The organism is Phycisphaerales bacterium (assembly GCA_040217175.1).
Lineage (GTDB): Bacteria > Planctomycetota > Phycisphaerae > Phycisphaerales > UBA1924 > JAHCJI01.
This window is the reverse complement of the sequence record JAVJNT010000002.1, coordinates 1,604,766-1,662,436: the sequence shown is the minus strand read 5'-3', so window position 1 is coordinate 1,662,436 and position 57,671 is coordinate 1,604,766. Positions and strand designations below refer to the sequence as shown.

40 protein-coding genes (2 of these 40 cut by a window edge) are annotated in these 57,671 nt (G+C 68.6%); 8 read left to right on the top strand and 32 right to left on the bottom strand.

What is annotated here, in order from left to right; genetic code table 11:
• The 11 genes from RIA68_14265 to RIA68_14215 form a co-directional block, all read right to left on the bottom strand.
• On the bottom strand, positions 1-1,696 hold the beginning of the coding sequence (locus RIA68_14265) for a secretin N-terminal domain-containing protein (protein MEQ8318607.1). The gene continues 12,092 nt to the left of window position 1, outside the view; only the first 1,696 of its 13,788 coding nucleotides appear in the window; it begins with the start codon at positions 1,694-1,696; its stop codon lies off the left edge, out of view.
• Positions 1,697-1,773: 77 nt separating this feature from the next.
• On the bottom strand, positions 1,774-2,775 hold the full coding sequence (locus RIA68_14260; protein MEQ8318606.1) for a hypothetical protein: 1,002 nt from the start codon (positions 2,773-2,775) through the stop codon (positions 1,774-1,776).
• Positions 2,772-4,304 (bottom strand): hypothetical protein, encoded by a 1,533-nt coding sequence (locus RIA68_14255; protein ID MEQ8318605.1) that lies wholly within the window; start codon positions 4,302-4,304, stop codon positions 2,772-2,774. Before RIA68_14255 ends, RIA68_14260 begins: the two co-directional genes overlap by 4 nt.
• Complete coding sequence (locus RIA68_14250; GenBank protein ID MEQ8318604.1) at positions 4,301-5,635, bottom strand: type II secretion system protein GspK; 1,335 nt, start codon at positions 5,633-5,635, stop codon at positions 4,301-4,303. Before RIA68_14250 ends, RIA68_14255 begins: the two co-directional genes overlap by 4 nt.
• Positions 5,632-6,318: a type II secretion system protein gene (locus tag RIA68_14245; GenBank protein MEQ8318603.1), complete on the bottom strand. Its 687-nt coding sequence runs from the start codon at positions 6,316-6,318 to the stop codon at positions 5,632-5,634. The genes RIA68_14250 and RIA68_14245 overlap by 4 nt, the downstream gene beginning before the upstream one ends.
• Positions 6,315-6,791 carry a hypothetical protein gene (locus tag RIA68_14240; GenBank protein ID MEQ8318602.1) on the bottom strand — a complete coding sequence of 159 codons (477 nt, stop codon included), beginning with the start codon at positions 6,789-6,791 and terminating at the stop codon, positions 6,315-6,317. The genes RIA68_14245 and RIA68_14240 overlap by 4 nt, the downstream gene beginning before the upstream one ends.
• A gap of 16 nt (positions 6,792-6,807) precedes the next feature.
• Positions 6,808-7,905 carry a prepilin-type N-terminal cleavage/methylation domain-containing protein gene (locus tag RIA68_14235; GenBank protein MEQ8318601.1) on the bottom strand — a complete coding sequence of 366 codons (1,098 nt, stop codon included), beginning with the start codon at positions 7,903-7,905 and terminating at the stop codon, positions 6,808-6,810.
• A gap of 71 nt (positions 7,906-7,976) precedes the next feature.
• Positions 7,977-8,513, bottom strand: a complete 537-nt coding sequence (gene gspG / locus RIA68_14230) for a type II secretion system major pseudopilin GspG (GenBank protein ID MEQ8318600.1) — start codon at positions 8,511-8,513, stop codon at positions 7,977-7,979.
• 200 nt (positions 8,514-8,713) lie between these two features.
• Positions 8,714-9,904: a type II secretion system F family protein gene (locus RIA68_14225; protein MEQ8318599.1), complete on the bottom strand. Its 1,191-nt coding sequence runs from the start codon at positions 9,902-9,904 to the stop codon at positions 8,714-8,716.
• Between the two features lie 223 nt (positions 9,905-10,127).
• Complete coding sequence (locus RIA68_14220; protein ID MEQ8318598.1) at positions 10,128-11,645, bottom strand: GC-type dockerin domain-anchored protein; 1,518 nt, start codon at positions 11,643-11,645, stop codon at positions 10,128-10,130.
• Between the two features lie 93 nt (positions 11,646-11,738).
• Entirely contained in the window at positions 11,739-12,407 is a 669-nt protein-coding gene (locus RIA68_14215; GenBank protein MEQ8318597.1) for a glutathione peroxidase, read from the bottom strand.
• Between the two features lie 66 nt (positions 12,408-12,473).
• On the opposite strand from RIA68_14215, the gene RIA68_14210 reads away from it, so the two are divergent.
• Positions 12,474-13,346 (top strand): 6-carboxytetrahydropterin synthase, encoded by an 873-nt coding sequence (locus tag RIA68_14210; protein ID MEQ8318596.1) that lies wholly within the window; start codon positions 12,474-12,476, stop codon positions 13,344-13,346.
• Here RIA68_14210 and RIA68_14205 read toward each other — a convergent pair.
• Together RIA68_14205 and carB are read right to left on the bottom strand one after the other, a co-directional pair.
• Positions 13,331-14,305 (bottom strand): AraC family transcriptional regulator, encoded by a 975-nt coding sequence (locus RIA68_14205; GenBank protein ID MEQ8318595.1) that lies wholly within the window; start codon positions 14,303-14,305, stop codon positions 13,331-13,333. The genes RIA68_14210 and RIA68_14205 overlap by 16 nt on opposite strands.
• Positions 14,306-14,694: 389 nt before the next feature.
• On the bottom strand, positions 14,695-18,258 hold the full coding sequence (gene carB, locus RIA68_14200) for a carbamoyl-phosphate synthase large subunit (GenBank protein MEQ8318594.1): 3,564 nt from the start codon (positions 18,256-18,258) through the stop codon (positions 14,695-14,697).
• Positions 18,259-18,502: 244 nt separating this feature from the next.
• Here carB and RIA68_14195 point away from each other — a divergent pair, with 244 nt between their 5' ends.
• A complete protein-coding gene (locus RIA68_14195) occupies positions 18,503-19,948 on the top strand; it encodes a hypothetical protein (protein MEQ8318593.1) in 1,446 nt (481 codons plus the stop codon).
• Between the two features lie 111 nt (positions 19,949-20,059).
• On the opposite strand, the gene rpoC is transcribed toward RIA68_14195, so the two are convergent.
• The 6 genes from rpoC to rplK all read right to left on the bottom strand — a co-directional run bounded on the left by rpoC (position 20,060) and on the right by rplK (position 30,976).
• Positions 20,060-24,454 carry a DNA-directed RNA polymerase subunit beta' gene (gene rpoC, locus RIA68_14190; protein MEQ8318592.1) on the bottom strand — a complete coding sequence of 1,465 codons (4,395 nt, stop codon included), beginning with the start codon at positions 24,452-24,454 and terminating at the stop codon, positions 20,060-20,062.
• A gap of 79 nt (positions 24,455-24,533) precedes the next feature.
• On the bottom strand, positions 24,534-28,346 hold the full coding sequence (gene rpoB / locus RIA68_14185; GenBank protein ID MEQ8318591.1) for a DNA-directed RNA polymerase subunit beta: 3,813 nt from the start codon (positions 28,344-28,346) through the stop codon (positions 24,534-24,536).
• A gap of 346 nt (positions 28,347-28,692) precedes the next feature.
• A complete protein-coding gene (gene rplL / locus RIA68_14180) occupies positions 28,693-29,055 on the bottom strand; it encodes a 50S ribosomal protein L7/L12 (GenBank protein MEQ8318590.1) in 363 nt (120 codons plus the stop codon).
• A 231-nt stretch (positions 29,056-29,286) separates the two neighbouring features.
• A complete protein-coding gene (gene rplJ, locus RIA68_14175; GenBank protein MEQ8318589.1) occupies positions 29,287-29,832 on the bottom strand; it encodes a 50S ribosomal protein L10 in 546 nt (181 codons plus the stop codon).
• Between the two features lie 21 nt (positions 29,833-29,853).
• The gene (gene rplA, locus RIA68_14170; protein ID MEQ8318588.1) at positions 29,854-30,549 is read right to left on the bottom strand and encodes a 50S ribosomal protein L1; all 696 of its coding nucleotides are present in this window, start codon (positions 30,547-30,549) and stop codon (positions 29,854-29,856) included.
• 1 nt (position 30,550) lies between these two features.
• A complete protein-coding gene (gene rplK / locus RIA68_14165) occupies positions 30,551-30,976 on the bottom strand; it encodes a 50S ribosomal protein L11 (GenBank protein MEQ8318587.1) in 426 nt (141 codons plus the stop codon).
• Between the two features lie 349 nt (positions 30,977-31,325).
• Here rplK and RIA68_14160 point away from each other — a divergent pair, with 349 nt between their 5' ends.
• On the top strand, positions 31,326-32,768 hold the full coding sequence (locus RIA68_14160; protein MEQ8318586.1) for a phosphomannomutase/phosphoglucomutase: 1,443 nt from the start codon (positions 31,326-31,328) through the stop codon (positions 32,766-32,768).
• Positions 32,769-32,873: 105 nt separating this feature from the next.
• Positions 32,874-34,712 carry an AarF/UbiB family protein gene (locus RIA68_14155; GenBank protein MEQ8318585.1) on the top strand — a complete coding sequence of 613 codons (1,839 nt, stop codon included), beginning with the start codon at positions 32,874-32,876 and terminating at the stop codon, positions 34,710-34,712.
• Positions 34,713-34,716: 4 nt separating this feature from the next.
• On the opposite strand, the gene RIA68_14150 is transcribed toward RIA68_14155, so the two are convergent.
• From RIA68_14150 to RIA68_14115, 8 genes are all read right to left on the bottom strand, one after another.
• Positions 34,717-35,415, bottom strand: a complete 699-nt coding sequence (locus RIA68_14150; GenBank protein MEQ8318584.1) for a hypothetical protein — start codon at positions 35,413-35,415, stop codon at positions 34,717-34,719.
• A 79-nt stretch (positions 35,416-35,494) separates the two neighbouring features.
• Complete coding sequence (locus RIA68_14145; GenBank protein MEQ8318583.1) at positions 35,495-36,100, bottom strand: YciI family protein; 606 nt, start codon at positions 36,098-36,100, stop codon at positions 35,495-35,497.
• A gap of 184 nt (positions 36,101-36,284) precedes the next feature.
• Positions 36,285-37,274 (bottom strand): hypothetical protein, encoded by a 990-nt coding sequence (locus RIA68_14140; GenBank protein ID MEQ8318582.1) that lies wholly within the window; start codon positions 37,272-37,274, stop codon positions 36,285-36,287.
• A gap of 33 nt (positions 37,275-37,307) precedes the next feature.
• Positions 37,308-38,999, bottom strand: a complete 1,692-nt coding sequence (locus RIA68_14135; GenBank protein ID MEQ8318581.1) for an SPFH domain-containing protein — start codon at positions 38,997-38,999, stop codon at positions 37,308-37,310.
• 65 nt (positions 39,000-39,064) lie between these two features.
• A complete protein-coding gene (locus RIA68_14130) occupies positions 39,065-39,628 on the bottom strand; it encodes a hypothetical protein (protein MEQ8318580.1) in 564 nt (187 codons plus the stop codon).
• A gap of 48 nt (positions 39,629-39,676) precedes the next feature.
• Complete coding sequence (locus tag RIA68_14125; protein MEQ8318579.1) at positions 39,677-41,605, bottom strand: amino acid carrier protein; 1,929 nt, start codon at positions 41,603-41,605, stop codon at positions 39,677-39,679.
• A 264-nt stretch (positions 41,606-41,869) separates the two neighbouring features.
• Positions 41,870-43,459, bottom strand: coding sequence for a hypothetical protein (locus RIA68_14120; GenBank protein ID MEQ8318578.1), 1,590 nt, complete (start codon positions 43,457-43,459; stop codon positions 41,870-41,872).
• Between the two features lie 183 nt (positions 43,460-43,642).
• Positions 43,643-45,292: an FG-GAP-like repeat-containing protein gene (locus RIA68_14115; protein MEQ8318577.1), complete on the bottom strand. Its 1,650-nt coding sequence runs from the start codon at positions 45,290-45,292 to the stop codon at positions 43,643-43,645.
• Positions 45,293-46,253: 961 nt separating this feature from the next.
• On the opposite strand from RIA68_14115, the gene RIA68_14110 reads away from it, so the two are divergent.
• Positions 46,254-46,904 carry a hypothetical protein gene (locus RIA68_14110; protein MEQ8318576.1) on the top strand — a complete coding sequence of 217 codons (651 nt, stop codon included), beginning with the start codon at positions 46,254-46,256 and terminating at the stop codon, positions 46,902-46,904.
• 99 nt (positions 46,905-47,003) lie between these two features.
• Here RIA68_14110 and RIA68_14105 read toward each other — a convergent pair whose 3' ends face one another.
• The 3 genes from RIA68_14105 to RIA68_14095 all read right to left on the bottom strand — a co-directional run bounded on the left by RIA68_14105 (position 47,004) and on the right by RIA68_14095 (position 51,793).
• Complete coding sequence (locus RIA68_14105) at positions 47,004-48,770, bottom strand: GC-type dockerin domain-anchored protein (GenBank protein MEQ8318575.1); 1,767 nt, start codon at positions 48,768-48,770, stop codon at positions 47,004-47,006.
• Between the two features lie 87 nt (positions 48,771-48,857).
• Positions 48,858-50,651, bottom strand: coding sequence for an integrin alpha (locus RIA68_14100; protein ID MEQ8318574.1), 1,794 nt, complete (start codon positions 50,649-50,651; stop codon positions 48,858-48,860).
• Between the two features lie 107 nt (positions 50,652-50,758).
• Positions 50,759-51,793, bottom strand: a complete 1,035-nt coding sequence (locus tag RIA68_14095) for a KpsF/GutQ family sugar-phosphate isomerase (GenBank protein ID MEQ8318573.1) — start codon at positions 51,791-51,793, stop codon at positions 50,759-50,761.
• Positions 51,794-51,832: 39 nt separating this feature from the next.
• On the opposite strand from RIA68_14095, the gene RIA68_14090 reads away from it, so the two are divergent.
• From RIA68_14090 to RIA68_14080, 3 genes are all read left to right on the top strand, one after another.
• Positions 51,833-52,666: a segregation/condensation protein A gene (locus tag RIA68_14090; protein ID MEQ8318572.1), complete on the top strand. Its 834-nt coding sequence runs from the start codon at positions 51,833-51,835 to the stop codon at positions 52,664-52,666.
• A gap of 63 nt (positions 52,667-52,729) precedes the next feature.
• The gene (locus RIA68_14085) at positions 52,730-53,347 is read left to right on the top strand and encodes a sigma factor (protein MEQ8318571.1); all 618 of its coding nucleotides are present in this window, start codon (positions 52,730-52,732) and stop codon (positions 53,345-53,347) included.
• Positions 53,347-56,634: a protein kinase gene (locus RIA68_14080; GenBank protein MEQ8318570.1), complete on the top strand. Its 3,288-nt coding sequence runs from the start codon at positions 53,347-53,349 to the stop codon at positions 56,632-56,634. The genes RIA68_14085 and RIA68_14080 overlap by 1 nt, the downstream gene beginning before the upstream one ends.
• On the opposite strand, the gene RIA68_14075 is transcribed toward RIA68_14080, so the two are convergent.
• Complete coding sequence (locus tag RIA68_14075) at positions 56,631-56,828, bottom strand: hypothetical protein (protein MEQ8318569.1); 198 nt, start codon at positions 56,826-56,828, stop codon at positions 56,631-56,633. The two genes, RIA68_14080 and RIA68_14075, sit on opposite strands and share 4 nt — an antisense overlap.
• Before the next feature lie 101 nt (positions 56,829-56,929).
• A protein-coding gene (locus tag RIA68_14070; GenBank protein MEQ8318568.1) for a GC-type dockerin domain-anchored protein crosses the window boundary here: on the bottom strand, positions 56,930-57,671 show its 3' end. It continues 1,547 nt past the right edge of the window; only the last 742 of its 2,289 coding nucleotides appear in the window; the start codon falls outside the window, past its right edge; the stop codon is at positions 56,930-56,932.

Sequence of the window (57,671 nt, the reverse complement as noted above, 5' to 3'; positions counted from 1 at the left end):
TCGCCTCAAACTTCGGCGCGTCGTAGGCCGAGCCGTCGGCCGGCCGGAGCATCGCGTCGGCGACGCGCGACGCGCGCTGGGCAACCTCGCTGGGCCGGGCCGAGGCCATCGTAAACGTCCGTGACTCGCGCTCGACGACCACGCTCGACTCGCTCTGGCGCATGAACTCGACGAAGCGGTCGAGCCCCTCGCGCTGGCCCACGACCGTGACGGTGCGCCTGGACGCGTCGACGTCGATCGTCAGCGGCTCGCGCTCATCCATGCCGCTCAGGCGGTAGAGCTCTTCGGCGCGATCGACGACGGCTTGCGTGTCGCCGCGACCGACCGTCAGCGTGCGCACGTCGCGAGCGATCGCCTCGCCGCTGTCGAGCGTGCGCGCGAGCTCCTCGAACGCCTCGACGTCGAGCGCCGGCCCGGTGACCATGAGCGAGCGACCGCCGGAGAGCGGCGCAAACCGCAGCACCTGGCGCTGCCGGGGCGACAGCAGCCGGCCGGCCATCCGCTCGACCGAAGCCGCGTCGACCCTTTCGAGCGTCACCACCGTCGTGCGCTGGGCCGAGTCCTCGCGATCGTCGAGCCCGGGGTCGAGCTCGCCCAGCAGTGCCTCGGCCTGCATCACCAGCGATGCGCTGCCGACAACGGTAATCTTGCCCTGGGTCTCCATGGGGATGACCGTGGGCTTGCGGTCGTTGGGCACGCTGGAGAACAGCCGATCGAGCTGCCGGGCCGCCTCTTGGGGCGTCACGCTCTCGAGCACGAAGCTGGCCATCCGTCGGCCGTCGACGCCCGCGCCCTCGCCCTGGTCGAGCATGTCGATGAGCTGGGCCGCGGTCTCGAGACGGCGCGTCGGGCCGATCGCGATGATCGAATTCGACCGATCGTTGGCTTCGAAGCGTACCGGCGGCTTGGTCACGTCGTCGATGACGTCGCTGCGATTGCCCTGCTTGACGATCGTCTTCTCGTACTCTGGCACCAGCGATCGCAGCGTGCTGATGACGTCGCCGACCTGTGCGTTGCGCAGCGGGTAGATGCGATAGTCCGAGTCGCTCGGTGGCTGGCTGTCAACCAGGCGAACCACCTCGCGGATGCGACGGATCTGCTCGCCCGTCTCGGTCACCACCAGGAGGTTCTGAGACGCCACGGGCACGAGCGAGCCATACGCCGCAATCATGCCCTTGAGCTGCTCGGCCACGGTCGCCGCATCGACGTTCGTGAGCGGGATTGCCAGCGTGACGATCCGGCCGTTGAGGACCTGGCCCGGCAACTCGCCCTGGTAGATCTCTCCGGGCTGGCGCGCCGCGTCCTCGATCGACCGGAAGTACAGGTACTCGTCCTGCTCGCTCAAGCGGACCTTGTGCGGCAAAAGGAAGCGGTTCAGGATGTCCAGCGCCGTCTCGAACGAGTACGACTGGCCGCTGATGAACGTCATGCCCTGCTCGGGCACGGCCGCCTGGTAGATGATGGGCACGCCCGCCTCGCGCGAGAAGAAGCCCAGCACCTCCGAGTACGGCGCATTCTCGAAGCTGAAGCTGATCGGCGTGGCCGAGCGCTGCTCGAGCGTGGGCGGCGGATCGGTCCGGGGCGCCTCGGCCAGCGTGGCGCCGGCCGTTCCGTCTTGCGCTGCGTCGACGCTCATCGCCATGCCACACGACAGCACGAGGGCCGCGGCCACGTGCCCCTTCACGACGCTGCTCATGCGAGCGTCTCCCTTCGCCTTCGAGGTGGTGCGCCCGGCGGGGGCGTTGTCGGTTGCACGTCGTCCTTGGTCCAGACTCATCGCCGTTCCCTTCCGCGCGCGGCGGCCAGCAGCTCGCCGTTGCGCACCTCGAATCGCTCGTCGTTGGCCTCGAAGGTGGCCACCTCTCCCAGCAGGTCGGCCAGCCGGAGCCCGCCGACCTCCTCTCCCAGCGCCAGCGTCCGCCGGCGTCCGTTCTCGTGCACCACGATCGCGTATTGCCCGGTCTCGCCCTTCAAGACGCCCGCCAGGCGCCAGCCCGCGCCCGGCGGGGGCGGCGGTGGCGGCTCGGTCTTCGGTGGCAGTGGTGGCGGCGGCGCCTGCACGACCACCGGCTGCGGCGCCAACGCCGTCTTGAACGGGTCGGCAAGCACCACCGAAGCGAGTTGACCCTGCACGCGGTCGTCCAGCGGGTCGATGGTGATCTCGCCCGCGATCGAGCCGCCGTCGTCCACCACAAGGGCCGTCAGCGTCATCGACAGCTTGAACACGGCCGGCTTGCCTTCCTCGAGGCGCGCGGGCTTGATGCTCCATGAGTCCACGCCGAGCGTCCAACGCTGCGCGTCGGCAAGCGCCAACGCCCGCAGCACCGACTCCAGCGTGCCCTCGCCCGAAACCACGACCCGCGCTTCGCTGGCATCGATCCGGTCGCGCAACGAGCGCTGGAAGGAGCGTTCCCGGATGCCTCGCGCCTGGCCCGCCGGGTTGCCGAGCGCCCTGGGCGGCAGCGAGTTGATCTCGAGCCTCGTCAGCCCGGCATCGAACGCGAGCGTCGCGCTGGCGGTTCGCAGCCGGTGCTCGAGCGAGTCGCGGTCTGCGTGGACGGCGCCTGCGACGATCTCTTCGAGCTCGCGGCGAACGCGGCTTTCCTCCAGCAGCGCGGTCTCGTAGTCGCCCTTCTGGCCGGTCAGCGACTCGATGTCGTCGCGGAGCTGGGCCGCGGGACGCTCGTAGAGCGCAACGTAGCCCCACCCCAACGCGCCGGCGAGCGCCACCGCGCCGCCGGCGACCATGAGCAAGCGCACCAGGCGGGGGTTCACGGGCCACCCCCTTCGCCCGCGTCGGTCTGGTCGCCCTCTCCGGAGGAAGCTTCCGTGACCTGCGAGGCCGCGCGCGTCGTCGTATCGACCTCGAGCTTGAAGCCCAGCCCCGCGTCGGGCCCCTGTGTCTGTACAAAGTAAAGCGGGTCGTCGACGAGCCGGCCGCGCACCGCGCTCGCCGCATCGCGTTGCTCGCCCACGCCCTGGAGGCTGAGCTCGCCGCGGACGGCCGGCCGGTACTCGGCGGCCGTAAACGAATAGCTCCGGGCGCCGCTCGGGTCGCCGAACCACACGCCGCCCCGCGAGGCGCCAGACAGTTGCTCGAGCCGCACGCCCGACGCCGCCGCGTGGCCAATCACGCGCTCGAGGTGGCCCGACCATTCGGGCCGCGTCTGGCGGAGGGCCCGCAGGTGCTCGAGCCGCGTCTGGTCGAGCACGAGCTCGGTGTAGTCGCCGCGGAGCGTCGAGACCTGGCTGGTCAGGCGGGCCTTCTCCTGCTGGAGATCGCCCAATCGGATGTAGCCGTACACGCCGAGCCCGCCCACGACGGCGATGACTGCCATCGCGCCGAGCAGCACGCGCTCTCGCGTCTGCGACCGCTCGGCTCGGGCGCGCGTGGGATTCAGCAGGTCGATGCCCTTGCACGAACCGACGCCGATGCCCGCGAGCGCGAGCCACCGCGTCGTGTCGGCGCCGCTCGGGTCACCCTGCACCGCGAACGATTCGGCCGACAGCGCTGTCGTTTCGGCCTCGATCGTCTCGGCGACTTCCTCGGCGATCGCCTGGCAGAGCCCGCTGCCGCCGATCACGACCGCGTCCTGCACCGGCAGCGAGTGCTGGGCCGCGCGGTAGCCCATCCACGTCCGCTTCACCTCGACGGCGATGCGGCGGACGAAGCCCTCCTGCTCGCCCGTCGGCCACGTCGCATCAACGCCCCGGCTGGTGACCACGCCGCCCGGCTCGACCACCGCGATCTCGACCGACGAGGCGCCGGGCGAGACCACGATCCGTGCGTGCCCGGCGTCGGGCAGCCCGGCGATGCACGCCGAGCACTGCGCCCGCAGCACCACCGAGGCCAGCTTCAGCTTCGCGGCCCCGAGCATCGACCGCATCCAGGCCATCCGCTCGGCTGGCACCGAGGCGCCCAGCAGGTCGAGCTTGCCGTCGTCTTCGCGAAGCACCACGAAGTCGGTCGACGCGTCCGAGCCCTGCACCGGCATGGCACGGCTCATCTGCAGCTTCACCATCGCCGGAAGCTGGCCCTCGCTCGGCGGCTTGGGCAGGCTCAGCCGCTTGAGAAGCAGGTCTCCCCGGCCCGCGACCCACGCGACCTGCCGGCCCTTGAGCCCGGCCTGGCGGAGTTGCTCGCCTACCCACTGCCCGACCGCCTCGGCGTCGTCGCTCGCGATCGACTCGGGCAACCTCGTGCAGAACCCCGTGCCCAGCCGGGGCCGACCCCGCTCGCTGCCGACGGGGACGACCGTCAGCCAGCCGGCGTGCCACTCCATGGCCAGTCGCGTGCCGCTCACGGGCGCACCTCCCGGCCGTCACGCTCGGGCTCGGGCAGCTCGTCCGTCGGGCCATCGGCCAGGGCCAGCACGCGGGCGACGGCCGCCAGCTCGCCGGCGATGCTCACCTCGCCCAGCGGAACGACCACGGGCCGAGGGCCGGAGAAGTCGACCAGCAGGTCCATCGCCACGCGGTTGCGCAGGCGGTCCTCGTCGGCCGACGACATGCCCGCCCGCGCACGCCGGGCGTCTTCGAGCGAGTCGATGCCCACGGAACGCTCGCGCACGGCCGCCATGCCCGCCTCGGCACGCAACACCCAGCGCACGCTCCTGGTCGTGACCCGCTCGAGGACTTCCAGCATGGTGTCCTCATCGACCAGCCCCTCGCGCAGCGGCCACAGGGGATCCTTCAACTCGTCGGGATCAAGGCTCCGCCGCGCGTCGACGATCTGCTGGGCGGTTTCTTCGTCGAGGCCCGGCAGCGCCGCGAGCACCTCGAACGGCGCTCGGTTGATGTCGACCCGTCCCCGGCCCGGGGCGCTCCCGATGCAGACGACGTCGAGCACCTGCCCCGTCGTCGCCAGGGTCATCTGGCTGCGAAGCGCCCTTGCGACGTCCACAAGTGACGAGGGCGGCGTATCCCGCTGAGCCAGCATCGCGACGAGCTGGCCCGAGCCCTCCTGCCGGTCGAGCGACGCGGTCAGCCGCTCGCCCATGGCCTCGTCGAACGGCTGGGACACGTCGACTCGCTCGGCCAGGGTCGACGCACCGCCCACGCCGACGGCGATCGCCGGATCGACCGATCCCACCGTCAGCAGGCTGGCCAGCGGGATCGTGTCGGAGGTCAACTGCCCCTGCTCGTCGTACTCGCCGTACACGAGCTCGACGGTCACGCCCTCGGCGTCGAGCAGCTCGCGGAGCGACCGCACGGGCAATTCTGCGGCCACCGCCGCGCCGAGCGTCTCGTCCATGCCGGGCAGCCTTGCCAGCATCGACGCGGTGCACGTGTTGACGTCGAGCAGGGCGTCGAGCGAGACGGCGTCGGGCGTAATGCCGGCGTCGAGGCGGAAGGTCGCGGTGCGGTTGCCCTCCTCGAACAGCTCGATCGGGTCGTCGACGACGAATTCGCCGCCGGCGAGTACGTCGGCCCGCTGGTCGAGCGCGGCCTGCTCGATCGCCAGCATGCCCGACCGCATGGTCAGGCGCGACTGCAGCCGGCCGGCGGTCGACGCCGTCGCCTCGCCCGCGCTGCGGGCGGCCAGCAGCGCGACCGTACCCGCCAGGGCGCCGATGGCCAGCACCACCAGCACCACCAGCACCGCGACCCCGCGCTCGTGCCTCGTGCGGGTCATGGCGCCATCCCCATCGGGTCGTCCGGGGGGCTCGGCTGTGTTCCGCCCAGCGACTTGCCGAGCGGATCGCCCACGACGAACACGACGTCGGCCGGTCGCTCGGGCAGTTCGGGCTCGTCGAACAGCGATCGTTCGGGCGCGAATCGTTCGTCCAGTTCCTCTTCCGGGTCCACCTGGCGTTGGCGGTCGACCGGCGCGAGCCAGATGCATAGCCGCAGCGGCGGGCGGCTGCCCGAGGCGGTCACCAGTTCTTCGAAGTGATCGACGTAGACGGCTTCGACGTCGGTCACGACCAGCTCGACCGACTCGCTCCCGCTCGTCTCGCGCCAGGTGATTTCTTCGGCGTCTTCCGAGAAGGACAGCCGACCGGTGACGTCCGATGCTCCGGCGGGCACGCCCGACCGGCCGGCCGCCGGCCAGATGCCGCGACCACGCAGCTCGAAGAAGTCCTCGCCATGGCGCGCATGATGGGACGCGGTCGCCGCCAATCGCTCGACGCGGTCGAGCACGCGCGCGAGCATGGCGCTTCGCTCGCCCTCGCGCACGAGCCGATCCCGCCGACCAGCAAGACCGAACGTAAACGTGATCAGGGCCGCGCTCAGGACCGCCAGGATCCCGATCGCGATCATGACCTCGAGCATGGTGAACCCGCGGACGCGTGGGCAGCGCAAGGCCTGGCTCATGGCCCACCCCCGACGCCGTCCATCGGCACGAGCTGCCGGAGCGTCGCCAGCACGGGCCCCTCGCCGTCCGCTTCCAGCCGGCGCACGCGGACCGTCGCCAGCGAGAGTCCGGGCCATTCGCTGGGCTCGAGGTCGACCTCGCACATCCAGTCGCTCGGCGCGTCAAACGCGGCGCTCTCGGTCGCGGGCGACGCCCACTCGCTCGCCGGCCCGGTCAGTTCGCGGTCGCTCATGGCGCCGCTTTCGAGCAGGCCCAGGGCCGTGCGCGCGACGCCGGTGGCTCCCAGGCGGTGCTCGGCGTCGATGATCCGGCGGGCCCCGAAGTCGAGCTGGCTGAGGATCGCCAGCCCGCCGACCACGAACATCGCCAACGCCAGCACGAGGTCGAGCAGCACGAAGCCCCGGCGCGGGTGCTCGCGTCGACCTCCGTGTCGCTTGGTTGGCCTGCGGCTCCGCCGCGTGCTGGCTGGCATCGTTGATTCCGTCGGGCTATCCGGTCTGGCTCGGTCTGGGCTGGGGTGGCTCGGGATTGGTCTGCTCGGGCGGCTCGGGTGCCTGGGCCTCGTCGCTCGATTCCTCGGATTCGTCGCCGTCGCCGAGGTCGTCGAATTCGAGCGGATCGAACTGCAGGTCGTCGAATTCACGCTGCTCGAACTCGCGTTGTTCGAACTCGCGTTGTTCGAACTCCCGCGAATCGAAGTCCCTGGACTCGAAGCCCCGAGACTCGAACCCGCGCCGATCGAAGTCGCGCGACTCAAACTCGGGGCGATCGAACTCGAACTCGTCGAACTGCGGACGCTCGAATTGGGGCGCCTCGAACCGCGACGCCGTCGTCGCACTTCGAACGGGACGCTCGGGCGAGTCCTGCCCGTCGGGCTCGGAAGCGTCCGCGGGCGCTTCGTCGGGTTCATCCGGTCGCTCGGGCCGCTCTTCCAGCTCCGGCGCGCGGGTGAACACGAGCCGGCCGACGAGCGGCTCGACCCGCACCCGCACGACGCGGCCGTCTGCCAGGCGCACGACGGTCGCCTCGCCCGCCATGGCCGATCCATCGCTCAGGTACCACGCGAGCACCACCGGTTCGGCGGGCTCGTCCATCGCGCCCAGCGGCGGGGCGAGTTCCTCGTCGTCGGTGAACGCCAGCTCGAGCGGCGAGCCCTCGGCGGGCTCGGCCTCGGCTTGGGCCCGGGCCCGTTCCTCGAACGCTTCGAGCCGCTGCATCTGGCCCTGCCACAGGCGCGTGCCCTCGGGAAGCACCCGATCCTCGTCGACGCGCGGCCAGGTCGAGACGTCGCTGGGGTCGGCGCGCTGGTCGGCGGCGGACTCAGCGCCCGGCTCGGGCTCACGCACGACGAGCAGACTCAGCGACTGGTCATCCTCGGACGGTGCGAGCACCAACGCCACGGGCACGCCCGACCGCTGGGCCTCGGCCCGCGCGACGGCGGGCGCCAGCGTCAGGATGCGCTCGGCCGTGCGGGCGCGCGCCCCGTCGGTGTTGGTGAGCGCGACGGGCAGCGCCAGCGACGAGATCACCACCAGCAGCCCCAGGGCCACGAGCACCTCGATGAGCGTGAAGCCTCGGCGGCGCATCGTCCCGACACCTCCACAAGAAACCCAAGCCGGATCGCCCCGCGATCAGGACGGGCGACCAGAACGGGCGATCAGCCCGCCGGCGGCGGGGCCAGGCCCTCGCTGGAGCCCATGCCGTCCTCGTCCTCGGCCCACGCGTAGATGTCGTCCTCGGTCTCGGGCTCGCCGTCGGGCCCGTTGCTCGAGAGGTCGTAGTAGCCCTCGCGCCTGAGGCCCTCGGGGTTGTACTCCCACGGATTACCCCAGGGGTCGTTGGGCATCGACTCGCTGACCGACTCGGACCACTGGTCCTCGAGCTCCGGGTCGACCGTCGAGCTGCTCCACAGCACGGCCAGGCCCTCGTCCTCGGTCGGGTAGCGGCCGTAACGGCGGTTAAAGTCGAGCAGGGCGCCCTTGAGCGTGTTGATCTTGATCTCGGCCTCGTTCACCTTGGCCTCGTCGCGGCGGCTGAGCAGGGCGAAGCCCACCAGGCCGCTGATCATCACGATGATGGCCAGCACGATCATGATCTCGATCAGCGAGAAGGCCCGCCGACGCAAGGTCTTCGCGGCCATGGGCTTGCGGCGCTGGCCGCCACGTTCGGTCGTGGTGTGCGATCGGGTCTGCATCGTTCCGTCTTCCCTTCGAGGGGCCCTCGCCGGGCCTTCGAGCGGGGGTCCGACCCCGCCGCTGCCGTGCTGTCGTGGATGGTCGCTGCCTGTCGCTTGCGGGCCGAGTGGTCCGCAGGCTTAGTCTACGCTAGCTTATCGCCGGGCGTAACGCGGGAATTCCCAGGCGGACGCCCGGGGCCCACGCGACAGCCCGTCGGTCAGCTGACGTCGCTCAGCTCCAGCATCGGCAAGATGAGTCCGATAGCCACAAACGCCACCACCACTGCCAGCGACAGCAGCATCACCGGGCCCACCAGCGCCACCGCCGTCGATAGCAGCCGCTCGACCCGCGACTCGATCGTCTCGGCGATGGTCTCGAGCACGTCGGCCAGGTTGTTGGCGCTCTCGCCCACCGAGATCATCTCGACCACGTCCTCGTCGAACAGCCCGCTGACGCCCAGCGGGCCCGCCAGCGGCTCGCCCGCCTTCACCGCCTCGCCCGCCTCGGCGACCGCCTCCTTCAAGAGCACGTTGCCGGCGGCGTCCTCGGCGATCCGCATGGCCGCCAGCACGGGCACGCCGTTGGCCAGCATCGTCCCGAACGTCCGGCAGAAGCGCGCGACGGCGATCGACCGCACCAGCGGCCCGAGCACCGGGGCCCGCGTCTTGGCGACGGCGATGGCGCGCGAGACGTCCGGCCGCTTGCTCAGCCGCCACGCGATGGCCGCCAGCACCGCGAGCACGATGGCGGTGATCGGCCCCTTGCTCGTGACGGCGGCGCTGATGGCGAACAGCGCGACGGTAATGGGCGGCATCGGGTCGACCTGCTCGAGCACGTCGCCGAACATGGGCAGGAACAGGCCGAAGATCAGCCCCAGCACGCCCACGCCCACGAACACCAGCACCGCCGGGTAGGCGAGCGCGCCGAACAGCTTGGCCCGCAGCTCGGCCTGGGCCTTGACCATGCCCGCCAGTCGCACCAGCACCGGCTCGAGGCTCCCGCCCTTCTCGCCCGCGCGCACCATCGCGACGTGCGTCTGCGGGAAGACGCCCTCCTGGGCGGCCATCGCGTCGGCGAGTTCCTCGCCCCGGCTGACCCCCTCGGCGAGCTGCCGGAAGATCTCGGCCCGGCGCGGCTTGCTCTTGCCGCGGGCCAGCAGCGTGATGGCGCGCATGAGCGGCACGCCCGCGCGCAGGAGGTCGGCGACCTGCTGGTATGCCGTGGCGAGCTGGCGGGGGCCCAGGCCCTTCTTGCGGAATGAAGCCCTGGGCTTCTGGGCGGTGACCTCGACGGGCACCAGGCTCCGCTCGGCCAGCTCGCCGAGGATGGCCGCCTCGCTGGCCCCCGCGAGCGTGCCGATCACGGCCTGCCCGTTCGCGTCGACGGCCTGGTAGCGGAAGGTGGGCATGGGTCAGGGTACGCGGAGGCGGGAGGCATCGGGGATCGGGCAGCAGGCAGCGAGAACTTGGGAATGAGCGAGGCGATAGATCGGCGTGCGCCGGGCCACGTCCGCCTAGATCGGCACGTTCAGGACGGCAGGTACCAGGCCGGCGACGGTTGCGACGGCGACGAGCTTCAACATCACGATCCGTGGGTGTCGCGTCGCCATCACTGAGTACATCGCTCGTGCCTCACCCGCACCCTGCATCGAAGCGATTCTGGAACGCCAGGAAGTCGAAGATCGTCAACAATCCATCACGGTCCAGATCGGCCTGCGCGTCGCCGGCGTCGAACTGGTTCTGGAAGCCCAGAAAGTCGAAGATGGTCAGCTCGCCGTCGCCATCGCGGTCGGCGGCGCACGCGACGACGGTGACCGAGTCGCCCGCGTACACCAGGTGGGCCGGGCCGGCGCTACCGACCGAGCCGAGGTCGACCGCGTCGAACGTACCCTCGATGCTCGTCGCGCTCACGATCTCGAAGCGGTCGCCGGGCGCTGGTGCGAAGCCGTCGGCGAAGGCAACCGCGAGCGTGCCGCCGAGCCGGATCGTGCCCTGGCCGGCGATGCGGTCGAACGCGTCGTCGGCCGTTCCCGCGACGTCGATCTCCGTGCGCGCCGTCGCGGTGATCGTGTGATCGGCGCTCCTGGGGACGAGCGTGCCGATGGACGAATCGGGCGAGCCGTCGCCCGCGCTCGGTGCCAGCCTGCCGGCCAGCTCCAAGCGCCCCACGAGCTGGCCCGCTCCGGTGACCTCGCCCAGCATCACTGGCGGCGCGCCCGAGGCGGGTCCCACCAGCCGGGCATCGCTTGAGTCTTCGGGGCCGTTCAGCACCACGGCGACCTCTATCGTCGCGGCTTGGGCCAGCTCCAGGCTGGTTCGCTGCCCGCCCGGGCGGTCGTTGACGACGATGGTTCCGCCGCCATCGACGAGGCCCTGCAGTTGGAGACGGGCCCCGTGGGGCATGATCCACCGGTTCAGGAATTCGGCGTCGGCGATGGCGCCGCCGTTTGCGTCGAGGCCCCCGCCATTGCCACCGTCGAAGACGCCGCCCTGCATCGTGGTCTGCGTGAGCAGGATGGCGCCCCCGGCGTTGGCCCGGACGATCGCGGTCGGCGACAGCACGATCGTGGCGCGGTCGACGCGGAGGACGTCGCCCGCACCGGTCGCGTCGAGGGACCCAGTCAGAGCGAAGTCGTCCTGGAGCTGGCCGCGGCCGGATACCACGCCGGCGAGCACGGGCGGCGGGCCGTCGCCATCGGTGCGGAGGCTCGCGGCATCGACGTCGAAGCCGTTGAGCCGGATCACGCCCGTCATCACGGTGCCGCGGTGGAGGATAAGCGTGGCCCCGCCCGCGGCGGCCTCCCGGTTCACCACCAGCGTGCCCGTGCCCGAGACCGTGCGCGGGTCGCCCGGGCCGGGGGCGCCGGTCAGCACCAGTGTTCTTCCGCTGTCCAGCCCCAGCGTCGCCTCAGCGTTGGGCATCTCGACCGAGGCGAGCTCGCCGCCGTCCGTGGAGACCACGTATGGCCCCGAACGACCGAGCACGGCCGTGTCGAGCACGCCGGGTACGAACGCCGGCGACCAGTTAGTCGGCACGCCAAAGTCACCGTCGACGGCGCTGGCCCACTCGATGGCGGTCTGTGCAAGGCCACACGAGGCGGACGCCAGGAGCGCCGCCGAGGCTAGAAAGCATGGACGAAGCTCGGGCATATCTCACTCCCTCGCACGCCGCGGCGAGCGGCGGGTGGGGTCAATGTACCCGAAATTCGGTCGTTCCACAACCCCTTCTCGTCGACGGAGTCCCTAGCCCCGCAGCGCCGCGTCGATCGCCGACTGGATCTCGGCGGATGTCGGCTCGGTCCTGGGGTCGAACCGCGCGACGACGTTGCCGTCCTTGTCGACGAGGTACTTGGTGAAGTTCCAGGTCGGCTCGCCGCCCTGCTCGCTGAGCGTGGCGAAGAGCGGGTGGGCGCTCTCGCCCTTCACGTCGACCTTCGCGGCGACGGGGTAGGTCGCGCCCATGTCGGCGCAGAAGCTGGCGGCCTCGGCCGACGCGAGGGGCTCCTGGTTGAAGCTTGCGCTCGGGAAGGCGAGCACGGTGAAGGGCTTGCCGGCGTTGGCCTGCTGCAGCGTCTCGAGCTGGCCGACCTGGGGCGTCAGGCCGCAGCGGCTGGCGGTGTTGACGACGAGGACCACCCGGCCCTGGAACTCGTCCATCGTCGCGAGCGAGCCGTCGGCCATCTCGAATCGGACGCCGCGGACGGAGGGGCCAGACTGCTGGGTTCCGGTCATGGCGGTTTGCTCCTGGTCGGCACGCTCCTGGTCGGGCCGGTCGTGGGTGGCGGACTGCTGGCTGGTCGAACGCATCGAATCGTCGTCGTGGCCGTTGCCGTCGCCCGAGCAGCCGGCGATGCCGATCAGCAGTCCGAGGCCGATCGCCGTTCCGGCACGCGTGAGAGTCCTGCGGGTCATGGGTGTTCCTCCTTCTCCCGTCCAGCTCGGAGCCGAACGGTCCGTCGGATCGTACTACCGTGGGGCGTGGCACCGAGCGATACCAGCACGTCCCCGCCGGCCAGCGGCACCATCGAACTCATCCGCACCACGCGGTTCTGCGTGAACGACCGTTCGTTCGGGGATCCGGCCTCCCAGATCGCCACCGACCCCAACGGCTACGCCGCCAAGCCGGCCATGCGGGGGCTGGGACGGTACTACAGCGTCGACGTGACCGCCCGCGGCGTGCCCGATCCGGTCACGGGCTACCTCATCGATATCAAGGCGATCGACCGGGCCGTCCGGGGCGCCGTCGTGCCGATGATCGCGGGCGCCTGCCACGACGAGCCGTCGCGCGAGCCGGCGACGCTGCTGCCCGGCCTGGTCGGGGCGCTGGCCGACGCCCTGCCGGTCTCGCTCGCCTCGCTCCGCTGGAACCTGACCCCATACTCGAGCATCACCATGCACGCACCGACCGAGACGCAAGAAGCAACGACCGTCATCCTGCGCACGAGGTTCGACTTCGCCGCCGCCCACCGGCTGCACGTCGATGCGCTCAGCGACGAGGAGAACCAGGAGCTCTTCGGCAAGTGCAACAACCCCAGCGGGCACGGGCACAACTACCAGGTCGAGCCCGCCGTCGAAGCGCCGCTCCCGGATAGCGGCCCGATGCCGTTCACGATGCACGACCTCGAGCGCCTCGCCGACGAGACGATCATCGAAGCGTTCGACCACACGAACCTCAACGTCGATCCGCCCGACTTCAGCAAGTCGGGCGTGAACCCGAGCGTCGAGCACATCGCGCGAGCGTGCTACGAGCGCTTGAGCCGGGCCATCGACGCCACGAACTCGGGCGCGCGGCTCCTCGAGGTCACCGTGTGGGAGACCGACCGGACGCGGTGCACCTACCCGGCGTCGTGAAGCTCGGCCGAGGCCGGTTCGATCGCGACCGAAGGTTCGGGTGACGCGGGCGTGACGGCCGGACGCAGGATCTTGCGTCTCCAGGCCGAGGGGCTCTCGCCCAGCAGGCAGCCGAAGGTCTGCGTGAAGTGGCTGTGGCTGCTGAAGCCCGTGCACGCGGCGACCTCGTTCAGCGGCATGCCCTGGGCGATGAAGTCGAGCGCGGCCGCGATGCGCAGGGCCGTGAGGTACTTGTGCACGGTCTGGCCCGTCCAGTGGCGGAACGTTCGCGCGAGATGGAACGGTGAGACCTCGAGCTCGTCCGACAGCTCGTCGAGCGTGAGCCTGTCGGCGTACCGCTGGGCGAGCACGGCCTTGGCGTTCTCGGCGAGGTCTCGGTGCGCACGGCGCGTGGGCTCGGTCGTGGCGGCCGACTTGCGGCGACGAGCTCCCACGCCCGGCTCGAGCGCGCGGCGGAAGACGTCGAGCACGGCCTCGCCCAACCCCAGCGGGTCGGACTCGGAGGCGGCCAGGCCGTGGCTGAGCCGGCGCTGGTCTCGGTAGAGCTCGGGCGGGCAGATCGCGTGCGTAAACGGCGCGAGCGACTCGGGACGATCGGCCTTGAGCCCCAGGCTCCGCGCGATCTCCAAGGCAAGGTGCGGCGCCACGCTGAACCACTCGCAGCGATCACCGCGATCGGTGAGTGCTTCACGCGTGTACGGTCGCATGGCGTTGTACACCATCGTCGTGTTCGGATCGGCGACGACCGGCTCGGCGCCTTCCTGCGTGATGATGACCGGATCGCGCGCGAAGACGACCGTGGGCCAGAAGATCGGGCCCGTGTTCGCGAAGTTCGGCGAATCGACCGGCAGACGGAACCGTCCGTGCAGCCAATCGCGATCGGCGACGACCAACTCGTTCGGGCTCAGCCCGGGCCTGCCGCGCAGGCGATGCAACCCCGACGCACCACGTTCGCTCATCCGCATGCAGAGAGTCCTTTACACCGGGTTGCCCGTCCGGTCGTGGCCATCCGTGAGCAGCATTTCAACACGTCGGAGCCTTCGGCGTCCCCGGGCTGGGGGCGAGGTCGTGCGGCCCGGTCGGGCCTCGGTCGCTCCGGCAGTCGTGCGTCCCAACATCTCTCCGTCGTTGGGATTCGATCGTGCCGCTTTCTATACATAACGACGGATCACCGGTTGCGACCCGTCGCGACGCCCACCGAAACTGCGGGGTGCGAGCAAGAATCTGGGATGTTGGATGGGCCGCACGCGTGCGCCAGGGCGTGCGGAGCCCGTTTTCGGGCCATCGACGACGCGAGCACGCACGAGCGCGTTACCGATTCGTGCTCGGGCCCAGATTACCTAGATGCTCAGCGTGCGGCGACGGGCTGCCGGTTCGCGTCGATGGCCTGGGCGGCCTGGGCGTACTCCTGCAGCGGACGCACCGACCAATCACCGGCCCGCAGGGCCGCGATGGCGTCGACGGCGGCGCGCGCGGCCGTGGCGGTCGTGATCATCGGGATCGAGAGGCGTACGGCGGTCGAGCGGATGCGCCCCTCGTCCGTCTCGCTGCCGCTGGCGGTCGGCGTGTTGATCACGAGGTTGATGTCGCCGCTGGTCATCATGTCGATGACGTTTGGACGAGCGCCGGTGGCGATCTTCTGCACCAGGTTCGTACGCACGCTGTAGCGCGCCAGGAACTCGGCGGTGCCGCCCGTGCTGTAGATCACGAAGCCCATTGCCGCCAGCCCGCGCACGACGGGCAGGATGCCCGGCTTGTCGGCGTCTCGCACCGAGACGAACACGGCGCCCGCCGTCGGGAGCGTGTTGCCCGCGGCCATCGCGGCCTTGGCAAGGGCGAGCGGCGGCGACGCGTCCATGCCCATGACCTCGCCCGTGCTGCGCATCTCCGGGCCCAGCACGAAGTCGACGCGTGGGAACTTCTGGTGCGGGAACACGGGCGCCTTCACTGCGAACGCGCCGGCATCGAGTACTTCGTGGACGCCCAGCTCGTCGAGCGTGGCGCCCATCATGACGCGGGCGGCCAGGTTGGGCCAGGGCACGTGCGTGGCCTTGCTGACGTAGGGAGCCGTGCGGCTCGCGCGTGGATTGACCTCGAGCACGTAGACGACGTCGTCCTTGATCGCGAGCTGCACGTTCATGAGCCCGCAGACCTTGAGGCTCGCGGCCAGCTTCTGGGCGGCATCGCGCACCTTCGCGACGGTGCGCGGCGAGAGCTCGTTGGGTGGCAGGAAGCACGTGCTGTCGCCGCTGTGCACGCCCGCGTGCTCGATGTGTTCCATGATGCCGCAGATGACGGCGCGGGCGCCCTCGCGCTGGCGCCCAACATCCAGGGAAGGATCGAAGTCGGCGATGACGTCGACGTCGACCTCGGTGGCGCCGTCGAGGAACTTGTCGATGAGGATCGGCGCGTCGTCGAGCCCGCCGTCGAGCCCCGCGCTGTGCACGGCGCTGTCGACGAAGCGGCGCAGGGCCGACTTGGTCTGGCAGATCTCCATGCCCCGGCCACCCAAGACGTAACTCGGCCGCACGAGCACCGGGTAGCCCAGCTCGGATGCGATCTCCTCGGCCCGCTGGCGAGAGCGAGCGATGCCGCTGGCCGGTCGCGCGAGGCCGACTTCTTCGAGCAGGTGGTCGAACTGATCACGATCTTCTGCGAGGTCGATGCTGTCGAGGCTCGTACCGATGATGGGCGTGCCAGCCATCGCCAGGCCGTGGGCGAGATTCAGCGGCGTCTGCCCGCCGTACTGCACGATGGCGCCGGTGAGCTGGCCATCGGGGCTGATTGCCTCGGTCACGTTCAGCACGTCTTCGAGGGTGAGCGGCTCGAAGAAGAGAAGATCACTGGTGTCGTAGTCGGTGCTGACCGTCTCGGGGTTCGAGTTGATCATCACGCTCTCGATGCCCATCTCGCGCGCGGCGAAGGCGGCGTGGCAACAACAGTAATCGAATTCGATGCCCTGGCCGATGCGGTTGGGCCCCCCGCCGAGGATCACGACCTTCGGCGCATCGGTGATGCGGACCTCGGTGTCGTATTGCTGCGTCGCGTTGCCCGCCTCGTCATAGACCATGACGGGGCTCTCGTAGGTCGAGTAGTAGTAGGGCGTCGCGGCCTCGAACTCGGCGGCACAGGTATCGACCAGCTTGAAAGCGGGGATGATCCCGTAGCCCTTGCGACGCTCTCGTACGCTCAGGATGGTCTTGCTGCTGATGGTGTCGAGATAGACGTTGGCGAGCTGGGCGTCGCTGTATCCCAGCCGCTTGGCCTCGCGTAAGACGTGCTCGGGCACATCGTCGAGCTTCTCATACGCCAGCAGCGTGTCCTCGAACGATACGAGCTCTGCAATCTGGCTTAGGAAGAACGGGTCGATCTTGGTGAGCCCATGGATCTGCTCGATCGACCAGCCCATCTTGAGCGCGTATCGCACGTAGTACAGCCGGCCCTGGCTTGGCACCGCGAGCTTTCGCGTGAGCTTCGTGTCGTCGATGGGCCATTCGATCGGCTGACCATCGGCGGTACGCAGGCCGGTCGCGCTGATGATGTGCGTCGGGTCGCCCGGCTCGGCGAAGTCGAGGACGAGCTGCTCGCGCTCGATCGCCCGCGTCGCCGTCAGCCACTTATCGTTGCGGTCGAGGCCCAGGCCGAACCGCTTGACCTCCATCGAGCGGATGGCCTTCTGCAGGCTCTCCTTGAAGGTCCGGCCGATGGCCATGGCCTCGCCCACGCTCTTCATCTGCGTCGTCAGCGTCTCGTCGGCCTCGGGGAACTTCTCGAAGGTCCACCGCGGCATCTTGGTGACGACGTAGTCGATGCTTGGCTCGAAGCAAGCGCTCGTCGTCGCGGTGATGTCGTTGCGCAGCTCATCGAGCGTGTAGCCCAGGGCGAGCCGGGCAGCGATCTTGGCGATCGGGAAGCCCGTGGCCTTGCTGGCCAGCGCGCTCGAGCGTGACACCCGCGGGTTCATCTCGACCACGACGAACTCGAACGCCTCCGTTCCGTCATCGTTCGGCGTCGGGCTGGGGTTCACGGCGAACTGCACGTTGCTGCCGCCGGTCTCGACGCCGACGGCCCGCACCACCGCGAACGCGGCGTCGCGGAGCACCTGGTACTCCTTGTCGGTGAGCGTCAGGATGGGTGCGACGGTGATGGAGTCGCCCGTGTGCACGCCCATGGCGTCGATGTTCTCGATGCCGCACACGATGACGCAGTTGTCGTGCTTGTCGCGGACGACCTCGAGCTCGTACTCCTTCCAGCCGAGCAGGCTCTTGTCGATCTGGACCTGGCCGATCATGCTGGCGCTGAGGCCGCGGGCCACCTGCTGGCGGAATTCCTCGGTGTTGTACGCGACGCCGCCGCCCCAGCCGCCGAGCGTGAAGGCCGGGCGGACGATCGACGGCAGGCCGAGCTCGTCGAGCGCTTCCATCGCTTCGTCGAGGCTCTTGACCGTGCGTGAGGGCGCGAGCGGCAGGTCTTCGGCCTCGCACACCTTTCGGAAGGCCTCGCGGTCTTCGGCGCGGTGGATGACCTCGCGGTCAGCCCCGATCATCTCGATGCCGAACTCGTCGAGGGTGCCGTTGTCGAAGAGCGTGCACGCGCAGTTCAGCGCGGTTTGGCCGCCGAGCGTGGGCAGGATGGCGTCAATGCCCTGGCCGCCGGCCGACTCGTCGCACTCCTTCTGGATGATCTTGCGGACGCTCTCGGGCGTGATGGGCTCGATGTAGGTGCGATCCGACATGCTCGGATCGGTCATGATGGTGGCGGGGTTCGAGTTGACCAGCACCACCCGGCAGCCCTCGGCCCGCAGGGCCTTGCACGCCTGGGCACCCGAGTAGTCGAACTCGCAGCCCTGGCCGATCACGATCGGCCCGGACCCGAGCACGAGGATGGTGCGGACGTCTTCTCGTTTGGGCATCCCGAGGCCACCTCCGGGGGTCATCCAGACCGGTGCGTGCTCGCCGTGAGCGGGGTGAGGGCGCCCGATTCGGGCCCCGGGAGGCATCGTATGGCCGCAGTCTTTGCGCGTCCGCCGAAATCGGGTCGCAAAGTGATGGCGGGCTCAACTCCCGCCAGCGGGCGGTCGATAACACGACGGGCCCGGCACGGACGCGGGCCTCGATCGACACGATGCGCCGCCGGCGCCAAGAGGAGTAGCGACCATGCGCCGACCAACGATCATGGGCCTGCTGGCTGCCGCCGGCGTCGCCTGCCTGCCCTCGACCGCCTCGGGCGATGACCTCTTCCGCGTGCTCGTCGTTCCCAACGATCCGATGGTCGGCAGCCTGTCGGTTGGCGGATCCTCTGTGCCCGATCTCGTCGAAGACCTGCTGGATACGCAGAACGACTTCGCCATCTTCGACGGCGAGGACTTCTCGGCGTCGTTGCGGTACGCCGGCGTCGACGACGCCATCAGCTTCACGCTGAGCGACGACGGCGATCGCGCGACGCTCCAGTTCCTGGGCCGAGAGGGCGATCCGCTCGTCTTCACCGCCGACGCCACCGGTGACGTGGAGGACAAAATCGTCGACTTCATCGAGCAAGAGGGAGCGGACACCGTCGCCGACTTCCTGCGCGAGATCAACGCACGATCGCTCGTGGCGGTGACCGACGGCAACCCCCAGTCCACCACCGCCCAGATGGCCTCGTACAAGTACAACCGCTTCGGCAAGCACCAGGACCTGACACGCCTGGAACGCCGGATCATGCGGGGCGAAGTGCTGCAATCGGCCACACCTTCGCCCGGCGCGTTCCGGGTACGCGGCCAAGAGGGCGCGCAGGAACAAGAGGGGATGCAGTCGGTCGGCGGCGTCACCGGGTTTAATCAAGACGCCGATGGGCAGGGCACACAGGACCAGGGCCGCATGGAGGGCGAGGGCGCGCCCGTGGGCGCCGCCAGCGTCCAGTTCTTCGAGCCTGGCTCAGACAAGGGACTGCGCATCCGCTTCGACGCCCAGGCCGGCATCGCCGACGCCGACGGGCTCGAGAGCACGTTCGTCAACCTCTCGGGCAGCTTCGAATACCGAGTGAACCGGTACTGGGGCATCGCGGCCTCGTTCCCGATCAGCTACTACGACGTCGAGGGCGCCGACGTCTTCACGGCGGGCGCACACCTTGATGTCCCGATCCGTCTCGTCCAGCAGGACGACGGCAAGGGCTTTACGCTGCAGGTCGCTCCCGGAGCGCTCATCGCCGGCTCGGGCAGCTACGAGATGGTCGCGGGCGGCCTCTTCTGGGGCGTGGGCGGGACCGTGCTGGCCAGCTACGAGATGGACGACTGGCTCTTCAGCGGCGCTGCGTCGTACACGCACTTCGATTCGATCTCGCTGGAGATCAACGAGTTCGAGTTCGACCCCGACCTGACGCAGGACTTCGTCCGCGTGGGCGGGAAGGCCTCGTACTTCCTGGGCGACAACGCCTACGTCTTCGGCGGCGCGAGCTACTCGGACTTCCTCGACGATGCTTCCGTCGACAATTACTACAGCCCCACCGCCGGCTTCGGCGTCCGCACGAGCGGGGGCTTCAACGTCCGCCTGGCCTACGAAGGAGACTTCGGCGACGACTACGAGGCCCACAAGGTCCAACTCGGCGTGCAACTGCCGTTCTGAGTCGAAAGACTTTGGACACCAACGAAACCGCCGGGCGGGAGCATGCTCCCGCCCGGCGTTCTTCTCTCAATCTATCCCTGGGGCCCACGAGACGAGTCGGTCGGGATCTGATTACTGGGCGTGGTCGGCGCTCTCGCCCATGACGAAGTCCTTGACCTCGACCTGAGGCATCACGCCGGCGTGGTCGCCGTCTTCCAGCAGGTGCTCGGAGCCGTTGCCGTCCTCGAGCCCCTCTGCCGTCATCGGCGCCAGGGCCACCAGCGGCTTGACACGGATGTCCTGGTAGCCGCGGAAGCCCGTGCCCGCGGGGATGAGGTGGCCCAGCAGCACGTTCTCCTTGAGGCCGATGAGGTGGTCCGACGCGCCCTTGAGGGCGGCCTCGGTGAGCACCTTGGTGGTCTCCTGGAAGGACGCACCCGAGAGGAAGCTCTCGCTCTGCAGGCTGGCCTTGGTGATGCCCAGCAACAGCGTGCGGCCGACGGCGGGCTTGGGCTTCTTGGCCTTGGCCCCTTCCTTGCCCTCGGCCTCGGCCCGTGCGTTGGCCTCCTTGATCTCGTCGCGGGTGTACATCTGGCCCACGCGGAGGTCGGTGTCGCCGGCCTCGACGATGCGGCCCATGCTGAGGATCTCGCGGTTCTTCTGGCTGAACACGTAGCGGTCGACCACTTCCTGCGGCAGCAGGTCGGTGTCGCCGGCGTTCTGCACCTGAACCTTGCGCATCATCTGGCTGAGGATCAACTCGATGTGCTTGTCGTTGATCTTCACGCCCTGGGCCCGGTAGACGTTCTGCACCTCTTCGAGCATGTAGAGCCAGACGGCCTCTTCGCCCTTGATTCGCAGGATGTCCTTGGGGTCCAGCGGGCCCTCGGTGAGCTGGTCGCCCGCGCTCACGAAGTCGCCCGTGTGCACGCGCAGCTGCTTGTCGCGCGGCACGTGGTGGTCCTTCTCGATCCCCGAGTCGGACACGACGCGGATGGTGATCTTGCCCTTGCGCTTGTCGCTGTAGATCTCGATCTTGCCCGAGATCTCGGCCATCACGGCCGGATCCTTGGGCTTGCGGGCCTCGAAGATCTCGGTCACGCGGGGCAGACCACCGACGATGTCCTGGCTGCGCTCGGCCTGACGCGGCTGGCGGGCGATCATCTGGCCGGCCTTGATCTCCTGGCCGTCCTGGACCTCGATACGCGCCTTGGCCGGCAGGTAGTGGAAGTCGAGGATCTGGCCGCTCTCGTCGACCACGTTGATCTGCGGCGAGCGGGTGCCCTTGTGCTCGATGACCACGAAGGCCTTCTTGCCCTGGCCCGCGTCGTCCTCACGTACGGTCTGGCCGACCTCGATGTCGACGAACTGCACCTTGCCGCCCTTCTCGGCGAGGATCGGCGTGCGGTGCGGGTCCCACTTGACCAGCACGGTGCCCTTCTTGACGGCGTCGCCGGGCTTGACGTAGATGAGAGCGCCGTAGGGCATCTTGCTCTTGTCGAGCTCGCGGCCCTTGTCGTCGAGAATGGCGACCTCACCGTTTCGCTTCAGCGAGATCAGCACCTCGCTGCCGTCCTCGTCCTCGCCCTGCACCTCGGCGCAGTCGCGAAGCTCGATGGTGCCGGCGAACGTCGCGCGGAACTCGCTCTCGGCCACGTCACGCGTACCGATACCACCGGTGTGGAACGTCCGCATGGTGAGCTGCGTGCCGGGCTCGCCGATCGACTGGGCGGCGATGATGCCCACGGCCATGCCCTCTTCGACGATCTTGCCGATGGACATGTCCATGCCGTAGTCGAGCACCGAGCAGCCGGTGCGGCTCTCGCTCGTGAGTGGGCTGCGGACGAAGACCTCGCCGATGCCGATCTCGTCGATGCGGGCGGCGGCCTCTTCGGAGATCATCTCGTTGGCGCCGACGATCTGCTCGTCGGTCACCGGGTCGACGATCGAGTGCAGGCTGACGCGGCCGACGACCTGCTCGCTGAGCGGCACGTCGACCTGTTCGCCCTTGTAGACGGCGCGCTTGGGGATGCCGCGACGGCTGCCGCAGTCGATCTCACCGATGATGACCGACTGGGCGACGTCGCACAGCTTGCGGGTCAGGTAGCCCGAGTCGGCGGTCTTGAGCGCCGTGTCGGCCAGGCCTTTACGAGCACCGTGCGTCGAGCTGAAGTACTCCAGCACGCTCAGGCCCTCGCGGAAGTTGGCGCGGATAGGCGTCTCGATGATCTCGCCGCTGGGCTTGGCCATCAGGCCTCGCATGCCGGCGAGCTGCATCATCTGGCTGACGTTACCACGAGCACCCGAGTCACTCATGAGGTACACCGGGTTGAGATACGGCGCGGCGCTCGTGTCGTCGATGGGCGCCTCCTGGCCGTTGGGCAGGCGGCGATCGTTCTTGAGCGTCTCGATCAGGCTCTTGGTCACCTTCTCGCGGCAGCCGGCCCAGATGTCCAGCAGCTGGTTGTACCGCTCGCGCTCGGTGATGATGCCTCGGTCGTAGTTCTTCTCGACCCGGTCGACCTTCTTCTGCGCCTCGGCCAGCAGGTCCTGCTTGTCAGCGGGAACGCGCATGTCGGTCACGCCGAAGCTCAGACCGGCGACGGTCGAACGCTTGAAGCCGATCTCCTTGAGGCGATCGAGCAGGTCGATGGTCGCGGGCTTGCCGGAGACGGCGAACACGTCGTCGATGACGCGGGCGCACCCCTTCTTGCCCAGCGAGCAGTTGTAGAACGCCATGCCGGGCTCGAGGATCTCGCTGAACAGGCAGCGGCCGGCCGTGGTGATGATGCGGCGGTTCTCGGGCACCGGCTCGACCGGACCACCCTGGCTCTGCACCACCTCGTTGAACAGCTCGAGGCGGACCGCGATGCGGTCGTGCATCTTGATCTTGCCCTGCTCGAACGCCAGGATCGCCTCGGAGCGGTCCTTGAAGGTCGGCAGGTCCTTCATGGCCTGGCCCTGATCGGGCGCCATGAGCGTCAGGTAGTACACGCCCAGCACGATGTCCTGGCTGGGCGAGATGATCGGCTGGCCGTTGGCCGGGCTGAAGACGTTGTGCGTGCTCAGCATCAGCACGTGCGCCTCTGCCTGGGCCTCGACGCTCAGGGGCAGGTGCACGGCCATCTGGTCGCCGTCGAAGTCGGCGTTGAAGCCGGTACACACCAGCGGGTGGACCTTGATGGCGTTGCCCTCGACCAGCACGGGCTCGAAGGCCTGGATGCCCATTCGGTGCAAGGTCGGAGCACGGTTGAGCAGCACGGGGTGCTGATCGATGACTTCCTCGAGGATGTCCCACACCTCGGGATCGCGGCGCTCGAGCATGCGCTTGGCGCTCTTGATGGTGTCGGCCAGGCCGTGCTCGCGCAGCTTGCGGATGATGAAGGGCTGGTAGAGCTCCAGCGCGATCTTCTTGGGCAGGCCGCACTGCCACAGCTTGAGCTCGGGACCGACGACGATGACCGAGCGGGCCGAGTAGTCGACGCGCTTACCCAGCAGGTTCTCGCGGAACCGGCCCTGCTTGCCCTTGATCATGTCGGTCAAGGACTTCAGCGTGCGGTTGCTCGAACCAACCACCGGGCGGCGGCAGCGGGCGTTGTCGAACAGGTTGTCGACGGCCTGCTGCAGCATCCGCTTCTCGTTGCGGATGATGACCTCCGGGGCGTTGAGGTCCATCAGCTTCTTGAGGCGGTTGTTGCGGTTGATGATGCGGCGGTAGAGGTCGTTCAGGTCGCTCGTGGCGAAGTTGCCGCTCTCGAGCAGCACCAGCGGGCGCAGGTCCGGCGGGATCACGGGGATCACGTCCATCACCAGCCACGACGGATCGTTCTCGCTCTTGCGGATGTTCTCGACGAGCTTCAGCCGCTTGGCCAGGTCCTTGATCTTCTGCTTGCTGCGGGTTTCCTTCAGCTCCTGGCGGAGCTGGCCGGCAAGCTCGTCCAGGTCGAGGCGATCGATCAGCTCGCGGATGGCCTCGGCGCCCATCATGGCGCGGAAGGCGTTGCCGAACTCGAGCACCGCGGCGCGGTACTTGTCCTCGGTGATGATCGTCTGGCCCTCGATCTTCGTGCCGTCCTCGAGCTGCAGGCCCGGCTCGGCCTCGATGATCACGTAGTCCTGGTAGTAGATCACCCGCTCGAGCTCGGTCGTCTTGAGCCCCAGCAGCGTGCCCAGGCGGCTGGGCATGCTCTTGAAGAACCAGATGTGCACGATCGGGCTGGCAAGGTTGATGTGGCCCATGCGCTTGCGGCGCACGCGGCTGTGGGTCACCTTCACGCCGCAGCGATCGCAGATGATGCCCTTGTACTTCACGCCGCGGTACTTGCCGCAGGCGCACTCGTAGTCTCGCTCCGGCCCAAAGATGCGCTCGCAGAACAGTCCGTCCTTCTCGGGGCGGTACGTGCGGTAGTTGATCGTCTCGGGCTTCTTCACTTCGCCGTAGGACCACGCCCGGATGTCGTTGGGCGAGGCCAGCGTCACCTTGACGGCGGAGAAGTCGTTGATGCGGTCGTACACGGTTTCGGCCATGTGTGCCTCCGGTGGAATCTACCGGTGAAAGTCGATCAGTTCGGGACGCAGCAGAGGGGGAAGGAATCAGGCCGACCTGTTACAACAGGCTGCCCAACTCGGTCTGCCGCTTCTCCAGCGTGATGTTCATGCCAAGGCCCTTGAGCTCGTTGCACAGCACGTCGAAGGCGATCGGCATGCCGGCCTCCAGCTTGTGCGTGCCCTTCACCATGCTCTCGTAGATCTTGGTGCGTCCCTCGACGTCGTCGCTCTTGACCGTCAGCAGCTCCTGCAGGATGTAGCTGGCGCCGTAGGCCTCGAGCGCCCAGACCTCCATCTCGCCGAAGCGCTGTCCGCCCGTGCGGCTCTTGCCGCCCAGCGGCTGCTGGGTGATGAGCGAGTAGGGGCCCGTTGCGCGGGCGTGGATCTTGTCGTCCACCAGGTGGTGCAGCTTCAGCATGTACATGAAGCCCACCGACGTGCGCTGCTGGAACGCCTCGCCCGTGCGGCCGTCGTAGAGCTGGATCTTGCCACCACGGGGCATGTTCGCGAGCAGCTCGCGGTGGTGCGGGTGCTCGCCGGTCTTCTCGACGCCCTCGTTGCGTTCCTTGACGTAGGCGTTGGCTTCCTCGATGGCGGCGTGGATCTCGTCCTCGGTCGCGCCATCGAACACCGGCGTGACGGCCTGGAAGCCGAGCACCTGCGCCGCCCACCCAAGGTGCAACTCGAGGATCTGGCCCACGTTCATGCGGCTGGGCACGCCCAGCGGGTTGAGCATGATGTCCACCGGCGTGCCGTCCTCCATGAACGGCATCTCCTCGATGGGCACGAGGCGGGCGATGACGCCCTTGTTGCCGTGGCGGCCGGCCATCTTGTCGCCCACGCTCAGCGGGCGCTTGCTGGCGATGTAGACCTTCACCATCTCGAGCACGCCGGCGGGCAGCTCGTCGCCGCGCTTCATGTGCGCGACGCGGCGCTGCTTCTCCTTCTCGATGGCCTCGATGCGCGGCCAGTACTGCTTGTAGCTGATCTCGGCGTCTTCGCGGGCGTCCTTGCTGCCCTTCACCCAGCCCAGCTCGAAGGTCTTGATCTGCTCGATCACGACCTCGGGAATGTCGCTGGCGGCGACCTTCTGGCGGGTGTTGGGGTCGACCAGGTCGCTGCCGGTCGCCTCGTTGATGGCGGCCACGAGCTCGCGGAAGATGTCGATCGCCTTGGCGTCCATCTCCGCCTCGTACTCGGCGATCTGCTGCTTGAGCTGCCGCTTCTGCTCCTCGTTCATGTGCAGGCGGCGGCTGAACTTCTTGGCGCCGATGACGATGCCGTCGATGCCGCTGGGCACCTCGAGCGAGTCGTTCTTCACGTCCTCGCCCGCACGGCCGAAGATGGCGTGCAGCAGCTTCTCTTCGGGCGTCAGCTCGGTCTTGCTCTTGGGGCTGACCTTGCCGACGAGGATGTCGCCCGGGCCCACGCGGGCGCCCACGCGGATCACGCCGTCGTCGTCGAGGTTGCGCAGGGCCTTCTCGCTGACGTTGGGGATGTCTCGGGTGAACTCCTCGCGGCCCAGCTTGGTGTCGCGGATCTCGACATCGAAGCTGTCGATGTGGATCGACGTGAACACGTCGTCCTTCACGATGCGCTCGCTGATGACGATGGCGTCCTCGAAGTTGTATCCGTCGAACGTGTTGAATGCGACCAGCACGTTCTTGCCGATCGCCAGCTCGCCGTCCTTGATCGACGGGCCGTCGGCGATCACGTCGCCCGCCTCGACCACGTCGCCCGGACGGACGACCGGCTTCTGGTTCAGGCACGTGCGCTCGTTGAGCCCGCGGAACTTCCGCAGCACGTACTCGTCGCTGTTGTCGATGATGATCCGCTCGGCATCCACGAACGTGACCACGCCGCCGGTCTTGGCCTTGATGACCATGCCCGAGTTGCGGCCCACCGACTGCTCCATGCCGGTCGCCACGCAGGGCGGGTCGACCTTGATGAGCGGCACGGCCTGGCGCTGCATGTTCGAGCCCATCAGCGCGCGGTTGGCGTCGTCGTGCTCGAGGAACGGGATGAGCGCCGCCGAGATGCCGACGACCTGCTTGGGCGAGATGTCGACGTACTGCACGCTGTCGGCGGGCACCTCGGCCAGCTCGCCCGACACGCGGGCCAGCACGGTGCCGCTCTGGAAGTTGCCCTTGGCGTCGAGCGCGTCGGCCGGCGCGAGCACGCCGCGCATCTCCTCGTCGGCGCGCAGGTGCACGACCTCGCCGGTCGCCTTGCCGCCCTTGGTCTGGCGGTAGGGCGTGCGCAGGAAGCCATAGTCGTCGATCGAGGAATAGATCGACATGCGGGCGATCAGGCCGATGTTGGTGCCCTCGGGCGTCTCGATCGGGCAGATGCGGCCGTAGTGGCTGATGTGGACGTCGCGCACCTCGAAGCCGGCGCGCTTGCGGTTCAGGCCGCCCGGGCCGAGGGCCGAGAGGCAGCGCTCGTGCACGAGCGTGCTCAGCGGGTTGGTCTGGTCGACCACCTGGCTCAGCTCGCTGCGGCCGAAGAAGAAGTCGATCGCGCTGCTGATGCTCTTGGAGTTCACCAAGTCGGCGATCTTGGCCAGCTCGTCGGGGTCCTTCACGCTCATGCGCTCCTGCACGGTGCGCTTCAGCTTCAGGAAGCCCTTGCGGACCTCGTCGACGGCCAGTTCGTCCATCGTCCGCAGGCGACGGTTGCCCAGGTGATCGATGTCGTCCTCGTTGGCCACGGGCTGGCCCGTCTCGGGGTCGAGGCGGTTGCTGCGCAGGTCCAGCAGGTACTGGATGATGCGGAGCAGGTCCTGGGCGCGGATGAAGTTGCTGTCGACCGAGTCCTCGAACTCGAACTTGCGGTTGATGCGGAAGCGACCCACGCGGCCGATGCGGTAGCGGCTGTCGTCGAAGAACTTCTCGATGAAGAGCTGCTTGGCCTTCTCGACCTGCGGCGGGTTGCCCGGGCGCAGCTTGGTGTACAGCTTGAGCAGCGCCTGCTCGTGCGGCTCTTCGACGCTGAACTCCTCGGCGAACCGGCGGAGGTTCTCGGCGGCCACGGTGTTGAGGATCAGCGCGTCGCTGGGGTTCTGGATGACCTTCGCGCTCTTGAGCGTCGAGCTCTGGATCTTCTCGAGGTTCTCGGCGCCGATCTGGAAGCCCGTGTCGACCAGGATCTCGCCGCTCTCGGTGTCGACGATCGGCGCGGCAGCCCAGTCCTCCTCGTGGAGCTGGTTGGTCTTGACGTCGTTGATCTCGTAGAAGAGGCTCAGCAGGTCCTCGGTCGAGGCAACGGTCTTGTCGAGGCAGCGCAGGAACGTCGTCGCCGCCATCTTGGGCGACTGATCGATCCGCATCTCGAGCTGGTCCTTCTTGTTGACCGAGATCTCGATCCACGAGCCGCGCTCGGGCACGATGCGGGCGCTGTGCAGCGGGCGGTCGGTCTCTTCCTCGCTCTTGGAGAAGTCGACGCCCGGCGAGCGGTGGAGCTGGCTCACGATCACACGCTCGGCGCCGTTCACGATGAACTCGCCGCCGCCGATCATGATCGGGAACTCACCGAGGTAGATGTCCTCCTCGGGCATGTCCGGCCGGCCCTCGCGCTCCAGGCGGACGCGAATCTTGAAGGGCAGGCCGTAGGTCAGCCGAAGCTCCTTGCACTCGTCGATGGTGTACCGCGCCTCATCCAGCTCGTACTGGCTGTACTGCAGGCGCATGGTCCCGTCGTAGCTCTCGATCGGGAAGACCTCCCGAAGGAGCGACTCGAGCCCGATCTCCGGGTCGCGCTCGTCGGGAGCCTTGTCGAGTTGGAGGAAGCGCTCGTACGCCAGCCGCTGAACGACCGTCAGATCGCTCACCGGAAGGGTGTCGCCACGCTTTGCATAACTGCGCACGCTCATCGCCGCCATCGGTCACCTCGCGATGGGAAGCGGACCCATGCCCACAGCCCGTGGCCTGTGGAGGGTCCTTCTAGATCTACATCGTGCTGTTCGGATCGCCGCCAGCCCCGTCCTGTTTCATGACGCAATAGTGAGGATAGCGCTCACAATCCCTCTTGACAAGGGGCACACGTTTCGCTAGCACTCTGATATTGTCTTCTCATTCAATCGCTGAAAGCCGCCCCGGGACGTCCCCAGCGGGATTTTCACCCGATGACAAGGCCGCGTGCGAGAACGCACGCGGCCCGTGTCTTCGGTGATTCTGGATGCCCCGAACGGCCGTTCGGGGCGAGCGGATCGGGCCTGATCAGGCCACCTCGACCTCGCCGCCGGCCTCCTTGAGCTTCTCGGCGAGGGCGTCGGCCTCGTCCTTGCTCAGGCCTTCCTTGATCTTGGCGGGGAGGTTGTCGACCATGTCCTTGGCCTCCTTCAGGCCCAGGCCGGTGGCCTCGCGGACGACCTTGATGACCTGGATCTTCTTGCCGCCGTCGCCCTTGAGGACGACGTCGAACTCGGTCTTCTCCTCGGCGGCCGCGCCACCGCCGCCGTCGGCCGGGCCGGCCATCATGACCGCGCCGCCCGCGGCGGGCTCGATGCCGTAGGTGTCCTTGAGGTAGTCCGCCAGGTCGACGGCTTCCTTCAGGCTCAGGCCGACGATCTCGTCGCCCATCTTGGTGATCTTGGCGTCAAAGGTCTTGGTCGCTGCTTCGTCGCTCATGGTGCGCTTCTTTCCGGAGTCAGAGTCGAGTGCGTACGCCTCCGAGTGGGGCCGAACCGTTCGGCGCTTTAACCCCGGTCTGCGTGCAGACCTTGCCGGGGCCAGTCGGTGGTCGCCGTCCTCGACGGCCGTCAATCAAAGCGTCCCGCCCGCGTTTCCGCGACCGGGACGTGCGTGTCTGCTTCAGGCAATCTTGGCGATCGTTTCGCCGCTCTCGAGCTTGTCCTGCAGGGTCTTGAGGATACCGGCGAGGTTGCTGGCCGGGCTCTTGACCGCGCCGACGAGCTTGCCGCCGGGCGTCAGGACGATGGTGACGGCCTGGGCGATGGCCTCGTCGCGCGTCGGGAACTTGCTCAGACGCTTGACGCCGTCCTCGCCCTCGAACAGCTCGCCGTCGAGCACCGCGCCGCGGAGCTCAACGTCGGGCATGTCCTTGGCGATGTCGACGATCTTGCGCGCGACCTCGACGACGGTCTCGGCGCCGTACACCAGGGCGTTGGGCCCGGTGAGCAGCTCGCCCAGCGGCTCGAGGCCGGTGCCCTCGAAGGCCTTGCGCGCCACGTTGTTGCGCAGCACGGTGACGGAGATCTCGCTCTTGGCGAGGTCCTTGCGCAGGGCGTTGGTGTCGTTGGCGCCGATGCCGCGGATGTTGATCAGCAGGGCGTCGCCGTTCTCGCCCAGCTTGGCCATGTAATCGGCCATCATCATTTCTTTGACGGGCTTGGACATGGATGCTTCCTTTCCCGCTCGTCAGGAGACGACGGCGGCCTCGTGATACACGCGGACGCCGGGGGTCATGGTGCCGCTGATGGTGATCTTCTTGATGTACTCGCCCTTGACGGCGCTGGGTCGGATCTTCTCGATGGCCTGCACGAAGTACTCGTAGTTTTCCTTCAGGTCGGCCTCGGGGAAGCTCATCTTCCCGATGACGGCGTGGATGTTGCCGCCCGAGTCGGCCCGGTACTCCAGCTTGCCCGCGGCGTATTCCTTCACCGCCTGGGGCACGTCGGTGGTCACGGTGCCGGCCTTGGGGCTGGGCATCAGGCCCTTGGGGCCCAGGACGCGGCCGAGCTTGCTGATGACGCGCATCATGTCGGGGCTCGCCACCGCGACGTCGAAGTCCATCCAGCCCTTCTCGATCTCGGCGACCAGCTCCTCGCCGCCGGCCTTGATGGCGCCGGCTTCGAGGCAGTCCTTGACCTTGTCTTCGCTGCAGAAGGCAACCACCTTCTTGCTCTGGCCGATGCCCTTGGGCAGCGCGACCGAGCCGCGGAGGGCCTGGTCGGCCTGCTTGGTGTTGATGTTCAGGTGCATGCACACCTCGACGGTCTGGTCGAAGCGCGGGCCCTTGAACTTCTTGACGGTGCTGATGGCCTCGTCGACCGGCAGCGCCTCGGTGGTCGCCGCCTTCAGGTTCGCCTTGCGTCGCTTGCTTACGTGTGCCATCTCAGCCCTCCACCGTCACGCCCATGGAGCGGGCGGTGCCTGCGATCACGTCCGTCGCCGCCTCGAGGTTGATGGCGTTCAGGTCGGCCATCTTTTCCTCGGCGATCTTGCGGCACTGATCTCGGGTGATCTTCGCGATCGGCGTCTGCGGCGTGCCGGCGCCCTTGTCGATGCCGGCGGCCTCCTTGATCAGCACCGACGCCGGCGAGCTCTTCACCTCGAACTCGAACGAGCGGTCGGTGTAGCTGGTCACCACGCACCCGACGACCTTGCCGTTCAGGTGGGCGGTGGCGGCGTTGAACTGCTGGATGAACTGGCCGGGGTTGACGCCCTTGGCGCCCAGCACCGGGCCCAGCGGCGGCGCCGGCGTCGCCGACCCACCGGGGGCCATGATCTTGAAGACGTGAGCAACTTCGCGTTTGGCCATCTGTTCTCCACCTCCCACCGGCCTCGGGTCGCGGCTCCCGTCCCCGTGGGAGACCGGAGCGCCCGAATGCGTGGGCCGGCCAATCGGCTTCCACGCGACGCGGTGGTGCGTTCGGCGTTGCGTTGTCGGCCGCGGGCACACGCCCGGGCGGGCCGTCCCGGCGAACCGGGGCCGAGATGATAGACACGGAACTCCCCGGACGCCAACTCGGAATTCTCGGGCGGAATGCCGTACAGAATCTTATCAAACACCACAATCGAAAAGTCGCCGTCTATGCTCGCTGCCCGGCCCGCGCCGGCTCCGGTGCCGCGGCCGATTCACCCGAATCCGAACCCCTGACGGAGCGACCATGCTTGGACGTGTGTTTAAGGCCTACGACATCCGGGGCACCTACCCCGACCTCCTGACCGATCGCATGGCCTGGCAGGTGGGCGTGGGCACCGGAAGGTTCGTGCTCGAGGTCGCCAAGGCCACCGGCGAGAACACGCCCATGATGCGCACCGTCGTCGTCGGACGCGACATGCGCGAGAGCGGGCCGACGCTGACCGACCAGCTCATCGACGGCCTGACGCGCACCGGCGTCAGCGTCATCGACCTGGGGCTGGTGGACACGCCCATGATCTACTTCGCCATCAACCACCTCGGCTGCGCGGGCGGCGTCATGGTCACCGCGAGCCACAACCCGCCCAACTGGAACGGCTTCAAGATCGCCGGGCCCAAGGCCAGGCCCATCGGCGAGGCAACCGGCCTGGCCGACATCCGCAAGCACGCCGCGATGGCCGACATGCGCACGATCGACGACCCGAGCGGCCGCGTCGAGCAGCGGGATCTGTGGAAGCCCTACGCCAAGCACGTGCGGCACTTCGTTCGAGAGGGCGGGCCGTCGACACGCACCAAGCCCCTCAAGGTCGTCGTCGACGCCTCCAACGCCATGGCCGGCACGATGCTGCCCAAGGTCTTCGGCGAGAAGGGCGAGCTGCTCGAGGGCTACCTCGGCTGCGGCATCGAGCTCATCACGGTGAACATGGACAACACCAGCGGCGAGTTCGCGCACCCGCCGAACCCCCTCGTGAAGTCCAACATGCGCAACACGCAGGAGGCGGTGATCGAACGGAACGCCGACGTCGGCTTCTGCTTCGATGGCGACGCCGACCGCTGCATGGTCGTCGATGACGAGGCCCAGATCATCGGTTGCGACCATCTCACGGCACTCCTCGCCGCCGACGCGCTCGAGCGGCACCCTGGCTCGGCCATCGCCTACGACCTGCGCTCGAGCAAGGCCGTCGAAGAAGACGTCCGCAAAGCCGGCGGCACGCCCGTGCGCGGCCGCGTGGGCCACGTCTTCATGAAGGCCGCGATGGCCGAGCATAACGCCGTCTTTGGCGGCGAGCTCAGCGGCCACTTCTACTTCCAGGACAACTACAACGCCGACTCGGGCGCGATCGCGATGGCGACGGTGCTCGGCCTGCTCGGCCGCAGCAAGAAGAGCCTGAGCCAGCTCATCAAGCCCATCGCCCGCTACGTGCAGAGCGGCGAGCTGAACTTCACCAACGAGGAACCCCAGGAAGCCATCAACAAGCTCGAGGAAGAGATCGCCGGCGACGACGCGCTGGTTGACAACCTCGACGGCATCACGATCGACGCCTTCGAGAAGGACGGCTGGTGGATCAACGTGCGCATGAGCAACACCGAGCCGCTGCTGCGGCTGAACGCCGAGGCGAAGGACCGGCAGACGCTGAACCGCCTCGTCGATCGGGTGGGGCCGTTGCTGGGCAAGCGCGTGGAGCACTAGGAGAAGGAAGCGACGGAGGGGACCGAGAGCCGATCCCATTCTCCCTTCTCCCGTTCGTCGCTCCGTCGCTCCGTGCCTTCGTCGCTTCTTCCCTACCCTCCCCCCGTGCCGCGAACACTGACCAGCAACCTGCCTTCCAACATCGCCACCCTCGGCCGCACGATCCGCAACATCCGGCGGGCCAAGGAGATCCTGGGCGTCCTGGCCAGCTTCGGCTTCGGGCAGGCCATCGTCGACCTCGACCTCGACCGTCTGGTCCTCCGCGGCCGCCGCATGATCGGGCTGAGCAAGCCCGACGCGAGCGTGACGCGCAAGCCGACCGCCGTGCGGTTGCGCGAGGCGGCCGAAGAGCTCGGGCCGACGTTCGTCAAGCTCGCCCAGGTCTTGAGCACCCGGCCCGACCTGATCCCGCCCGAGTGGGCCGAAGAGTTCACCAAGCTCCAGAGTACCGTGCGGCCCGTGCCGGCCGACGAGATCAAGCCCTACCTCGACGAGCTGATCGAGCGGATGCCCGAGACGGGCGATGAGGGCCCCCGCTTCCACCGCATCGAGTACGAGGCCATGGCCGCCGGCTCGATCGCGCAAGCCCACCGCGCGACGCTGGCGGGGGGCGGCGAGGTCATCCTGAAGGTGCTTCGGCCCGACATCGAAGAGATCATCGAGGCCGACCTCGAGATCATGGCGACGCTCGCCGAGTTCATCGAGGACCGCTTCTCCGACCTGGGCTACAGCCCGATCGACGTGGTCGAGCAGTTCCGGCGACAGGTCCGCCGCGAGATCGACCTGGAGCTGGAACGCCGGAGCATGGCGCGCATGGCGGCGTCGTTCACCGCGGACGACCGCGTCACGTTCCCTAAGGTTTACCCCCAGCACAGCACGCCCGAGATCCTGTGCATGGAGCACGTCAAGGGCACGCTGCTGAGCGACTTCAAGAAGGACGGCGACCACAAGGAGGGCGGGCGCTTCACCGAGGCCCAGCGGCGCGAGATCGTCGCCATCGGCACCGACGTGGTCTTCCGCCAGTGCTTCGAGATCGGCTTCTTCCACGCCGATCCGCACCCGGGCAACCTCTTCGTGCTCATCGATCCGGCGATGGATGCCAGCGGGGAAGGCGAGGCGGGCGAACTGGCGAAGCGCGAGGCCCCCGAGATCCGGCTGTGCTTCATCGACTACGGCATGACCGGCAACATCGATCCGCGCACGGCCGAAGTCCTGGCCGACCTCGTGCAGGGAACCATCGCCGGCGACCTCGACCGCGTGCTGGACGTCGTCATCGAGCTAACCGGCGTGAGCCCGATGAAGGCGCACGACCGCGCGTTCCGGGCCGACGCGTGGGAGTTCATCAGCCGCTTCCAGAGCGCGAGTCTGGCGGATCTGCGGATGGGCGCACTCTTGAGCGAGTTCTTCGCGAAGCTTCGAAAGCACAAGCTCCGCGTGCCGGCCGACATCGTGTACCTCATCAAGGCCATCACGACGATCGAGGGCGTGGGCGAGATGGTGTGCCCGAAATTCGACATCGTCGACCACGTCCGCCCGCACGTCGAGGGGCTGCTCCGCCGCCGCTACGGCTTTCGCGTGGCGAAGCGTCGCGTGCAGGGCGCCGTCGTCGGGTACGCCGAGCTGATGGAACGAGCCCCACGCGAGGTCGCGAGCATCCTGCACATGGTTCGCAACGAAGAGCTCGGCGTGCAACTCAAGCACCACGGGCTGAGCGAGGTAACCGACGAGCTCGAACGCGCCAGCCGCAACATCAGCTATTCGCTCGTCGTTGCGGCACTGGTCGTCGGCGGCTCGATCATGCTGCTGGCCGACCGCGCGGCCGCATCGCGCGGGGCGACCGATGCGCCCGAGGGCTTGCTCTTCTGGATCGGCCTGGCCGCGTTCGTCTTCGCCGGGCTGCTGGGCGTGATCCGGCTGCTCTTCGGCAAGCGGCTGTCGTCCTGACCGGCTACTTCTCGCCGGGCTTCTTGCCGCTGATCATGTCGCCGGCGCCCTTCAACAGCCCGCCGGCCGTGTCGAACAGCGCGCCGACCCCCAGTCGCGCCGCGTCGACGGTCGTCGCCGCCGCATCGCCGGCCGTCGCGACCGGATGACGCATCGCCTCGCGCAGGGCGCCCTCGACGGCCGGGCGGATGCCCTCGAACACGCGGCCCGCGTGGCTGGTCAGGTCGGTCGCAGCGCCCTTCGCGTTGCTGCCGGCGGCGTGGGCCAGACGCGAGGCCGAGTCCATGAGCAGGTCCTCGACGGCGCGCAGGTCGTCGATGGCGGCCTTGACGTCGTCCTTGGCGAAGCTCTCGCCGCGGGCACGGGCCTCTTCGAGGGCGAGCTGCGTGGCGTGCGCGGCCTTGCCCAGCCCCTCGCCCAGGCCCTCGAGCGTCTCGGCCATGACCGAGTCCTGGCGCTCATCGCTCAACGCGTGCGCGCCCTTGCTGGCGCCCTCGAGCACTTCGCGGGCGACGCGCTGCACGGCGCTCGTGCCGCCCTCGATCGCCCGTCCGGGCGTCGCGGCGGCGCTGGCAACGAGCTCGCTGATGCGGCGGCGGACGTCGCCGGCGGTGGCGGTGGCGGTGGCATCGCCCGCGATGGCCTCGGCCCGTGCCTGCGTCTGCGCGTGGTCGTGTTCGCCGTGTCCAGTCTGTTCGGTCATGCGGGGCCTCCCGGGAGTTCGCGGTTCGACACCATTGTACGGTGATCCGCGCCGGTCGCTCGCCGCGATGAACGCGTGCTCATCGCACCGCTTGCAATCCCGGTAGCTCTTCCAGGGTCGGGCTGCCGTACCAGCCATGCATGGTCCAGTCGGCCTCGGGCAGTAGTGCCGACGCGAGCACGGCGTTCGGTGCGTCGACCCACGCGAAGACGCGCTCCTGGCCGCGCGGGTTCGTCAGCGTTCCGGCGATCAGGATGCCCTCGGCCGAGCGAACTTGCTCGTAGAGGTCGTCGTCGAAGTCCGCGCTCGCCATCACGTACATCCGGCCGAACCACTCGTCCGGCACGTCAGGGTCGTCCAGCCGCCGCTGCTCGAACTCGCGCTCGAGCCGCGTGAGCTCGGTCAGAGGCGCATCGGTCGAGAGCAGGTACGGGTCCATCTCGAACACGCCCATCTGCGCTCCGGGATCGGTCGCCGCGAGGGCCGCGCCCTTCTCGATCGTGTCGGCATTGAATACGAAGATGCCGCGGTGGTCCGGATCGCTCTTGGGCTCGCCCAGCGGGCCCGCGATGAGCAGCGTGCCCTCCTGGGCAAGCCGTCGCATGTTGGCTCGATGGCCTTGCATGGCCTCGGTCTGCTGCGCCGGCGTCGGCGTGCGCAGCGGGCCGGTCTTGATGAAGACCATCGCGTAGTCGCGGGATTCATTTCGAGCGGGAGCCGACGATTCGGGTGGCGACGCGACCGAAGGCTCCTGGCATGGTCCGCACGCACAGCCGGACAGCGCCGCACCGAGCCCGATCAACACCAACGACTTCACGCACGCATGCATCACGGGGTTGCTCCTGGATTGCTCAGAAGAAGGGACGCGCTCAGAGCCCCGGCCCGTCGGTCGCGTCCTCATCGGCGTCGGGCAGCGGACCCTCGTGGCTCTCGGCCGAGATGGTCATCGAGATCCACTGACGCATCTCGATCTCCTGGCCGTTCTGGAAGACGGTCATGTTGACGTCGCCGGAGGTCGTGACTTCGAAGCTCGTCTCCAGCCCCGCCAGGGAGAAGACCGAACGACCCGAGCCCTTCATGGTGGTGCCGTCGAGCCGGAGCCGCATGCCGGGCGCCAGCATGTCGTTCTCGACGAAGTGTGGTTCGGCCGACACCCCGACGTCCGAGATCACGACCATCGAGTCGCCCTCGATCGACTCGACGGTGTGGGTGCTCTCGCGGAGCATGGTCACGCCGTTGATGCTGATCGTTTCACGCTGGATCCAGACCGCACCGGCTCCGATGGGCTCGACGGGCAGGGCAACGCCCGACGCCTTCATGGTCTCTTCCATCGACTGGCGGATCTCCGGATCAGCCAGCGGCATGCCATCGGCGTCGGTCACGACCTCGTCGCTCGTCCGGCCGCGGGGATCGAGCTTGAAACGCGCCCGGATTCCCCGGTACGGCGCCAGTCCTTCCTCGATGGCTTGGCGCACGAATGGATCGACCTCCTGGCCGGGCGTCACGCGGGCTCGGTCGATCACGAGTTGCACGCTGGCCACGCCGAGGTCGTCGACCTCGACGACGCGCATGGTGATGTACTGCTCGCTCGTCGGCAGGGGCTGCCCCTGGAGCCCGAAGCCCATGTCCATCTTCATCTGCACGTCGTTCACCATGCGGAGCGTGACCGCCTGGCCGACCGCGAACTCGTAGCGACGCTCTTCGGGGTTCTCGCCCGCTTCGATGAGCTCGAACTGCGGCGCTGCCGCCTCGGCCTTGGCGGCCGGGTCGGTCGACTGCTGGGCAAGCACCGGCATTGCCAGCACGAGCACGCTCATGGACGAGATCGCGAGTCCGAGTCCAATCTTCCGTTGATGCACGGTGTCATCCTCCAAGGGTTTCGCCGAAATCGGTCAGGCGCTGCCGTCGCCCTGGTGGCGGGCGGGCCGAGACCCGTCGTGCCCGTCCTGATCGGGGGTTGCGTGTCGCTCGCGGCGCGGTTCCTGCACCCGGCCGAGCGCGCCGGGCAACTCGACGCCGGCCTGTCTGGCCAGCTCATGCACGGGCGGCAGCGCTCCGATGAGTCCCGACAGGAAGTCGCTGGTCGTGCCTCGCACGCCGGCCTTGCCCTCGATGCCGCTGCCTGCACCGCCGCTTCCGGTGTCCCACACCGTAATCTTGTCGATCTTGAGGTTGCTGATGGCCTTGACCTGCTCGGCCACGAGCTGGGGGAGCTGCTCGATGAGCAGCAGCGTGGGCGCGACCTGCGGGTTGTCGGCCGCGGCAGCCATGAGCTGGCGATAGCCCTCGGCCTTGGCCTCGAGGACCTTCTGGACGCCCTCGGCTTCGGCCTGGTACTTGGCCAGCACGGCGTCGGCTTCGCCTCGCGCCTCGCGACGCAGCTTCTCGGCCTGCGCCTCGGCGGCGATCTGGATGCGTTCCTTTTCGATCTCCTGCGGCGCGAGCTCTTCCTTGCCCAGGCGGGCGATCTCCTGCTCGCGCTCGGCCTTCAAGATGGCCTCGTGCGCCTCGGCGGCCGCCACGTCGGCCCGGCGCCGGCTCTCGGCCCGGACCTCGGCCAGCTTGGCGTTGTATTCGGCGATCTGCGCCTGGCTGGAGTTCTCGCCCTCGACCGCGCGGGCTTCGGCTTCGGCAACGGCAACGCGCTGCTGCTGCTCGGCGCGCTTGCTCGCGGCGGCGGTCTCGGCCCGGCGCTCGGCCACGGCGATGTCCTGGTCGCGCTTGCTCTCGGCTTCGCCCGTGATGGCCTGGGCCTCGAACTCGGCAACCGCGACGCGCTGCTGGCGCTCGGCCGACTTCTCGCCCTCGGTCGCGGCCGCGTCCTCGCGCGCCACGCTCACCGTGCGCTCGCGATTCGCCACGGCCTCACCCGTCGCGCCATCGCGGTCGGCCTGGGCCACCTCGACCTTGGCCTGGTTGATGGCCTCGGCCGCCGCACGCTGGCCGATCGCGCGGATGTAGCCGCTCTCGTCGGTAATGTCGCGGATGTTGACGTTGATGAGCTCCAGGCCGATCTTGTTGATCTCCTGGGTCACGTTCTCTCGGATGAGGCTCTCGAACTTCTCGCGATCCTTGTTGATCTCTTCGATCGAGAGCGTCGCGATCACCAGGCGAAGCTGGCCCAGGATGATGTCCTGCGCCAGCTCGCGGATGGCCTGCGGCGGCTTGCCCAGCAGGTTCTCGGCGGCGGCGGCCATGAGGATCGGATCGGGAGCGATGCGCACCGTAAACGTGGCGGGCACGTTCACGCGGATGTTGTTCAGCGACAGCGCACCCTCGAGGGGGATGTCGATCACCAGCGGCTCGGTGCTCATGTACGCGTGCTGCTGGACGACCGGGAACACGACCTTGATGCCACCGTTGTAGCAACGGCGGCCGGTCTTTCCGGCGCTACCCCAGACGACGAGCACGCGGTTGGGCGGGCAGCGTTGGATCCGGCTGGCTAAGAACCAGATGACCAGCAGCGCCACGAACAGTGCGACGCCGATGCCGACCATCGTGAAGATGCCAAACCTGGATCCCGAGCCGCTCGATGCGACGAGCGCGTCCATCCAGAGGAGCCAAGATTCGTTCAGCGTGGACATGCATTCCCCCTTGCACCGCCTCTCCCCGGCGGCCATCGAGTGTTTCAGGATAGGCTGGGCGTGCGTTAGGCCCGCTCGACCGAGAGCGTGTTCTGTTGGGTGTCGACCGAAACGATGCGGACGCTCGTGCGCGGTCGGATCGCCTCTTCGCCGCCTTGCACGGAGTCGTACTCGCGGCGGCGGCCGTTGATGACGACCGACACGGCGCCGCGACCCTCATTGGCCGGCGGCACGGTCACGGCAACCTCACCCGTTAGCCCCGCCGCTTGGGCGATGCTGATGTTGCCAGATCGTTGGAGCTTGAACAACTGGCGTGTCAGCCACGCCATGAGCCAGGCCACGCCCAGACCACTGATGACCGCGATCGCCACCGAGCCCACCATGCCCAGTTCGAGCACCCGGAAGGCCGCAAGGCCCATCCAGCCCGACCCAAGGCAGAACGCCGCGATCGTCTGGATGCTGAGGGCGCGAAAGTCGCCCGCGCCGCTCATGTCCGCGTCGACATCGACATCCATGTCGAAATCGCCACCGAGTTCACCAAGGAATAGCTGGATCAGGAACAACCCGGTGCCGAACAACGCCGGCACGGCAAACCAGACGGCCCCGTCGTTGAAGAACCACTCGAGCATGTCGAACCCTCCCCTTCATCAGCATTGTTGGGGAAAAGGTCGTGCGGATTACTCCACGTCCTTGCCCTCGGCGACGTCCTTGATCGACGCCGGTTCGTGGGCGCCGGCCTCAAGTTCGCCCCGCTTCAGGCGACCGATGTACTCGTGGTACGACTTCATCGCCTGGCTACCAAAGATGAGCATGATCGGGATGTTGGCCACGAGCATCACGCCCAGGCCCAGCGTCGTCCACATGTCCAACTGCGTGTCCGTGCCGATGAGCGCCCGAGGCGAGCCATCGGGCCCGGTCAGCAGCGGCATCGCGGCGATGGTCGTCAGCAGGATGAGCAGGCAGTAGACGAGCTTGTAGAGCAGGACGATCGCGTTGACCTTCTTCTCGCCCAGCTTGCCGAACAGGTAATAGATGCCCTGCTCGCCGTAGTAGCTCCACGAGATCATCGTCGAAACGGCGAACAGCCACGCCGCCACGGTCACGAGCCACTTGCCGAGCCCCGGCGTGACGCGATCGAAGGCGTGCGCGGTCAGGCTCGCACCGGCATAGTCGCCGTAGACGCCAACGCCGGCATCGTCGGGCGCGGCCGTCATCGCTCCTTCGGGCAACTCGACGTCCGGATCGCCGGACGACCAGAGCTCCGGCCTCGCCTCGCTCTCGATCGTGCCCCAGTTGACGACCCATTGTTCCTCGGCATTGCGCGACACGGTTCCGCCAAGACGACGCAGGTTGCGGCCGGTGTTCTCGTCGGGGTCGGCTTCGACGACGACGAAGACCGATTCGCCGTCGCGCCAGCCGGACTTGCCCTCGGGCGTGCTCAGCGTGCGCTTCGCAGCGTCGGTCTTGCCGGGCAGCGGTGCGGTGCCCATCGTCCAGGTATTCTCGATCGGCTGGCCGTCGGCGTCGGTCGCCTGGACGACCTGCATCGCCTGATCATCGGCGACGTATGCCTCGGGCGGGCGGTTGTACGCGCCGCTGGACAGGATCACCAGGGCCGTCAGCGTGCACACCACGATGGTGTCGATGAAGGGCTCGAGGCCGGCGACCACGCCCTCGCGGACGGGCTCGTCGGTCTTGGCCGCCGAGTGGGCGATGGGGCTCGAGCCCTGGCCGGCCTCGGAGCTGAACAGGGCGCGCTTCACGCCCCACATCGCCGCGTACGCGAACGTACCGCCGAGGAAGGCGCCAGCCGGAAGCGGGTCCTGCCCGCCAAGGAAGCCCGGCAAGCCGCTGCGGATGATCAGCATGAGCATGTCGGGGATGACCGAGATGTTCATGACGAGGACGTAGAGCGCCGCGGCGACGTACAGCACGCACATCAGCGGCACGATGCGGCCGGCGACCGAACCGATGCGCTTGATGCCGCCGATGATCACCAGCCCGACGACGATCGCCAGGATGATGCCGGTGACGACCTGTGGCACCTCGAAGTAGTTCTTGCTCAGGTCGGCGACGTTCCAGGCCTGGAACATGTTGCCGCCCGTGATGGCGCTGATGAGCAGCGTGACGCAGAAGACGCCACCGAAGATGGCGCCCAGCGGGCCGAGCCCCCACTTCTTGAAGCCCTCGCGTACGACGAACATGGGGCCGCCGTGCGGGTTGTCGGGATCGTCGGTGTTGCGGTAGAGCATGCTCTGGGTGACCTCGGTCATCTTGAGGGCCATGCCCAGGATGCCGATGATCCACATCCAGAAGACGGCGCCGGGCCCGCCCAGCGCCACCGCGAGGGCGACGCCGCCGATGTTGCCCAGCCCGACCGTTGCCGAGAGCGCCGCCGAGAGCGCCTGGAAGTGGTTGATGGCGCCCGGATCGTTCTTGTCGTCGTACCTGCCGCGGACGACCGACACGCCGTGCGTCAGCGCCCGGTACTGGCCGAAGCCGCTCCAGATGGTGAAGAGCAGGCCGACGATGATCAACGCGAACACCACGTAGTCGCTGAAGAGCAGACCGTTGAGCGTATTGATGAAGCTCTCGATGCCGGCCATGGGTTGGTGATCCTTTCTTGACGAGCCGCCGCCCGGACGGGCGCGAACGCGCGGGACCCCAACGAGCCGGCGCCCCGCGTGGCGCTCAGATGGGGGCATCATCCCCCACGCAGGCCGGGGATTCAACCCCTCATCGGCCCGAAGGACGCTCCGGACGCCACTTTGGGCACCCCTATGCCGCCCGATCTCGGTTGGTTACGCGGCGCAGCATGCCTGTCGGAAAGCTGTCGCTTTCGAGCCGCGCGGCTCGCCCGTCGCTGGCCTTCAGGCCGGGCTGATGCCCCGGTAGAGCTGCTGCACCCGCTCGCTCTGCTGCTTCCGCACGCTCTCGAGCACCAGCCTGGGCACCCGCCAGGCCTGCTCCTGGGCCGTCACGTTCGAGCAGTGCTCGCTCAGGCATTGGTACAGGAACTTGAACGCGTCGCGGGGCTGGTGCATCTGGTCGAGCGCATCCACCAGGTCGCGCTCGGTCACGTCCTCGGCGAACAGGTCGACCAGCGTGATCGGCTTGGCCCCCGGCTCGAGACAGGCCTTGAGCCGCGCATCGCACAGGTCGTAGAGCATCGCGCCGGTCCAGCTCAGGCGATCGACCAGGTTCTGCTTGTCGAGCCGGGCCTCCTGGAAGAACGCGCTGCTCTCGCGGTACAGGGCGTGCCGAAGCTCGATGGGCAGCAGCATCTTGACGCCCACGCCGTCCATCTGCAGGAACTTGTTGCTGAGCAAGGGCCAGATGAGCGCCCGCATGGCCTCGGGGTTGCCGCTGATGAGGCTCGGCTCGTCGACGCGGTCGATGACGATGAGGAGGCCGTGGTAGCCGAGCGTCCGCACGACGCGGCGGAGTCGATCGAGCATGGCGTACCGGGTGTCGTCGGCGTCGGTGGTCGGCAGGTTCTGGGCGGTGGCGTAGACCGGGTCGAGCTGGGCGAGGCTCTCGGCGTAGCTCGCGTCGCCGCGCGCGCTCACGCGGACCTGCTTGCGGACCTTCTTGCCCAGGCGCTGCATCGCCATGCGGTCGAGCACCAGGCGCTTCACGCCCGCCGCCGCCCACACGACCGCGCCCGCCGCGACGAGCACCCACCACACGACGTCGGGCAGTCCGCCCAGCTGCCACCAGCCGATGAGCGCCGCCAGCGGCAGGATCCAGCCTGCGAAGAGCACCACGTCCCACGCGAGCTTGCCGCCGCCGCGCGGCAGCTTCAGGGCCTTGCGGAGCCGTGCCGTGCGCACGTCGGCGACGTCGGGCCGGTCGTACACGGCCTGCAACAAGAGCAGGTCGCGTCGCGCCCCGTCGTCGAGCTTACGCAGGCTCTTGCGCTGCCCCTCGGCCAGTTCGAGCGCCTCGGCCGCCGACTCCTCGAGCAGCGCGTCGACCAGCCGGGGCGTCGCCCACAGCAGCATGGCGTCGACGTGGTCGACCAGGCGGAAGTGCGAGAGGCTCTCGAGCGCGGTGTCCTGGCCGCTGCGTTCGTGGTAGCGGTCGATGACGGCGTTGAGGTCGTCGTGGGCGATCAGGAGGACGCGCTCGGTCGGGTGGCCGCGGTTGTGGGCGTGCACGCGTCCCTCGATCTGCAGGCGGAGGGCGGTCTTGCCGCTGCCCTTCTCGCCGAAGACGATCGAGGTGCTGGGGCGGCGGAGGTCGCCGACGATCTTCTCGAAGTCGCTGTGCCGCGCATCGCCGCGCGGGAGCGTCTCGGGCCCGAGCGCCTCGCCCTCGCGTACGTCCTTGGCGACGTCGACCCGGTCCCCCCCCGGCTCGGCGGTCAGCCGCGCAAAGACCGCATCGTGGCGGGCCTCTTCGCCCCGGAAAGGGTTCTCGGCGATGCTCCAATGCTCGAAGAACTGGCCGAGGTTCATGGGACAACACGCTCCAGATCGGGTCCGTCGCGCGGCGAGGGGGTCGGCGGACCGGTCTCAAGAGGCTAGAGGGGCGTGGAGAAGGGTTCCAGCGGGGATGCGGGAAGCCGCGGGCGGTGATCGCCCTCTTTCCGAGCCGCGAGGGTGGGCTCGCCGAGCAATCGTGATCCGGCGCTGCCCTCCCTACGGACAGCCCGCGTCGAACGCGTTCTGGAAGGCCAGGAAGTCGAAGATGGTCAGCGAGCCGTCGCCGTCGAAGTCGGCGCGCGGGTCGCCTGCGTCGAAGAGGTTCTGGAACTCGAGGAAGTCGAAGATGGTGAGTTCGCCGTCGCCGTCGAGGTCGGCCGGGCACTCCGCTGCTGCATGACGACCAAATAGGAGAAACGTGCGGCCCGTCGCGTCGAGGTCCCAATGCGCTCCTATCGCGATGTCATCAACGCCGTCGCCGTTGGCGTCCCCGACGCCCGCCAGCGTCGATGGACGTATGCCCGCCTCGGGCGTGATCGCGACGCCGAACCGAGCTGCAATTTCGTCCGAACGGATCGCGTCGGGAAATCCGTCGCGAGCCCCGAAGAGTACGTAGACGGACCGTGACTCGACGCCCCGAACGGCGTTGGCGATGAGTAGATCATCCACTCCGTCTCCGTTTACGTCGCCCGCGGGAGACACGAGATGGCCGAGCCACTCGTCCTCGCTGGAGCCAATGACGCGGAATCCACCGAGTACGTCGAGCCGGACGTCAAGATCAAAGAACGATGGCAGAGCCCACGGCCGGCCGAACAGTACGAGTACCTGGCCGGCGCCCTTGACGCCGTCCACGTCCACGAAGGGTTGTCCCAAGACGAGATCGTCGAAGCCGTCGCCGTTCAGGTCCCCGGCCGCGGCGATCGGCGCGGCACCTTGGCTTGACGCGTTGTCGAGCCGAAAACCTGCACCGAAACCCAGGTCGGCCAACTCGATCGCCGTAGGGTGAGCCGATCCCCTGCCATAGATCACATACGCACGAGCGTTGCGTTTGGTCGGCCAGATGCGCGTGTCTCCGGCAACGATGATCTCGTCCATGCCGTCGCCGTTGAAGTCGCCGCCCCAACGCACCGTCGTGCCGGCCCTATCGCCTTCGTCCCCTCGGATGGTCACCCCAACACTCACGGGCAGGTCGTGCACGTGGAAGTCGCGTGGGAGGCCGGGTCCCCCAAAGACGACGTATGCTCGGCCCGAATAGACGTCGGGGTACTCGTCTCCGAACTTGTGACCGACCAGTACGTCTTGGAATCCGTCCCCGTTGAAGTCCCCGGCCGCGGCCAGATCAGCGCCGAGTTGCCCGCTGGCAGACCATCCGCGGACGCGGGCTTGCGCTAGCGTGGGGTAGTTCAAGCGCTCGTCGGCCGGGTACGCGCCGTCTCTTCCAAAGATGACGTGCGCATACCCCACGGGCGTGCGGTCGGGATATGAGCCGTATGCCCAGGGCGAGCCGATGGCGAAATCGTCCAGCCCGTCACCATTAACGTCACCGACGCCCGAAACGGCGTAGCCGGCTTCGTCGGCGCTGTATTGCGTGCCACCGAGGAACCGAACGCCGTTTCGTCCATCCAGGTCTGCCAGTTGCAACACCGGCCCGCTCGACTCGACCGCTCCAAAGACCAAGAACGCCTCGCCGGCGGCATGTCGCAGGCCGCTGGCCCGAGGTGCGCCGATCAAGAAGTCATCGATCCCGTCTCCGTTGACGTCGCCGGCGGCCGCAACCGAGAAGCCGCTGCGATCTCCCGGCTCGATGCCCTCCAGGACGTATCCAAGCGTGCCGTCGCCGCCGGAGCTCGGTAGGAGTGCGGACAAGGTAAGGATACCCGGAAACGGCTCGCCAAGCGGATCGCTCTGGGCGCAGGCCGATGGAGAGCATGCAACCGGAATGCCCGCTGCCAGAACAAACGCGTCCGCTCGGATGATCCCTCGCAGCGGCATTACCGAGCACCTCCATTCCATCAAATCCGGGTCGTCGGCTCGAACAATGTACCAGAACGCGGCGGGCCGATCAAGGGCGATTGCCCCGGCGCTGGCGTGCTCGGCGTCGGCGTGCTCGGTGGTCGTTCGGGCGTCGTCGCGCCGCGGGGCGCCGCGTCCGACCGCATGCCCACCACGCGAGCGGATCGACGCCTCCCGATCGGCCGCGGGCTCGTCGCACGCGACCAGCGGTTCAACCGGCTCGGCCCGAGGCGCCGGCGACTCGAGGCGCCGCGCCCACCACGCGACTGGACGCTCGCTTCACTCGACTGGATGCTCCGAACACTCGACTGAAAGCCCCGTCCACTCGACTGGAAGCTCCTTCTATTCGACTGGAAGCCCCGTCCACTCGAGTGGAAGCTCTTTCTACTCGAGTGGGCGCTCCGTCCATTTTTCGCTTCCAACGCAAGCGTGCAACCGATCGGCCGCGCCCGCGCGTCCGAGAACGCCCGGTGTCGCGCCGATCGCGGGGTGCCCGCCGAAAAAACCGGCGGCGCCGTGCGGCCGGCCCCTCGCTCGATTCTTCCCATGCCTGCTGCGTTCTTGCCGCCCCCGCCCGCACGACCGGCGCGAGACGCGAAAAAAGTCGACCGAATCCTCGCACGCCGAGTGAAGTCGCCCCTCCAGGCCGTCGACGTTTGGTGTGGCCCCGAGCAAGCCCGATGCGTCGGGCGGGGCCGGCAGGCATCGGGGCGACCGATCGGCCGCACGGCCGGGGGCGCCGAACCGCACCGGCCACGCGCGTGGGGCGGCCGGGCGGAGAACGGATCCCGCGCGATTCGAACGGAGGCGCCCGATGGGCACCAACATGCCCCAGGACCGGGGCGACGCACTCTCGTGGGTCGAGCAGCACCTCGATCCGTGGACGGAGAACCAGGCCGCGATCGACCTGAGTGCTGATCAGGTCGCGGCCATAACCCTTTTGGCGCAGACGGCGCGCACGAAGCTGACCGAGGCGGGCGAGGCGAGATCGGCCGCGAAGGCCGCGACCGCCGCGTGGCACGAGGCGGCCGACCAGATGAAGTCGTACGCCAGCGACCTGATCCTGGAGCTGAAGTCCTACGCGCGTGGCGAGGGCGGCGACGTCGTCTACCAGCTCGCCCAGATCAGCAAGCGCGCCGACCCCAGCGAGGCGCCCCCGCCCAGCGTGCCCAGCGACCTGCGCAGCACGGTGACCAACGAGGGCGGCGTCAAGCTCAACTGGAAGGGCAAGGGCCCGACCGGCACGCGCTACCACGTCGTGCGGCAGCTGCCCGGCGAGCTCGCGTTCTCCTTCATCGGCGACACGAGCGACAAGGTGTTTACCGACGACACCGTGCCCAGCGGGGCGACGCCGGTGGTCTACCAGATCATCGCCGTGCACACGGACAACCGCGTGCCCGGCGAGCCGATGGTCGTGCGCTTCGGCGCGGGCAATCAGGGCCAGCAGGGCGAGCAGGCGGCGTAGGGCCGCGCGAGCGACCCTGGCTCGATGCTCCGCAACGACGACCGGGACGCCGCCCGTAGGGCCACGCTTCCCGGTCGTCGCTGCGTTGGCGCGCGTCGGTCAGCCGCAGCCCGCGTCGAACGCGTTCTGGAACGCCAGGAAGTCGAAGATGGTCAGCGAGCCGTCGCCGTCGAAGTCGGCGCGCGGGTCGCCGGCGTCGAAGAGGTTCTGGAACTCGAGGAAGTCGAAGATGGTGAGCTCGCCGTCGCCGTCGAGATCGGCCGCGCACGCCGAGGACCGGCCGTAGACGACGATGGCCTTGCCCGGCCCCGTGCCCGAGCCCACGTTGACGACGCCCACGAGCAGGTCGTCGCGGCCGTCGTGGTTGAGGTCGCCGGCCGCCGACACGCTGCGACCCACGCCCTCGCCGGCCACGCTGGCCGCGAAGCGGAAGCCGTCGGACCCGTCGAGCCCGGTGAGGTTCAGCGTGCTCGGGAAGGCGTCGCGGCTGCCGAAGACGACGTAGACCTCTCCCGAGAACATGCCCGAGGGCCCGGCCGCGTACGCATCGCTCACGGCCACGTCGTCGATCCCGTCGCCGTTGACGTCGCCGATGGCCGCCACGTCGCTCCCGCCGAAGGCCCGCAGCCACAGGCCGTCCGTGCCGTCGAGTGCGCCCAGGTCGACCTCGGCCGGGAAGCCGTCGTCGCGTCCGAAGACGACGAAGGCGCCGGCGAACGTGCCGATCAGCACGTCGTCGATCCCGTCGCCGTTGAAGTCGCCCGCCGTATCGACGAAGCGCCCGATGTGGTTGAACGGGCTGGCCTGGGGCGCGGTGAGCCTGAAGCCGTTGGTCCCGTTGAGCGATCGCACGCTGATCGAGGACGCACTCGCGGCCGGCCTGCCGAAGACCACGTAGCACTCGCCGTAGTACGTGTCGACGTCGGGCGCGCTCAAGACGAGGTCTGTCAGGCCATCGCCGTTCACGTCCCCGGCCGAAGCCACGGCGAAGCCGGCATCGCCCTCGAGGTCGCCGCCGTTGATGGCGTACCCATCGTCCCGCGGAAGGACCGGACCGAGCGGCTCCCGGGCGTCGAACGCGGCCCCGCTCGCTGCGTCGCGGCCGAAGATCACGTAGCCCGCGCCCGGGCAGCAGCGGTAGTACCCGCCCGAGTAGCTTCCGGTGCCGCGGCCGGGCACGCCGACGATGACGTCGCCGATGCCGTCGCCGTTGGTGTCGCCCGCCGACGAGACCGATCGGCCGGCGTTGTCGGCGTCGTCGACGCCCGTGAGCACGAACCCATCGGAGCCGTCGAGATCATCGAGGGACGAGCGCGGCTCGAAGACGCCGTCCTGGCGTCCGAAGACCACGTAGGCCTTCCCGGCGAATCCGGCGATGCCCGGGAACGTCGCGCGGTCGGCACCGATGATGGCATCGCCCACGCCGTCGCCGTTGACGTCGCCCGCGCCGGCGACGGCCCAGCCGGCTCGCTCCCCGCCGAACGCGCCGCGCACGCCTTCGAGGGCGAAGCCATTGCTGCCGTTGAGGCCCGAAGCCTCGAACACCGCCGGGAAGCCGGCCGCCGAACCGAACACGACGTAGGCCTTGCCGGCCAGGGGCTCTCCGGCCGGGCTGGCATTGGGCGCGCCGATGATGGCGTCGTCGATCCCGTCGCCGTTGAAATCGTGCAGGGCGCCGACGGACAGGCCGAACGTGTCTCCCGAGTCGACACCATCGATGACGAATCCGATCTCGCCGTCGATCTCGTCGGTCTGCAGCACGGCCGGGAAGGGCTCGCTCAGCGGCCCCTGGGCCAAGGCCGATGCCGGAAGGCCGGCGACCACCATGAGCACCGTCGCACGCCCGCTCGTTCGTCCCATGATCATCGCATGCCTCCCTTGCAAGGTGCTCCATCGGTGCGCCGACCCAATGGACGAGGCGCCATCGGGGCGAACGAGCGAGCGGACGGCCGCCTAGCCGCAGCCCGCGTCGAACGCGTTCTGGAACGCCAGGAAGTCGAAGAGCGTGAGGTCACCATCGCCGTCGAAGTCGGCTCGCGGGTCGCCCGTGGCGAACAGGTTCTGGAACTCGAGGAAGTCAAAGATGGTCAGCTCGCCGTCGCCGTCGAGGTCGGCCGGGCACGAGCGGCGGCCGAAGACCACGTAGGCCCCGATGTCGTTGTCGCCAGTGATCTGGTCGCGCGTACCGATCAACAGGTCGGCGTTGCCGTCGTCGTTGACGTCGCCCGCGGCCGAGACGACAGAACCAACGCCGTCGTTCTCAACGCTGCCATCGATGCGGAACCCGTTTTCGCCGTCGAGCATGAGCAGATCGAGTTCCGCCGCAAACCCGTCGCGGCTCCCGAACACGACGTACACGGCCCCTGCACGCATGCCGGCCCCCGTCGTCGCGAGCCAGTCGCCTACGGCGATGTCATCGACCCCGTCGCCATTGAAGTCGCCGATGCCGGCCACGTCGGAAGTCCGCGTACCGGTCAATCGGAATCCGTCGGTGCCATCGAGGTCCTCGAGGATGACGTCGGCCGGGAATCCATCGGTCCGGCCGAAGACCACGAACGCGCCGTCGTATCGCGAGTTCACGATCACATCATCCACGCCGTCGCCGTTCAGATCACCGGCAGTGTCCACGTCGTCGGCGGAAAAAGTGAAACCCACAAACGGAACGGTCCGGATCGTGAATCCGTTCGTGCCGTCGATGTCCCGCACGTTGAACGACGACGCCGATCCCGTCGGCTGGCCGAAGATCACGTGCGTCGCGCCGTAGTACGTGCGATACTCCGGCGCGCTGACGAGTACGTCTTCGAATCCGTCGCCGTTGACGTCGCCCGCGCTGGCGACGGCACCGCCAAGGTTGCCCCGGACGTCCTCGCCGAAGACGGCAAATCCGTCGTCCTGCGCGTCCGGATCGAACACGAGCTCGGCCGGGAAGCTCGCCCCGCCGGCGACGTCGCGCCCGTAGATGACGTACGCCTCGCCCGGGCAGCAGTAGTAGTACGGGTAGTAGCCGCCGCCCCCATACGTGCCCTCGCCGCCGCCGCGCACCCCGATGAGGACGTCGTCGAAGCCGTCGCCGTTGATGTCGCCCGCAGACGACACGGCGTCGCCGTTGTTATCGCCCTTGTCGAGGCCCGGCACGACAAACCCGGTGTCACCGTCGAGGTCCGCCAGACGAACGGCGGGATCGAATGCGCCATCGCCGCGGCCGAACACGACGTAGCTCGCGCCGGCATTCGTCCGGACGTAACGCTCGCCGGCACGGGGCGCCCCGATGATGGCATCGGCCACGCCGTCACCGTTCAAGTCGCCCGCGCCCGCGACGGCGGTACCGGCCCGCTCGCCGCGGCCCGTCGGGCCGGGCTCCCGGGAGCCCTGGGCAACGAACCCGTTGGTCCCGTCGAGTAATGCGGCATCGACGATCGCAGGAAACCCGGTCGCCGATCCGAAGAAGACGAACGCCGCACCGCCAGCGGGATTCATGCCATCCGGGTTGGCGAAGGGCGCCCCGACGATCACGTCGTCGACGCCGTCACCGTTGATATCGCCGAGCGCACCAACGGACCAGCCAAGCCGATCCGATGCCAAGACGCTGTCGATCCGGAACCCGATCTGGCCGTCGAGGTCCGCCAACTCCAGGATCGGCGGGAACGGCTCACCGAGCGGCCCCTGGGCAAGCAGCTCGCTGGCGGTGATCGCAAGGCCGCAAACCGCGACGATAGACGAGATAGCGGTGGTTCCCGTGGTACGCATCATTGCTGACTCCCCTTCCCGCGCGCACGAACACACGCGTCTTCCCACGGTTATACCACGAGAATACGGCAATGTTGCAAGCGTTTCGCGAAAGTTTCGGTGGCCGATCAGCCTTCGACGAGCTTCAGCGCCACGAGGTCCTGCACGTCGAGCAACCCCACCGGCCTTCCATCACCGTCCACGATCGGCACCTCGTCCTGTCGATGCTCGAGCACGAGCGCCACCGCGTCGCGCGCGAGCGCGTCGCTGTTGATCGTGCGCGGCTGCCTCGTCATGACCTCTGCGATGGGGCGATCGAGCTCCGTACGGTCGCGCAGGACCAGCCTTCGCAGGTCGCCGTCGGTGAAGATGCCGGTCAGCACGCCGCGATCGTCCACCAGCAAGATCGCGCCGGGCCGGCGGCCGCTCTTGAGTTGCACGGCGTGCTGGGCCTCGATGACGCTCACGCGCTCGGGCGCCACGGGCAGGTGGTCGTCGATGGTGCAGCGGGCAATGTCCATGACCGGGCGCAACGCCCCGCCGAGCGCACCGCCGGGGTGGCGTCTCGCAAAGTCGGCGTCGGTGAATCCACGACGCGCCGCCGCCGAGATCGCCAGCGCATCGCCGAGCGCCAGCGTCGCGGTCGTCGAGGCCGTGGGCGCACTAAAGCGTGGATGCAACGCCTCGTGCTTCAGGCCGAGGTACAGCGGCACGGTGGCGAGGCGGCTGAGCGGGTCGGGCGCACTGCCGGCCTCCGGTTTCCTGCCGGTGATGGTGATGATCTTGAGTCCGTCCTGACGCAGCAGCCCGCACAGCGCCACGACCTCGGCGGTCTTGCCGCTGAAGCTCAGCGCGAGCACGAGATCGCTCGGCCGGAAGCGCCCAAGGTCGCCGTGGGCCGCCTCGGTCGGGTGCACGAGGTGGCTGGGGATGCCCAGGCTTGCCATCGTCGCGCTGATCTTGGCGCCCACGTGCCCGCTCTTGCCGAGCCCGGTCACCAGCACCGTGCCGCCGGCCCGCGCGCACGCATCGATCATCTCGACCGCCTTGGCGAAGCCATCCGGAAGCTCCGCGAGCGCGCCGACCGCCTCGGCCTCTTCCCTGAGGAGCCGGCTGGCCAATTCGAGATGCTCGGTGGTCTCGGGCGTCGTCATGCTCGTCATCGGTGAGGGTATGACGCAGGACCCGCCCTAGAGTCGCCTATGGACGCCACCGGCCCCGCCATCGCCGTCGACGCCTTCGAGGGGCCGATGGACCTGCTCCTGCACCTCGTCCGCGTGCATGAGGTCGACATCCACGACATCCCCGTGGCCCTCATCGCCGAACGCTACATGGAGGCCATCAGCGACCTGTCGACCATCGACATCGACACCGCGGGCGAGTTCCTGGTCATGGCCGCGACGCTGGCAGAGATCAAGAGCCGCGTCGTCGCCGCCGAGAACCTGAGCCCAGAAGAAGTCGAAGCAGCCAAGCGGCAGCACGCCAAAGAAGACAAGCAGCCCGAGGACCCACGGGCCGAGCTCGTCCGCCAGCTCCTCGAGTACAAGCGCCTGCGCGACCGCGCCGACGCGCTCGAGCAGCGCCTCGAGCAGTGGCAGGCCCGCGCCCGCGTCGCCCCAGCACTCCGCCCCTCGCGCGACGAGGACGAGGAAGACCTGGCGCTCGACATCGACGACCTGTCGCTGACCGACCTCGTCGAAGCCTTCGATCGCATCGCCAGCGCCATCCAGTTCGACCGCCTGGGCGAGCACACCGTCACCGACGACGACACGCCCATCGAATTGCATCAGGCCGACGCCATCGACCGCCTCGAACGCGCCCGCGAAGAGACCGGCCAGCCCAGCCTGCCCCTCAGCGCCCTCTTCACCGGCCGCACCCGCGGCGAGGCCATCGGCATGTTCCTGGGCATCCTCGAACTCATCCGCAACGTCCGCCTCCGGGCATGGCGCGGCGAGCCGACCGGCGACGAGCCCGGGCAGGTGTGGCTGGGGTTGGTCGAGGGGCAGGCGCCCCAACGCGAGCACGTCGGCGACTGAACGGCATCGACGCAAGCGATCGGGAATGCCCGCACTAATCTCCAATCCCGCGTATCATCGCCCATGTCCACGCCACCCCCCAGCGGCCCGTGCCCCCTGGGAACGCGTACCACCACGCGGCTGCTGGATGACCTGCGAGATCCGGCCAACGCCGCCGCATGGGAAGGCTTCGACGCCCGATACCGCCCGATCCTGATCGCCCTGGCCCGCAAGCGAGGGTTTGCGCCCGACGACGCCGCCGAGATCGCCCAGCAGACGCTCGCCGAGTTCGCGCGGGCCTACGCCCAAGGCCGGTACGAGCGCGGCCGGGGTCGGCTGAGCTCCTGGCTCATCGGCATTGCTGGCAACGTTGCGCGCAGCCTGCGTCGCGCGGGCAACCGCCACGGCGCTCACGCGCACGGAGACTGGGGCGACGACGCCGTCCTCCACGACGAGTGGCGCCGCGAACGCGAGCGTGCGATCATCGCCCGCGCGCTGGCGATCATCCGCGACGAGGGACGCACCCGGGACGAGACCCTGCGCGCCTTCGAGCTGTTCGCCATCCGCGGCGTGCCGGCGGCCGAAGTCGCCCGACAGTGCGGCCTGAGCGTCGACGCCGTGTACGTCGCGAAGAACCGGCTGACCGGTCGCCTGCGCGAGCTCATTCGCGAACTGACCATCGCCTACGACGAGGACGAGTGATGGGCCGCTGCCCGACCGCCTCGGTCCTCGAATCACTGGCGACGGATCGCGACGGGCCGCGCCACGTCACCCGCCACGTCGCTCGCTGCCAGGCGTGCCGACGGTACGTCGAGCAGTGTCGCGAGAACGATCGGTTCCTCGCCAGCGCGGGCGACGACCTCGCCCGCGCTTTCGACGCCAAAGACGATGCGCTCGCCAAGCCCAAGGCGCCGCTGCCCGAGACCGTCCCGGGCTTCCGCATCGTCGAGGAGATCAGCCGCGGCGGGCAGGGTGTGGTCTACCGCGCGATGCAGGAGCGCCCGAGCCGGCCCGTGGCCATCAAGATGCTCCTTGGCGGCGCCTTCGCCACGCCGCGGCAGCTCCGCCGGTTCGAGCGCGAGATCGAGCTGGCAGCCCAGCTCCGCCACCCCAACATCGTGTCGGTGTACCAGTCCGGATCCTCCACCGACGGGGGCCGCTACGTCGCCATGGAGTTCGTGCGGGGCGTCGCGCTCGACCGGTTCGTCCGCGAGACGCTGGGCCCGGCGCACCCGGGCTCGAGGTCGCGCACCGACGCGGTGATGCGGCTCGGGCTCCAGGTCGCCCGGGGCGTCGGACACGCCCACGCGGCGGGCGTGATCCACCGTGATCTCAAGCCCAGCAACGTGCTCGTCGACGAGCAGGGCGTGCCGCGTGTGCTCGACTTCGGGCTCGCGCGGTCGTCGGCCGACCCACGCGACGCCGCCGTCACGCAGGAGTTCGCCGGCACGCCCGCCTACGCCGCGCCCGAACGCCTCGATGAACATCCCGAGGACGCGGGCGCTCCCGGAGACGTCTACTCGCTAGGCATGGTGCTGTACCAGCTCCTGACCGACTGCATGCCCTATCCGTGCGACGGGTCGATGCGCCTGGTGGCCCAGCACGCCGCGCACACGACCCCCACGCCGCTGCGCCGCCACGTCCCCAAGCTACCCGGCGACGTCGAAACCATCATCCTCCGCTGCTTGGCCAAGGAACCCCACCGCCGATATGCCAGCGCCGCTGCGCTCGCCGAAGACATCGACAGCTACCTGCACGGCTATCCGATCGCTGCACGACGCGAAAGCACGGCCTACGTCGTTCGGAAGCTGCTGCTCCGCAATCGTGCCGCGACCATCGCCGTTGCGCTCGTCGCGGTCACCACGCTCGTGGCGGCGGTCGGCTTCGCGCTGCTGGCGGCCGATCTCGACCGCTCGCGTCGCGACGCCGAGGCAACACTCTCGGAGAGCAACGTCCAGCGTGCGCGCCTCATGGCCGCCGTCGGAGACGCCGACCGCGCCGAGGCCATCCTGTGGGCCGAGGCCATGCGTAACGGCCTCGACACCGGGCCGAACCTCTGCCTCGAAGGAACGGCCGAGCAACTCCGTTCGGCGTGGTCGCTCGCGGAGTTCTACGCCTCGCGTCCGCGGATCATGCGTCGCCGGACGCAGGCGCGCTGCGTTGCGATCGGATTCGACCCCGACGGCCTGGTCTGGGCCATCGATGCAACGGGCACGAGATTCGCCTGGGGCCTCGAGGGCAGGCTTGCTTCGATGCAGGCATTGTTCGACGATGAGCACACCGTCGACGCGACCTTTGCGAGCGCGAACGGACGCTTCAGCGTCGGCCTCGGCGGTGGTGTCGCCGTCTTGCGAGATGCCCATGCGCTCGGACCAATCGCACAGATAGTTTGCGACGCAGAAGGGTCACATGCATTCATGACCGTGAGCAACGACGGCCGCTTCCTCGCGAGTCACAATGAAGGCGGATCGGGTCAGGTGTTCGTCCGAAACGTATACGAACCGTCGCACGCGATGCTGCTCGGCAGAAACATCCCGTTCATCACGCTCAGCGAGCACGATGGTGGCCCAACGCTCCTTGCCGGACACGCATCGCCCGGCCGCCGGATCACGATGCACCGGCCGCCGGACTGGAGTGAGACCTCCTCTATCTCACTCGGAGCCGACGCCCACCTCGACCCGAAGCAGCCGGCCCGATGCCTGATGCTCTCCCCGGACGGCCGCCTGCTGGCGGCAACCATCGACAACACCATAATGCTCTTCGACGCCACGGGAACCCCAACGCCGCTGGAACTCCGCAAGACCGACACGAAGGAGGTCGACAGGCTCGCCTTCGGCCCCCGGGGAAGCACGCTCTACGCGATCGATCGCTTCGGCGTGCTCGTGCCACTGTCCCTGCCCACGCTAGAGCCACGCGGCCGCATCGACACCGGCCGGCGGTCCCTCGCGATGGCGATCGACGAACGGTCGGGACTCGTGGCGATCTCGCACGAGGGCTCGGACGTCGCCGTCTACGACACCCTCGATCGGCCGTGGCTGGAGCGCCTCGAGACGAGCGACACGACGCACGCGTCGATCGCCTGCGCCGCCGATGGCGCCCTGGCGTGGGGCGACGATCGCGGCAGCCTGTTCATCAAGCCGCCGGGCCAGCGGGACGCGATCGAGGTCGAGGACGCCCACGCTGGCGTCATCACCTCCGTTGCGTTCTCCGCCGACGGCTCGTCCATCCTGACCGCCGGGTTCGACGGGCGCGTCGTGATCTGGAACCGCAACGGCGAGCACGTTCGCCTCATCGCTGAAGGGCTCCCACGTCTGTGGAGCGCGCGCTTCAGCCCCGACGACGCGTGGATCGCCGTCGGCGCCGCGGACGGGTTCGTTCGCATCTGGCAGAATATGGCCGGCGCCGACGCACGCGTGATTGGCTTCGAGGCGTCGCGCATCCCGATGATCCGCTTCAGCCCCGATGGCCGGCACCTGCTGTGCGCCGCCGTCGCGGAACACCAGCACGCCGTCATGCTCGACGTCGCAACGGGTCACGAAGTCGGCAGGTTCAACGGCCATCACGACTTCGTCAGGGCCGTCGCCTGGTCTCCCGACGGCTCGCGGATCGCCGTCGCATCAGACGATCGCACGATCCGGCTATGGGATGCGACCACCGGCCGGCCGCTGGGCACCATCCCCGGCCTGCCGTGGGGCGCGTACGACCTGGCGTTCCACCCGGCGGGCGACGTGCTCTTCGTCGTCGGGCCCGGAGGGTCGGTCATCGTCTGCGATCCGCAGGCAGGCACCGAGATCGCCAGGCTCCCGGTGCACGACCGCTCGGTATTTTCGATCGCCTTCGGCCGCGATGGCAGCACGATGCTGACCTCGGGCGAGGACGCATGGATCGGCGTGAGCGACCTCGACCGCCTGCGCGCCTACATCCGCGGCAACGAAGCATACTGGCGCGACGACGAACCGCAGACACGGGAACCATCGGCGTTGCGCTAGTGCGATGCCCCACCGTTGCGGCGTCGGGCCAGCAATGCGAAGAGCCCAAACAAGACGAGCGAGTCGAACGCGAACACGCCGATGAGCAGCCAGCTCGGTCGCCCGCTGCCGATGCTCACCATGACGCCGATCGCGATCGACGCAAGCACGAGCAAGGCCCCTCCGAGCACCAGGAACGCGATCATCGACCGCATGACGACCTCCGAACCCACCATCCCGTGTCCGTCCCGCAAAAGCCACGCCCCCGCATCGAACGGGGGCGCGGCGTGGAGAGAGGAGGACCCAGCCCGCCTCGTTACGGGCAACCCACCGCAAACGCGTTCTGGAAGCACAGGAAGTCGAACAGCGTCAGCGAGCCATCCTCGTCGCAGTCGGCGGTGGGCGAACCGGTCGCGAAGAGGTTCTGGAACGCCAGGAAGTCGAACAGCGTCAGTGCCCCGTCGCCGTCCAGGTCGGCGTAGCACGGCTCGGCGAAGTCCGGAAGCACCGTCACGGGGTCGAAGAAGCGGACCTCATCCATGCCCTGCGTGCTGATGTCCAGAGCGCTCAGCGGGCCGGCCGGCGGGGCACCCTCAACCAGCACGCGCACCTCGTGTACGTCGAACTCGTGTCCGCTGGCCATCCGGAACAGCGTGAGATCCGGGTAGCACATCACGAAGCACGGCGTCGGCCCGCCGAGCTTGCCGATCTTGGACGGCCAGTGCGATGCCCCGCCGGCGATGCCCTGCAGCCCGGACTCCTGATGCACCAGCGTCCCGGATGCGTCGTAGGCCTGGAACGTGTACGTCTCGTCGCCCACGCCCGTGAAGTCGGGCCGAACCGCCACGAGCATCGGGTCATCTACCCACGGGTCGAAGATCGTCTTGCCCGTGGGGATGCTCACCGGCCCGACCTCGAAGGAGCACACGGTCATGCACGCGACGAACGGGTCCACGACCGACACGTCCGTGCCGATGGACGCCGACTCGACGCCGCCCAGCTCCATGCGCACGTGCTCGCCCGGAAGCCCTGGCGCATAGCACAGATCTGCCATGCCG

Excerpts from the sequence above, each read along its gene's own strand:
- RIA68_14250 (MEQ8318604.1), bottom strand. The coding sequence starts at position 5,635 with ATGACCCGCACGAGGCACGAGCGCGGGGTCGCGGTGCTGGTGGTGCTG.
- RIA68_14245 (MEQ8318603.1), bottom strand. The coding sequence starts at position 6,318 with ATGAGCCAGGCCTTGCGCTGCCCACGCGTCCGCGGGTTCACCATGCTC.
- RIA68_14240 (MEQ8318602.1), bottom strand. The coding sequence starts at position 6,791 with ATGCCAGCCAGCACGCGGCGGAGCCGCAGGCCAACCAAGCGACACGGA.
- RIA68_14235 (MEQ8318601.1), bottom strand. The coding sequence starts at position 7,905 with ATGCGCCGCCGAGGCTTCACGCTCATCGAGGTGCTCGTGGCCCTGGGG.
- gspG (MEQ8318600.1), bottom strand. The coding sequence starts at position 8,513 with ATGCAGACCCGATCGCACACCACGACCGAACGTGGCGGCCAGCGCCGC.
- RIA68_14225 (MEQ8318599.1), bottom strand. The coding sequence starts at position 9,904 with ATGCCCACCTTCCGCTACCAGGCCGTCGACGCGAACGGGCAGGCCGTG.
- RIA68_14220 (MEQ8318598.1), bottom strand. The coding sequence starts at position 11,645 with ATGCCCGAGCTTCGTCCATGCTTTCTAGCCTCGGCGGCGCTCCTGGCG.
- RIA68_14215 (MEQ8318597.1), bottom strand. The coding sequence starts at position 12,407 with ATGACCCGCAGGACTCTCACGCGTGCCGGAACGGCGATCGGCCTCGGA.
- RIA68_14205 (MEQ8318595.1), bottom strand. The coding sequence starts at position 14,305 with ATGAGCGAACGTGGTGCGTCGGGGTTGCATCGCCTGCGCGGCAGGCCC.
- carB (MEQ8318594.1), bottom strand. The coding sequence starts at position 18,258 with ATGCCCAAACGAGAAGACGTCCGCACCATCCTCGTGCTCGGGTCCGGG.
- RIA68_14195 (MEQ8318593.1), top strand. The coding sequence starts at position 18,503 with ATGCGCCGACCAACGATCATGGGCCTGCTGGCTGCCGCCGGCGTCGCC.
- rpoC (MEQ8318592.1), bottom strand. The coding sequence starts at position 24,454 with ATGGCCGAAACCGTGTACGACCGCATCAACGACTTCTCCGCCGTCAAG.
- rpoB (MEQ8318591.1), bottom strand. The coding sequence starts at position 28,346 with ATGAGCGTGCGCAGTTATGCAAAGCGTGGCGACACCCTTCCGGTGAGC.
- rplL (MEQ8318590.1), bottom strand. The coding sequence starts at position 29,055 with ATGGGCGACGAGATCGTCGGCCTGAGCCTGAAGGAAGCCGTCGACCTG.
- rplJ (MEQ8318589.1), bottom strand. The coding sequence starts at position 29,832 with ATGTCCAAGCCCGTCAAAGAAATGATGATGGCCGATTACATGGCCAAG.
- rplA (MEQ8318588.1), bottom strand. The coding sequence starts at position 30,549 with ATGGCACACGTAAGCAAGCGACGCAAGGCGAACCTGAAGGCGGCGACC.
- rplK (MEQ8318587.1), bottom strand. The coding sequence starts at position 30,976 with ATGGCCAAACGCGAAGTTGCTCACGTCTTCAAGATCATGGCCCCCGGT.
- RIA68_14160 (MEQ8318586.1), top strand. The coding sequence starts at position 31,326 with ATGCTTGGACGTGTGTTTAAGGCCTACGACATCCGGGGCACCTACCCC.
- RIA68_14150 (MEQ8318584.1), bottom strand. The coding sequence starts at position 35,415 with ATGACCGAACAGACTGGACACGGCGAACACGACCACGCGCAGACGCAG.
- RIA68_14145 (MEQ8318583.1), bottom strand. The coding sequence starts at position 36,100 with ATGGTCTTCATCAAGACCGGCCCGCTGCGCACGCCGACGCCGGCGCAG.
- RIA68_14135 (MEQ8318581.1), bottom strand. The coding sequence starts at position 38,999 with ATGTCCACGCTGAACGAATCTTGGCTCCTCTGGATGGACGCGCTCGTC.
- RIA68_14130 (MEQ8318580.1), bottom strand. The coding sequence starts at position 39,628 with ATGCTCGAGTGGTTCTTCAACGACGGGGCCGTCTGGTTTGCCGTGCCG.
- RIA68_14125 (MEQ8318579.1), bottom strand. The coding sequence starts at position 41,605 with ATGGCCGGCATCGAGAGCTTCATCAATACGCTCAACGGTCTGCTCTTC.
- RIA68_14120 (MEQ8318578.1), bottom strand. The coding sequence starts at position 43,459 with ATGAACCTCGGCCAGTTCTTCGAGCATTGGAGCATCGCCGAGAACCCT.
- RIA68_14110 (MEQ8318576.1), top strand. The coding sequence starts at position 46,254 with ATGGGCACCAACATGCCCCAGGACCGGGGCGACGCACTCTCGTGGGTC.
- RIA68_14105 (MEQ8318575.1), bottom strand. The coding sequence starts at position 48,770 with ATGATCATGGGACGAACGAGCGGGCGTGCGACGGTGCTCATGGTGGTC.
- RIA68_14100 (MEQ8318574.1), bottom strand. The coding sequence starts at position 50,651 with ATGCGTACCACGGGAACCACCGCTATCTCGTCTATCGTCGCGGTTTGC.
- RIA68_14095 (MEQ8318573.1), bottom strand. The coding sequence starts at position 51,793 with ATGACGAGCATGACGACGCCCGAGACCACCGAGCATCTCGAATTGGCC.
- RIA68_14090 (MEQ8318572.1), top strand. The coding sequence starts at position 51,833 with ATGGACGCCACCGGCCCCGCCATCGCCGTCGACGCCTTCGAGGGGCCG.
- RIA68_14085 (MEQ8318571.1), top strand. The coding sequence starts at position 52,730 with ATGTCCACGCCACCCCCCAGCGGCCCGTGCCCCCTGGGAACGCGTACC.
- RIA68_14080 (MEQ8318570.1), top strand. The coding sequence starts at position 53,347 with ATGGGCCGCTGCCCGACCGCCTCGGTCCTCGAATCACTGGCGACGGAT.
- RIA68_14075 (MEQ8318569.1), bottom strand. The coding sequence starts at position 56,828 with ATGCGGTCGATGATCGCGTTCCTGGTGCTCGGAGGGGCCTTGCTCGTG.